This window comes from Acinetobacter sp. TY1, from assembly GCF_048551395.1.
Taxonomy (GTDB): Bacteria; Pseudomonadota; Gammaproteobacteria; order Pseudomonadales; family Moraxellaceae; genus Acinetobacter.
Map to the genome: position 1 here is coordinate 1 of NZ_JBLYZK010000006.1, position 57,671 is coordinate 57,671.

Below are 57,671 nucleotides of genomic sequence, written 5' to 3' on the forward strand. Positions count from 1 at the left end.
ACTTTGTCTTGAGCTGTAATTGAGCCTGTGATTTGTTTTTTACTGATATTGGCTTGGGTTTGCAGATTCGTTGAAAGCGCGTAGTTGCCTGCATCTGTACCATTTAAAGCACCTGATACATTCACATTCTTATTCGAGCCTGCATTTTTATCGCTAAATTGACCTTGTGCTGTGATATCAACGTTATCACCACTGATCACACCATTCAGACTACCATTCACAATCGCATTGGTCGTGCCATCGTAGACTTTGTCTTGTGCACTAATTGAACCTGTGATTTGCTTTTTGGCAATATTGGCTGTGACTTGACCATTGGTGGTCAATTCATAGTTTCCTGCATCTGTACCGATTAAACTACTCGATGCATTAACCGCTTTATTTTGCCCCGCATTTTTATCAACAAAATGTCCCGTTCCACCAACTGAAACTTGATCACCAGTAACAATATCTTCCTGATTTAAACTACCACTCACAATCGCATTGGTCGTGCCATCGTAGACTTTGTCTTGTGCCGTCAACACACCTGAAATTTGTTTTTTACTGATATTGGCTTGAGTTTGTAGATTCGTTGAAAGCGCATAGTTGTCTGCATCTGTACCATTTAAAGCACCTGATACATTCACATTCTTATTCGAGCCTGCATTTTTATCGCTAAATTGACCTTGTGCCGTGATATTAACCTTATCACCACTAATTACACCGTTCAGACTACCACTCACAATGGCATTGGTCGTGCCATCGTAGACTTTATCTTGAGCTGTAATTGAGCCTGTGATTTGTTTTTTACTGATATTGGCTTGGGTTTGTAGATTCGTTGAAAGTGCGTAGTTGCCTGCATCTGTACCATTTAAAGCACCTGATACATTCACATTCTTATTTGAGCCTGCATTTTTATCGCTAAATTGACCTTGTGCTGTGATATTGACATTGTCACCAGTGATCACACCATTCAGACTACCATTCACAATCGCATTGGTCGTGCCATCGTAGACTTTATCTTGTGCACTAATTGAACCTGTGATTTGTTTTTTGGCAATATCCAATACGCCATTTTCATACACAATATTATAGTTAGCACTAGACTCTGCACCTGATACTGTATTCTGATATTGGCCTGCATTTTTACCACTTGCAGCCGTATTACCAATATTACCTAAAACACCTTGTTTATCATTACCTTTCAAACCTGAAACGACATATCCACCTTGGTTTTGCACTATTCCATTATAAGTCGTATCGAGATTATTTCCTTTGACAGTGGCATTGGCTTTGGTGATGGTATAAGTTCCTTTTTGGAAGGTAATATCATAATTTTTATCACCACTTCCATTTTTATATGCAGCCAAATGATCGTAGGTGCCTGCATCTTTACGTGTAGCAAGTGCATTCACACTGTTGGCTAAAACACTTTCATTCTCACCATCGACCAAACCTTCAGCCTTAAAACTATTTATCTGTTGATTAAATCCATTATATTCACGAGTTTCATCTAGGGCAGTGACAGTAATTTTTTTCTTATTAATAATAAATTTACCATCAACATAGACAATGTCGTAATTCTGAGTTGACTGATTTTTACCTGTCACTTTATTGTCATAAGTTCCTGCGTCTTTACCTGTTACACCTGAAGCGGAAATTGAACCCAATAATATTTCACTTTCACCATTGACCATACCACTCACGGTATAGTCTGGACGGCTCATAGACTGATTTTGACCATTATATATTTTGTCCGTTTCACTTGAACCAGTCACAGTGACTTTTGCTTTATCGATGGTTAAAGTGCCTTCATTTCCAATAAAGTCGTAGCCTTGTTGATCATCTGAATAATAAGTCGCTTTATATTGGCCTGCATTTGTTCCACTAACTTGACCTTGAGCTTTATATTTAGACTCATCTAATCCCCAAACATCTGCGAAATGCTGTTCCTTACCGTTATAGACTGTATTTTTATCTTTGAGCGATAAATCAACTGTTGTTAAGTACCGACGTAACAAGGGGCTTGTATTTCCCTCATAGATTCGCCAAACCGTATCTTTACCGCCTAGTTGACTATCTTCATTGAGGAATGAAAAGTTTTTAGCATGTTTCATTTGTTCAGTAGTCAGACCTATTGCATCACCTAAACCTTCGCCTACACCTTTCGATGTCGTTTGTTGATGATCGGTATTCCAATAGGTTGCTACCAGCGTACCGTCATTTTGACCAACTACACCACCGACTTTGCTTGCTCCCGTCACAGTTCCTGTTGTAAAAGCATTTTTAATATTCGCATTTTGGCTATTAAATCCGACCAAACCACCAACCTGATCGACACCTTTGACATCTCCAGTACTATAAATATCCTGAAGTATTCCTGTGTTTTGTCCAACTAAACCACCGACTTGCTGTTGTCCACTTACATTCGCAGTGCTATACACTTCATGTACAGTCTGATTGTTACTTCCGAGCAGCCCACCTACATGCTTCTGCCCCGTAATCGTACCAGAACTATAGATTTCACTCACTTGCCCTTCGTTTTGACCAATTACACCACCAACAAAATCACGTCCCGTAATGTTGGCATCTTTTATACTGAGATGATTAACTGTGCCCTGATTGATTCCAATTAAACCCACTTGGTCGCTATTTTTTCGGTCTATATACAGTTCTTTTATCTGATGACCTAAACCATCAATTACACCTGTAAATGCAGTGTCTTGATCACCAATAGATTTAAAACCATTACCTTCAGAATCACCCCAACTTTGCGTAGCACTGGCATCAATGTCATTACCAATAAGATAATGCCCATCGAGTTGATTATTCACCGCTTGTAATTGTTGAATGGTTTGAATCACACCATAAAAGGCGCCTGTAACATCATCTTTCTTAATGACCTGATTGCTACCTTTGTGATTTTGTAAATATGGCGTGGTTTGATCATTGGCATTTCCCCAAACGGTGTCAAAATCAAAACCGATAAACTGATCTGCTTTGAACATATCCTGACTTGCTAGACCATTTTTATTTGCACTGCCTGCACTCGTCGTTTGACCTGTTCGGTCTTTGTCCCAATAACTGTTATTTACAGTGCCTTGGGTATTTTTCGCGACCAAACCACCTGCAGTCTTATCTGTCGCTGCAACTTTACCTAAGGCATAACTAGTATTAATACTCGCAGCAAGATTTTCACCGACTAATCCACCCACAATGTTATTGCCTGTCACTGAACCGACTGCATAACTGTCTTTAATTTCTGAACCGTAATATGAGTTTCCAGCTAAACCTCCGACATTGCTCCCCCCTGTAACTTGACCTGTTGCATAACTGCGATCAATCACGGCATTGTTATTATTATCTCCGACGAGTCCACCGACAATTTCATCACCTTTCACTGTCCCAGTGGCATAGGAGTTTTCAATCTGAGCGTTGTCATTTGCGCCTGCTAGACCACCTACATACAGTGAAAAATCTCCACCTGTTACATTTCCTGTCGCATGAGAATCTTGAATTTGACTGCCATCGTAGTTGCCTCCGACCAAACCGCCAATCGTCGCAATGCCTTCCACATTGGCACGGCTAAAGCTATTTTCAATCAAGCTATTGTGACTTTGTCCAACCAAACCACCAACAAAACTATCACCACGAATGCTGCCACTTTGAACACCAATATTTCGAACAATAGCATCTTGGATTGAGCCAAATAACCCTACACCATAAGCATAACTTCGATCGATATTGAGACTAGAAACCTTGTGTCCTAAGCCATCAAAACGTCCTGTAAAACTGCCATCCCACTCATTGCCAATTGGGTTAAAGCCTTGTTCATCAAAACTCCCCCAATCTTTCGTTACAGTCGCATCAATATCTGCACCTAAAACATAATTTCCAGATAAATCACCATTGATCCCCTGTAAGTCTGTACCTGATGTTGAGCCCTCATTCCCTAACTGTGTAATGACTGTATAATCGATACGATTGACTGTATTTGTGCCTTTTTGGGTACTAAAATTTTGACCTGCTTGCAAATTGATTTGAGCATTATTATTTAAATAATAGTTGGCATTTTTTTCACCATTTTGCCCATATAGTAGTTCAACTTTTCCATCTTGATGTTGAGCTGTAATATTGGCATTGATGTTGATATCGTTATGTGCATTTAGCGTAAGTGTAGTGTCTTTATTCCATGTCACTGCTGCGTTGACATGGATATCACCTTTTTCACTTCCTGTATTTTGTGTTTCAAGCTGAATTGAGGTGTTATTCAAATTATTTTGTAATGTGATCGCTCCAATTCCGCTACCCGTTGCTGCCCCTGTGCCCCCATGAATAGTGAAATCAGTTGGATCGATAAGCCATGTACCTGTCTTGGCACCCTCGGCCTTGGTCGATACCTGAGTATCTTGTCCAATATGAACCGTAGCAGCTGAGGTTTCAATAAAGCCTCCATCTTGCCCATTTTTTCCTTCAGCTTTCAGCACACCATTAATATTGGCTGTACCTTGCTCCATATCCGCGAGAAGGACAATTTCACCTTTGGCATTTTTCGTTAAACGGTTGGCTTCGATAATCCCGCTATGATTAACAACTGCTTTACTTAAACTATCTTTGGCTTTCGCAGTTAAATATACAGCGCCATTATTAGCGAGAATAGCGCCTTGGTTGTCAATCAAACCTTGTAAAGTTCCAATATCGACTTGATATTCAGTCAATTGACCATCTTGTAAATGCAAAGTTACCTGATCTGCGGCAGTAAAATGAATCACGCCATTTTTAGACTCAACATTCCCCGTATTAATCACATTCGGCGCAATAAAAGCAATCACACCACCATTGGCAATAATGGAACCATGGTTTTCAACTTTACCTGCACCACCCTGATTTTTTAGAGTAAAGTTGCCACTCATAATATCGCCATCTGTTACATTTAATGTCGATGCAACAATCCCTCCGACATTCACCTGAGCCGTTTTCGAAAAAATGACACCATTCGGGTTCAGTAAAAATACCTGACCATTGGCGTTCAATTTCCCCATAATTTGGCTAGCATTACTATCTAAAACACGGTTTACAGCAATAGAAGATGAATTTGGCTGATGGAAGTTAACCGTAGCATTTTGCCCAATATTGAAATCATTCCATTGAATTCCAACATTTTGACTATTTTGATGAACATTCAGCGTATTGTTATTTTGACTAATTTGAGCCGAGCCAACAGTTATATTGCCTCCTGTTGGTAACTGAGTATCGTAAATACTTGCCCATACAGATAATGGAAGTAAGGCTAAACTTAATAAGGATAGTCGAGCAAAATCAAACCAATTTTTTTGTACTTCTACAGGCTTGACTTGGGATGAGGACTGACTGTTTTTTGAATGCCCTCTGCTTTGTTCAGAAGTTACTTGAGAGCAATTTAGACGCTTATTCCATACTGTCTTATAAACCTTATTCATTTATAGCCTACCTTCAAATTTAATTTTAACGCTGAGTATCTATTTCTGTTTTATTTTCAATCAGAAAATGTATTCACAATTTAAATTATGTGACCTCAATATCATTTCCGATAAAAAATAATAATAGATTATTATTAATAAAGTAAGAAAACCAACAACAATGAAAGATACATTGTTTTAATTAATATAAATATACAAAAAATTAAAAATAAAAGAACAAATAATAAAAATTGATCATTTATAACAATAATTGTCAAACTACTATTCAAACTCACACATTATAAAATAACAAATAATAAATAATTTCAACAAATTAACAAGATGCAGTTAAAATAAAAATATAAAAAATTGACTTTTTCTATGTTTTAAAAATAAAAACAACAACAACATCACATATTATAAAAATCTAATTATCTACATTTAAATAATATTTAATATATTATTTAAACAACATCCAAATAATATACAGAACATATTATTTATCAAAAAATCATCAATTTGGTCAATATTGGTATGAAAATCTCAAGAAAATATTCAATTAGTACATTATCACTTTGTATATCGGCACTATTATTTGCCGCATATGATGAAAACTCACAAAATACAACGGAGAATAATCATTTAGAATTAATACCTAGTTCTGCACCAGTACAGGCATCTATTCAGTCACGCACATTGACAACCTATGCTACATATCCAGAACCAACTAAGGATATTTTTGACGACGCAACACTCGGCTTTTATGATCAAGACGCAACTGGAAATACTCGTGTGGTTCGTAATGACCTCACGGGTAATTTTGCAGCGATGATTCAATTTGCACAAAACCATACGGTTGATCCACAAGGCAATGCAGCAAAACAAATGCCTCGTTTAACCAGTGAAAAAGATGCGCTGTTATTGGTCACGCCCACCCCAGAAATGGGCGAGATAGAAAGCTTAAATGCTGAAATTTATTTGAATAGTCGATTAATACGCCGTATAGCACTACAAGATCCTACTCAAATCCCTGCTTCTGACCAAACCAATACCGATCGACCAGCCGTCCAATATTCTAAACGTGCCTGGAGCGCAGCTTTAAAGTGGGATGAGGTAAAACCCGGTTTAAATATTAGAATTGTAGATGCAAAGTCTCGTAAAAATGGTCGTTTAGCAGCTGATTTAATTGATTTTGCTGCACCGGGTGAGTTGCTTGTCCAATCTATTCGTTTAGGTATGTTGACCAATCCACCTAATGGCAATTATTTATTTTTGAACCAACCTGAGCAGGCTGGTTCAGATTATTTACAGACGATTCCTGCTGCAAAAATTACTGTTAGTCGATACGATGATATGATTTTAAACAGAGTCATGGTGGGATCTGGCAAGATTTATGATGCCGTCAGTGATACTAGCGGTGATGTATATGGTGGTGACATGCGTGGTGATACTGCAAAATCCACCTTTAGTACAGGGATCAATCTCGCTAACTGGGGTGTTACTAGCTCAGGTATGGTGAGTCAGCAGCAACCGCAAGTGACCCAAAGTGTCGTGATTCACCATGCACGTGGAAAATACCAAAATGGAGATGTTACACATGGTTTAAGTGGAGGAAATGGAATTCTAACGCTGATTGATTCTGTAGATAATGAATTTAGTCATGAAATTGGTCACCACTATGGTTTAGGACATTATCCTGGTCAAAGTGGTGAGAACTATTTTTGGGCCTCTCATCACCACGACAGCGGTTGGGGATATATGGCACATCGTGATCGTATGCGAGGCAATATTCGTTGGAATGTTACAGATTTATCAAACCGTCTAAACGGTACAGTATTATTCAATAATCAATATACATTTGCACCTGATTCAATGGCTGGGGGAAGTTTCCAAAGCTCATTATCACGTTATACGCATTATACGGGTTATAGTACCTATCATAAAATTCAGCCTGCTTTTAGCAAACCCGTTTGGGATCAAACTTCTCCAACAGGGTATAAAGTTTGGAATGCGACTACACGTCAAATGGAAGTTTATCAACCCAAAGTACCTAACTCGAATCAAGTTTGGTATAACAGTGTAGATGGTAATTTTTTAAAACCGACTCAGTTTGGTGTGCCTGTGTTTACCATAGTCGGTGGTTATGATCCTATTGCTAATACAGGTCTTCTATATCCTGCCGCACGTGGTAATTGGGGTAATGTATTTAGTCTACCAAAAACCAATACCAATCTGAATAATGCCAGCTGTTGGTTACATATTAATTATAGCAATAAAGCAGCAGAAGACATTGCTTTAGCACCTACACGTATGGGCAGCAACGCCAATAAAATTCATGTGAATTTAGCACAAAATGACAACCCTCAACAAGTTGATTTATATTGTAAACAGGTGAACCAACAAGCCATTAAGCTATCATCTATTAATATTCCTGTGTATGCAAACCCATTACCACCAGCGGTTATATTTGGTCAGAAATATGGTTTTGATGCACTACGTAAAGTCGAATTACCAGAGCTGGAGCTAGCTTTGTTAAACAATCAAGGTAAGGCTATTCCAAGCCTATCTACGCGTAATAAAGTACTTTACAAGGCTTATCGTGACTATAGACAAGAGTTATCACCTGCTGCCTCTGCTGAATTAGATCGCTATGAAGCACAAGAAAAAATATTGTATCGTTTAAATCGCTGGATCAATGTCTATCATACTGATTTAAATGGTAATGTTAACGCAGCGAATATTGCTTTGAAAAATTTTGTCAGTACGCTTGGTCTCAATAACAGTGATCCTATGGCTGGGGCAACCATGTTGGTCATGCCAAATATGAATTCCGCTTGTATGAAAACTGAAATTTCGACAACAACAGGATTACCTGAAGTCTTTATCAGTGGTAAAAACGGTTGTGATGGCAGTAACTCAACGTTATGGATTCATGATGCCGTAGGTAAGGTCCATAGTGTTCAATATCCTGCATATTGTTTATCTGGAGCTGCGCTAGCTCAATGTAATAACAATACGAGTAATCAAATTTGGGAAACACCTATTTCAGGCTCTACTCAGCAATTTCGACAAAACAACAGTTGCCTTGATTTGAGTGGTGGTTGGACGCCTACACCAGATGGTCGTGGTAAATTAATCACTTATGGTTGTGGTGGTGGTAACAACCAAAAATGGACAATTACTCAACAGAGCCAAAACTTTATTCTCGCTGCAGCGACAGGGCAAAACCTTCCACTTTTAAATAATGCATTGAACTCTCAATAAAATTAATTTTTTCATTTCGAATAGGAGGATTTATTATCCTCTTATTCGAGTCACTTTTTATAAAAACTCTATTTTATGTTTAATTTTAATAATTTGTTATTGATTAAATTATATACACTTTAAAATAACTAAATTATTTCATTCCTTCAAGCATTTAAAGATCATCTTATTGCGAAATATCGCTATTAGATCTCGAAAATGCTTTAGTCAATATCATCTAATATCTCATGATTTAAATACATATTTGCACAACCAACTCAGTGTTTTATTTTCTTATTATTTTCATCATAAGCTAATCACGCATATTCTGAAATAACATCTTCCCTAATGACAACTCATTCTTTTTATGTAGAGTTAGACTATCTGTATCATTTTTTCACTTTAAATCAGCTCATGTATGAAATGATAAATACTAATTATTGTTAAAAACTCTTCATACGAATTATTTTTTGTTATAAACATAAATGAAAAAAAGCCCTTGCAAATACAAGGGCTTTTTAGATATTTGGCGGAAGCGGTGAGATTCGAACTCACGGAGGACTCACACCCTCGTCGGTTTTCAAGACCGGTGCATTCAACCGCTCTGCCACGCTTCCATGGGCGTCATAATATAAATAATTTTGATTATAAGCAAATACTTTCACCTATTTTCAAATCAAGTGGGTAAATTTAGAACAATTTTAACGCCATTGTATAGTTTAATCCTGTTTGTAGCGAATTGAGTTGATATACCAATGCTTTTTACCCAACGGCGTTACCACCTCAACCTCATCATCGACCTGTTTCGATAACAAAGCTCGAGCCATAGGTGAATCAATGGAAATATTTTGAGGATGGTGATCATAAATTTCATCGATACCGACAACACGCAATGTTTTAACATCACCCTCATCATTTTCAATATCAACCCATGCACCAAAATAAACCTTACCATCCTGTTCAGGTGAAAAATCAATGATACGTAATTCTTCCAAACGCTTACCCAAATAACGTACACGGCGGTCAATTTTTCTAAGTATTTGTTTATTGTACTGATAATCAGCATTTTCCGATCTATCACCAAGGCTTGCTGCCCAATTTACTTTTTTAGTAATTTCAGGTCTTTCTTCATGCCAAAGCCGCTTTAATTCCGCGACCAATAAATCATGTCCCTCACGGGTAATTAAGTTTGATTTCATAATATAGTCTGTGATCAATCTTACATACGTTTACTTAATATCGCATGTTATAACGTATTTTAATTACTAAAGTTGGTAAATATTTTTAATATTATATATCAACAACTTAAACCATTACAAAATACGTAAAATTGTACAAAATTTGACAAGTCAAAAAATAAGCAGTATTATTCGCGCCATCTTTAGTAACATTACTATTTATTTTTGTAGTTTTTCTACAAATATTTCCCATATGTCATTATGAATGACGTCCATGAATTGCCCACCCTTATTGTATTTAAACACTTTTAAGAATTCATTTGGCTCCATAGCTGTGAATTTTTCTGGGCAGTAATTACCTGTAGCGGAGACAACATGCACAGTAGTTCAACTTCTGGGTCGAGGCTTAGCCTAAACTCATTTTTTCAACCACTCCCTCTGAAAATTCTTGTATTAAGTTGCTTATTTGTTCCATTCCACACAATCAATGCAACAAAAGCAAATCAGTACAATACCGTACTTAACTCAAACAAACTGACCGTAGTTGCTGTATCCAATCCATCTATTGTCTTTAAAGATGGTCGCTTTAAACATGGTTTTGCACACGACCTTGCGAACAACTACGCTCGTAGTCTAAATGTAAAACTTGATTTGAAAACAGTGCCTGACAATGCCACTGCATTAAAAATGGTTTCACAAGGTAAAGCAAGCTTTGCCATCACTACAGCCGATATCCAAACCATTGAGGAAAAAAAACTCACAAGTTTTTCAGCAACCTGTGGAGATTTTAGTAGCCTGAGTAAAAATGGTCTGAGTAATAAGATCAATTGGGTATTCAAAAGTAGTGAAGACCCTTTGACCGATACTGCAAGTGGTTTTATCTGTCAAAGTAAACAGAATGGTTCAATTCAACAACTTGCCTCTTTTTATAACCGTAATGTGATTAAGCAGCAAGATTGGAATATCATTCAACGTGATCTGAGCAAACGCATGCCCATCTATAAGGCAAGCTTTCAGAAAACGGCACAGCAATATGATCTAGATTGGCACTTCTTGGCAGCCATTGGTTATCAAGAATCATATTTAAAACCCGACTCTGTTTCTCCCACAGGTGTTCGTGGCATTATGATGCTGACTAATAATACGGCGAAAGCGATGGGCGTAAGCAACCGTACTGACCCTGCTCAAAGTATTCAAGGCGGCGCAAAGTATTTTGATCAAATGCTGTCTCGCTACTCCCACATTCGTAACCCCGATCGTAACTGGTTTGCGTTAGTGGCTTACAATATGGGGCCAGGTGCTGTAGATGGTATTCAAAAACGTCTACGTGCTCAGGGCAAAAACCCAAATGATTGGATGACGATGTATAACTTTTTACAGCACAATCAGGCGAGTAATGGACGTTATAAACAAGCCGTTCAATATGTAACGCGTATTCGGTCATATCTCGAACACATTAAGACTTCACCGAAATTACTTGAAATTTAAGTCATCTCGTTTCAGCAAATCTACATTCTAAATGAATAGGCTTCTACGTCATTTCATTTAAGCAAAAAAAGCTTATCTCTAGACGAGAGATAAGCTTTTTTTCAATACTGTAATTGATTTAGAGCTTCAATTACGCAGTTTGTTCAAGAACTTTCTTGAATAAATCTTTTTGTTCTTGGCTTGGTTTTGCAGTTTGCAAAGCCATAAGTTGAGACATATCACCTTGAACTTTTATTTTACCTGTCATGAATGCTTGCATTGCGGCAGCCATATCGAACTCTAAGAATACTTTACGTAACGTTTCAGCATCCATATTTAGTGTTGTTTTAGCACTTGCAGAACTACCTTTAACAATCTTTCCGCCATCTAAAGCAAGTTCTGTATCACCAGACGCATCAGAAACAACTAGGTTAATTGCAAGACCAGCCAATGCAGGTGGCAAGTTTAAATCACCAGCTTCTGCTGTAAGTTTTTCGACAGTTGCAAACCAATCATCAGTTAAAAATGCAGCCATGATCATTCCTCAATGTATTTATTCAATTTATTGTGTTGTCTATCCCAACAACATCAGGGTGAAGCTTTTTTGCTTGCATAATGTTATAGCATGATAATTTTACTTTGGGCTAACGTTTTTTGTACGCAGTGTTCAATTTTTACATGATTGAACAAAATTCAAATAAAAATCAGGCACTCACTATAAAATGAATGCCTGATCAATGGTTTTTTTAAATGTTTTAGTACAACAAATTAATCTGCTGCAATACTCAAATTGACCACATCAAGACGATTTTTCGTTTCTTCTGTATCGCATTTCATATCAAACTCTCGTTGCTCATCTAACTTTTCAAAGTCAAACAATTCACGGTCAGCCAGTTGTGATGGCGATACATTTTGTAAAGCACCAAAAATACTATGTAAACGTTTTGGATGTTGTTTATCCCAGTCACGTAACATGTCATTCAAAATTGCACGCTGTAAGTTTTCCTGAGAACCACACAAATTACATGGAATAATTGGGAACTTACGCATTTCTGCATACTTGATGATGTCTTTTTCCTCCACATAAGCAAGTGGACGAATCAGGATATTTTTCTTATCCGAAGACAACAATTTAGGTGGCATGGCTTTTAAGCTACCACCATGAAACAAGTTTAAGAAGAATGTTGCCAAAATATCATCACGGTGATGCCCAAGCGCTACTTTGGTTGCACCAATCTCTTGTGCAAAGCCATATAGCGAACCACGGCGTAAACGTGAACACACTGCACAGTAGGTTTTACCTTCAGGTGTAAGACGCTTAGTAATCGTATAGGTATCTTTTTCCAAGATGTAATACGGAATATTGTTTTCTTCCATATAACGTGGCAAAACATCTTCTGGGAAACCAGGCTGTTTTTGATCTAAATTAACAGCAACGACATCAAAATTGATGGGTGCAATACGTTTAAACTGCAACATAATATCAAGCAATGTGTAACTGTCTTTGCCGCCAGAAACACAAACCATCACCTTGTCACCTTCTTCGATCATTTTAAAATCACGAATCGCATGACCAACCTGACGACGAAGCTTTTTCAATAGACGATGATAAGCCGAACTATCTGGTAGTTCAGGCTTGAAATTAAACCCTTGATCGGACTCAACTGGCGAGTACATAGACGAGTATTACCCATAAAAAAATACCGCACGATTTTATCTGATTTCACCTCGCTACGCATCTAAAGATTATTTATTTTTACTACAGCCTACCTTTCGTCATCTTTTTGACATCATGTGAACTTTACAATCATTGGGCTTCACTTATTTTGGCTAATTAACACCCAAGTTGCTTATCTTTTGGACTTTTCCACAGTTCTCCACAAAATCTGTGGATAAAAGTGTGGATTCTTTAGGGCTTGACAGCGCTATGCCCCTAGATAATGGGCATCCTGATTAAATTGATCACTTTTTAACCACTATTTTTTTCACATTAAAATCATATGCTTACTCAAGTCAATAGACCTATATGAAAAAATAAATTAAATATTTTTTGATTATTAAGCCAACAATAACGACTTGATTTTTTCAAAAGATTTAGGTAAAAATTAATTCAAGGTTTTTCTTCTGAATTAACTTTGATAAACTCCTGCTTGTCAGTTGAGGTTAAAACTAATTACTACAATGAAAAAATTTATTCAAAATTCATATTTTTTACTTTTTGGGGTGATCGGTGCTACATCGGTAAACCTATCTGCCTACGCAGGCCAAATGTATATTTATAAAGATAAGAATGGCAGCACATTACTCACCAATCGCAAAAGTTCAGATCAATCGCTCACTAAAATTAAAGCGACCTATTATGCTGACAGTAACATTCACAGTTATAGCAATTGGGGGAGTTCTGAAGCAGCGGTACTACCGAGTTATAGCCGTGGCAAAAATGCGTATGACCATATTATTCGTCAAGCAGCACAAACGCATGGTGTTTCGGAAGGTTTAATTAAAGCTGTTATGCATACAGAGTCAGGCTTTAATTCAAATGCTCGCTCGCCAGTTGGTGCGCAAGGTCTAATGCAACTCATGCCTGCAACAGCACGGCGTTTTAATGTTTCTAATGCCTATGATCCACAACAAAATATTTTCGGTGGAGCAAAGTATCTAGGTTGGTTAATAAAACGGTTTAATGGCAATACCTCACTTGCATTAGCGGCTTACAATGCGGGTGAAGGAAATGTTGCAAAATATGGTGGTATTCCACCTTTTCGTGAAACACAGGATTACGTTCGCCGTGTTACGAGCCGTTATTCCAATTTATATGCTGGTGGAATTTCTTCAGCCAATAGCAATACTAATGCCTTAGTCAGCGAATCAGCACCACAAGGGCAACTGATTGCTTCAGGCTCATCAAACAATTCCAACAATAGTCGTAACAACACATCAAATTCGAATAGTCATTCACCACGTCAAATTATTGTTTCTTCAGATGGTACATTTACAGATGCTCCTGGCTCATACTCAACCAATAATGCAACAGCATCTGCACGTATTACGATTGAAAATTAATACCTAATTTAGTTCTAATTCAATATAGCGCTACATTAAAAGTTCAATCTGCGTTTAAAAAAAAGCCAGTATGAGTATTTTTAAACTATTCAATATATTTAAAATAAACGCTATTCTCTAAAAATGAGAATAGCGTTTATTTTACATTTTAATTATTTGTTATTTATGCACCTAATATCGATATAAATAATTACTCCTGCCCCACAGCCACATCGTTTTTTTCGATTATTCTTGAATTTTCAAAGGCTAAACCGCATATTAATTTAAGATTTATATTTTTTATAAATTACCCTATATCATTTTTAATAAAAGGATACTCTCAATGATGCGGATTGGTTTGTTTTTGCTAACCAACCTCGCTGTGGTTGTAATCGCTGGTATCATCCTGTCTGTACTGGGTGTTGGTAGCTATCGCAGCGCCGGCGGTTTAGACCTAAGCAATCTCTTAGTGCTATGTTTTGTCTTTGGTATGGTTGGCTCAATTGTGTCGCTGTTCATGTCGAAATGGATGGCGTTAAAAACGACAGGTACTGAGTTAATTGACCCTAATGCCCCACGTAACCAAGCAGAGGCATGGTTGCTACAAGAAGTTGCTCAACTTTCAGAGCGTGCAGGCATTAAAATGCCTGACGTGGGCATTTTCCCATCGTATCAGTCGAATGCTTTTGCAACAGGCTGGAACAAAAATGATGCACTAGTTTCCGTGTCTACAGGATTACTTGAGCGTATGAACCAAGATGAATTGCGTGCTGTTCTTGCGCATGAGATTGGTCACGTGGCAAATGGTGACATGGTTACCCTTGCGCTGATTCAAGGTGTAGTCAACGCCTTTGTCATGTTCTTTGCTCGTATTGTAGGTGACTTCATTGACCGAAATGTCTTCGGTCGTGCCGATGATGCACCTCCAGGATTGGCATTTATTGCAATCACGATGGTACTCGATATTGTATTTGGTATTTTAGCGTCTTCAATTGTCATGTGGTTCTCACGTCAACGTGAATACCGTGCCGATGAAGCAGGCGCTCAACTTGCAGGTAAAGAAGCAATGATTTCAGCTTTATTACGTTTACAAGCTGAGTCTGAAATGCCTGATCAAATGCCAAAAGAAATGAAAGCATTTGCAATTACTGAAGGTAAAGAACAAGGTTTCAGTTTGGCCGCATTATTCCAAACGCATCCAAGTATTGAACAACGTGTTGCGGCTTTACGCCAATTGAATGTAAATTAAGTCAGAAATCTAAGCAATTTCATATTTTCATAATAACAAAGCCTCCATTAAGGAGGCTTTGTTATTTTATATCCTAAAATGCTAAATACGATTTTTTATATAAAAATTAATCTGTTTGAATACATCGTATAAGACTTCCATTGGGGTCAATGACACAAAATAGCTCTATTTCCTCTGAACACGCTATTTCGGTGATTCGTGCATTTGGAAACCTTGTCCAATCCAATGCTTGCCAAACATGAAAAAGATCATGCATTGTATGTGTTCTTAAACACGCACTAAACCATGACTCTTTTCGGTCGAGTTGAGGATGATGAAAAAACTCTAGCATAAGGCTATCTTTGCTTAAAATCATCCATTGTTCAGATTGATAATCACACTTAAAACCTAAAAATGCATAAAATTGACGTGTATGATCAAAATCAATGGCAGGAAGATTTGCCGAAATATAGTCTTGCATAACATCACCCTATTTTATCGACCTGCGCTTTAAAATCATGTCGCCTTAAAACTTTGATACCAATCCCACAACACATTGAGCCCAAACCACATCGCTAGGCCAATCAAAATTAAGACAATAAGTCCCAATAGATCAGGAGTATGTAACCATACCCAAGCTACAATGGGATTGCGCCAAAAAGCTGAATTTTGCTGCTTTTGTTCAAGTTTTTCATGTAAAAATGGATGTACGATATGATCATCAGACTGAATTTGGTATTCAGTACGAATATGATCATGCACGACATCTAAAGCACGGCGACTTGGTCGTATAAAAATATCAAATATTGTCCCCACAATCGGGATTAAACCTACGACACCATCCATAACAGCAAGCTTCAACACACCATTGAGCTTACTTTGCGGCACACCAATTTGTTTGGCTTTATACACCGCATAACAGGTTAATATAAAGCCTGCTACATCACCCGCTACAGGAATCGTACTCAGTGCAGCATCGGCACCGACACCTTGCTTAGTGAAAGGGATACGCACCACCGAGTCCATCATATTGGCAAACTTCGCTAAATCTCGCTCTAAGCGGATGACATCTTGAGTCGCTAATTTTTTTTCTTGTCCCACAACGCCCTACTTTTCATAAAATGATGCCGAATGTTCAGTATCAGTATAAAGGATTTATCCTATAGGTTGATCTAATTTTGCTTTAAACAAAGTACGTATCAGTACATACAAAAACGGAATAAACAACAATACTAAAACCGTACCAAAGATCACCCCACCCAATACGCTCACACCGATTTCTTGACGACTTGCAGCACCTGCACCAAGCGCAAAAACCAAAGGAAGTACACCGGCACCAAAAGCTAAAGATGTCATCAGAATTGGCCGTAAACGAAGCCCTGCTCCTTCCAGTGCTGCAGCAACTGCTGTTTTACCTTTCTCTTGTGCCAAAGCCGCAAATTCAACAATCAAAATTGCATTTTTACATGACAAACCAATGGTCGTGAGAAGTGCAATTTGAAAGTAAATATCATTTGGGAAGCCAACTAATTTACTGAATATAATATTTCCACCTATCCCTAAAGGGATCGCTGCAATCACAGCTGTCGGAATCGTCCAACTTTCATATAAGGCTGCCAAACAGAGAAAAATAAAGCCGATGGAAATGAGATACAGTAAACCTGATTGTCCACTCGATTTTTGTTCCTCAAAAGATAGACCACTCCAAGCCACATCCAAACCATCATTTTGATTGACCAAGTGTTGGATATCACTCATCGCTTGACCAGAACTACTGCCCTTAGCATTGATTGCTTCCATTTGCACAGCCGTATAACCTTGAAATCGATTCACAACATCAGGACCACCTTCCCATTCAATCCTAGCAAAGTTACTAAAAGGAATCATTTGATTCTGTGCGTTGCGAACAGTCCACGTTTGTAAATCTTCAGGCTTTGAACGGAACTCGGCATCGCCTTGCATCATCACCCGTTTAATTCGTCCACGATCAATAAAATCATTGACATACGAACCGCCCCATGCCGTTGATAAAGTACTATTAATTGCAGTTTGTGACAGACCATTTGCTAATGCTAGTTTCTGATCTACATAGATTTTTAACTTGGCTTTATCAGGATTAGAGCGTTTATCTAAATTTTCAAAAGAGCTAAATTGTTTCGCTTGCTCTTGTAAAGTGGTGAATTGTTGATTTAAATACTTACGCCCCTGTCCATTTACATCTTGCAACCAAAACTCCAAGCTATCACTATCACCTAAACCGTTCACAGAAGAAGGTAAACTGATGGTAATGCGTGCATTGGGGTTTTGACTAAAATATTTCATGGCACGTTCACGAATGGCTTGTGCAGAATTATCAGTTCCTGAACGATCATTCCAATGTTTTAATGCAATAAATCCCGTTCCTAAATTTTGTCCTGTTCCTGAAAAATTTCGACCATAACGAATTAAGACAATCTCTACATTTTGCTTTTCTTGATCTAAGAAATACTCTCGAATACTTTCTCCAATCTTCTGACTGCTCGACATCGGCGCACCATCGGCTAAACGGAACTGTACACTGAGCATGCCTTGATCTTCACTTGGAATAAAACTTGTTGGTAATGTCCGATAGGTCAGCGCAAACACTGCCATTAAACCGACTAACAGCGTTAGAACCACCCATTTTAAATTTAAGGTTTTTTTGATAAGGGTAATATAAGCCAGTTTTAAATTTTCTAGTTTTTCATTAAACCATGTTGCCCAACGCATCGGCTTTGGATTAGGTTTCAAAATGATGGCACATAAGGCAGGTGTCAGAATTAAAGCCACCAAGAGTGATAAGGTCATCGCAGCCACAAGTGTGATGGAAAATTGCCGATAAATCACACCTGTAGACCCTGTAAAAAATGCCATCGGAATAAATACAGCAGTCAAAACCACGGTAATCCCAATCAATGCACCCGTCATTTCCTGCATTGACTCAATTGAGGCTTCTTTAGCAGTCAAACCTTGCTCATGCATAAGCCGTTCAACATTTTCCACGACGACAATTGCATCATCGACCAACAAACCGATCGCCAATACTAAAGCAAATAAAGTTAATGTGTTAATACTCATACCAAGCACATTCAACACAGCAAATGTACCCAAAATTACAATCGGCACAGTAATAGTTGGTATCAACGTGGCACGCCAACTTTGTAGAAAAATGAACATTACCAAAACCACTAAAATGATGGCTTCTAATAATGTTTTTATGACTTCTTTAATCGACTCTTGTACAAAAGGTGTGTTATCTCGTGGATAAACAATTTTATAGCCTTGAGGCAATTTTTCAGAAATTTTTACCAATTCATCTTTTATTAGAGCTGAAGTTGCTAGCGCATTTGCACCTGAAGACAATGAAATTGCCATTCCCGAAGATGGATAGCCATTAATAGTATTAAAAGATTGGTAGTTTTCCGCACCCAATTCAATACGAGCAACATCTTTTAAGTAGACATAACTGCCATCAATATTGGATTTGACAATGATATTTTTAAACTCATCGACCGTTTTTAAACGCGAGCCCGCAGTGACCTTAGCATTTAGATACTGATCTGCCACAACGGGTAAATCACCGACACCGCCTGCAGCCACTTGAGTATTTTGTGCTTCAATTGCACTACGAACATCACTTGGCATCAGTTGATATTGACGAAGTAAATTCGGATTTAGCCAAATTCGCATGGCGTATTGCGAACCAAACACATCCAATTCACCAATGCCTTCAATTCGTGATAATTCATCTTCAATGTGATCAGATAAATAATCACCCAATTCGATGTTGTTACTTTTGCCTGTTTCATCGTACAGCCCAACCACCATAAACGTATCACCGAGTGATTTATTTACGGTAACGCCTTGACGTTGCACATCGTCAGGTAATCGATTCAGGACACCATTAATACTATTTTGTACTTGGACTTGTGCAGTATCGGGATCTGTACCGTTTTCAAAACTAATGCTAATTCGAGCGCGACCTGAAGAATCACTGCTCGAACTAAAATAAAGTAAATTATCAATTCCTTTAATTTGTTGCTCTAAAACCTGAGTCACGCTTTCTTCAACAGTTTCGGCATCTGCCCCTGTATAAGTAGTGGATACAGAAATTCGAGGTGGTGCAATATCGGGGTAACGCTCAACGGGCAAATTTAAAACCGAAAAAATACCTAAAGCCATCACGATAATGGCAAGTACACAAGCGAAAATGGGACGTTGAATAAAAAATTTTGAGAGCATCAGATTAGGTTCTGTGTCAAATGAATGTGATTAATGTCACTGCCAATCATCACTAGCAATAAGTAATTCCGTTTCTTGCAATGATCTTGTGTGACTTAAGGCAAAAATTCAAGAAAAATAACAGAAATCCGAATCATCAAGCCAAATATGGAGAGATTGTGAATATGCGATTCGAGTTAACCTAAAAATAACGAGTCGATTTCATCAAATTTTCACCGTACTGTCGTCATATTGTCAATTTCTAGCGACATAGTCATTTGCAGTTTATAAAGAATGATCCGAGTTAAAAATGATGAAAAAAACATTACTCACAACGGGTTTCGTTGCTTTATTGTCTGCGTGTAATGATGACAATAACGACTATCGCTTTGAAGTAGAAAAAGACAATAAAGAACCTAAAATTATTGTGGTTGGACATCGTGGTGCAAGTGCTTTACGTCCTGAACACACCCTAGAAAGCTATCAAAAAGCCATTGATGATGGTGCTGATTTTATTGAACCCGACTTGGTTTCAACCAAAGATGGTGTTTTAGTCGCACGCCATGAAAATGAAATTAGTGGAACAACCAATGTCAGTACTTTGGCACAGTTTGCAGACCGTAAAAAAACCAAAATTATAGATGGTGTTGAACTGACTGGTTGGTTTACTGAAGATTTCACTTTAAGTGAGCTGAATCAACTCAAGGCTCGTGAACGGATTCCTGCATTACGTCCTAATAATGTCCAATATAATGATCAATTTAGTATTCCAACTCTTGAACAAATTATTGAACTTGCAGAAAAAAATTATAAAAAAACTGGCAAAATGGTAGGTCTTTATATTGAAACCAAACACCCAACTTATTTCCAACAACAAAATTTAAGTTTAGAAGATCCATTACTCAAAACTTTGGCTAAATATAGCTATACCCGAGACATTGCACCCATTTATCTACAATCTTTTGAAGTCACTAATTTAAAATATTTCAAAGACCAACTGACGCTACATAAAACATTAAAGCGCGCTAAAATTATTCAACTATATGATGAAAAATCTATGCGCCCTGCTGACTTTGTTGCACAAAACGTGAATATCACTTATGCAGATATGGCAACAGCACAAGGACTCAAAAATGTAGCAACCTATGCCAACGGTGTCGGTCCATGGAAACCATATATTTTTAATGACACTTATACAGCACCATCAGACTTTATTAAAAATGCACATGCAGTAAATCTAAAAGTGCATCCTTATACTTTCCGTCCTGAAAATAACTTCCTTGCTCCAAACTTAAAGTGTAATGGTCTTGCTGAAAATGCGGCTCAACGCTGTGAAACGGGTGCAAATAAAGAATTTGAAATGTATTTTAAAGCAGGTGTTGATGGTATTTTTACTGATGATCCTGCTTTAGGACGTAAAGCTGTTGATGCTTATCTAAAAGCCAATTCAACAACTAAGTAAAATGAGATATTAATCATCGTTAAAGCAAGCCATTCATCGGTTTGCTTTATTTTTCTTAACTTGTTAGATTTTTTTTCAAATTAAGACCGAATTAAGTTTAAAATAATACACTTGTTCAAAAATATAGTGGCATTGATTTTATGAGTGATTATTCACCGTTTAAGGGTACGACAGGTTTTAAACGCATTTTAAATGCAACAGGTTATTCTTTAGCAGGTTTTAAAGCTGCTTATCAAAATGAAGCTGCTTTTCGTCAAATTATATGGATTAATATTGTCTTAATTCCGATTACATTTTTTGTTGATGTCACGCCTATCGAACAAGCCCTCATGATTGGTGTCTGTTTATTTGCAATTATTGTCGAACTTTTTAACTCAGCCATAGAAGCTGTAGTAGACCGTGTTTCCTTAGAACGCCACCCGCTGTCTAAAAATGCCAAAGATATGGGTAGTGCAGCACAGTTTGTGGCGCAAGCGATTATTTTCTTTACTTGGGTGATTATTCTTTTTAACTGATTGAATCATAACTTATTATAAAAATTAAATATTTAATTTTTATCGACAATAAAGCGCCGATCAGATTCAGGCGCTTTATTGTTATAAACCACATCAAACTCAATCAAAAATACTTAAGATTTTCCATTGGTTTTCGGCAAGAAAACTGTTGCTAAACCTAATAACGGAATAAATGAACATAGTTTAAATACCCATTCAATCCCATGCTGATCTGCCAAAGCACCCAGTGCTGCTGCTGCAATCCCACTGATTCCAAACATTAAACCAAACATCATGCCTGCAACCATGCCTACACGCCCTGGAACAGCTTCTTGCGCATAAACCACCATGGCTGCAAATGCAGAAGAAAGAATCAGCCCAGCAAGCATTGCAAAAACAACTGTCCAAAATAAATTGGCGTGTGGCAACATTAAAGCGAATGGAAGCATGCCTAAAAATGAAATCCAAATCACGGCTTTACGCCCAATTTTATCCCCAATTGGTCCACCACCAAAAGTCCCAACAGCAACAGCAGCTAAAAATGCAAATAGGTACAATTGCGCATGTTGTAGCGATACTTGGAATTTATCAATCAAATAAAAAGTATAATAATTACTTAAACTTGCGATATAAGTAAATTTCGCCAATACTAAAATACACATTATAACTAAAGCACGAATCAGCATTTTACCTTGTAATTTATATTGGGTCGATGCTGCATTGCTGACGATTTTATGCGCATATTTTACCGTCCATTGACTAACTTTAAATAAAACACATACCGCAATAAATGCAAAAATCATGAACCATGCAATTGCCATCTGCCCATACGGAACAATAATGATGGCTGCCAACAATGGGCCAATTGCAGAACCTGAATTACCACCAACCTGAAATGCAGATTGAGCTGTGCCAAAGCGACCACCCGATGCAAATCTTGCCACACGAGAGGCTTCTGGATGAAAGGTCGAAGAGCCGATTCCAATTAAGGCAGCAGCAACCAATAAGATCGTAAAACTTGGGGCAATTGCCAAAATACCAATACCGATCAAGGTCACAATCATTCCCAGAGGTAATAAATAAGGTTTTGGATGCTTGTCTGTGTATAGCCCAATCCACGGTTGTAATAGTGATGCAGTAATTTGATAAACCAGTGAAATTAAACCTATTTGGGAAAAACTCAGCGAAAAATTATCTTTTAATAATGGATAAATTGCAGGCAATGATGCTTGAATCAAATCATTAAGTAGATGAGCAAATGCCACTGCACAAATGATTGATACAACCATATTTTGTGCTTTATCTTGACTAGTTCCGTGTATAGTTTCTTGGGTATTTTCGATATTTGATGATGATTGAGCAGGTGCTTGCATGAAATATTGCCCTCCTTTACGCTTAAGTTTATTATTTTAATTTGTCATCCATAAGCTTAAGTTCCAACATTCATCGTATAAGTGACAAATTTTAATATTTTAATATCCCTTTTTGATTTGAGGTTTTTATGATTCAGGACATTAAACCTCCTCAAAAGCTCATAGTGGGTTTAGGTTCTCAACATACGTATCGTAGTATTATTGCACCACATACACATAACCGTGCCCAGCTTTTATATGCTTCTGAAGGTGCAATTCGTGTTTATACCGCAGACAATGTTTGGATTGTTCCACCGCAATGTGCGTTGTGGATTCCTGCGCATATTGAACACAGTGTTGTTTCTCTAAGCGAAGTACGTTTAAGCACAGTGTTAGTGGAAAAAAATGCAGCTAACTCTCTTGGAAATCATTGTTTTATTGTTCGAATCAGTAAACTTTTGCGTGAATTAGTTTTACGTTTTAATCAATTAGATTATTTGGAGTTTGAACCAAACCTTATAGAAAGTGAAATTGAAAAATCTTTACAGCTGTTGATTTTTCATGAAATCAAGCAGGCTTCTTCTTTTCCGATCGTAATTCCTTGGCCTAAAAATCCTCGTTTAATTCGCATATGTGAAGAGCTGATGGAACATCCTGACAATCCTAAAAATTTAGGTGCGTGGGCAGACCAAATTGGCACCAGTAGTCGAACACTAATTCGGCTTTTTCAAAAGGAAACGGGATTGAATTATCGTACTTGGGTTCAACAAATGCACATAGCACTTGCTTTAGGTAAGTTGTCACGAGGTGAATCTATTTCTAGGATTGCAATCGCTTTAGGTTACTCAAATCCTAGTGCATTTAGTGCCATGTTTAAAAAGCATTTAGGTGAAGCACCACAGCATTTTAGGAAAGAATAATTTAATAGAATAACGCACAACGTTCTAGCTACTTATCAAAATAAAAAAATCCCCGCTAAAAGCGAGGATTTTTTTAGATTATATAGTCTAAATGATATTACATCATTCCGCCCATACCACCCATGCCGCCCATATCAGGCATAGCTGCTTTATCTTCTGGAATGTCTGTGATCATACATTCAGTCGTCAACATCAAACCTGCTACAGATGCAGCATGCTCAAGTGCAGAACGCGTAACTTTAGCAGGGTCAAGAATACCCATTTCAAGCATATCGCCATACTCTGAAGTTGCAGCGTTATAACCGAAGTTACCTTCACCGCTTTTCACAGCATTGATCACAACTGATGGCTCATCACCCGCATTTGCAACAATTTGACGAAGTGGTGCTTCAATTGCGCGACGTAAAATGTTAATACCTACAGTTTGGTCATCGTTTGCACCAACAATACCATCAAGCGCTTTAGCAGCACGTACGAGTGCAACACCACCACCTGCAACAACACCTTCTTCAACCGCAGCACGCGTTGCATGAAGTGCATCGTCAACACGGTCTTTCTTCTCTTTCATTTCAACTTCAGTTGCAGCACCGATTTTGATCACTGCAACACCGCCTGCCAATTTAGCAACACGTTCTTGAAGTTTTTCTTTATCGTATTCTGAAGTAGATTCTTCAATTTGCGCACGGATTTGAGTAACACGTTCAGCAATTTGAGCTGCATCACCTGCGCCATCAACAATCACAGTATTTTCTTTAGAAACAGTTACTTTATGTGCTGTACCTAAATCTTGAAGACCTGCTTGTTCTAAAGTCATACCCACTTCTTCAGAAATCACAGTTGCGCCTGTCAAGATCGCGATATCTTGTAACATTGCTTTACGACGGTCACCAAAACCAGGGGCTTTAACCGCACATACTTTAATAATACCGCGCATGTTGTTCACTACAAGTGTAGCTAACGCTTCACCTTCAACATCTTCAGCAATAATAAGAAGCGGCTTACCTGTTTTAGCTACAGCTTCAAGCACTGTAATCAATTCACGAATATTGCCAACTTTTTTATCAACAAGAAGAATGAATGGGTTTTCAAGTTCAGCAGTCAAAGTTTCAGGTTTGTTTGCAAAGTACGGGCTAATATAACCACGGTCAAACTGCATACCTTCAACAACATCAAGCGCATCTTCAAAGCCTGAACCTTCTTCAACTGTAATTACGCCTTCTTTACCAACGCGTTCCATTGCTTGTGCAATAAGTTTACCTACAGTTTCATCAGAGTTTGCAGAAATCGAACCCACTTGTTCAATTGCTTTGGTATCTGAAGCAGGTTTTGCAGTTGCTTTAATTTCTTTAACTAATGCTTTAACAGCAAGGTCAATACCACGTTTTAAATCCATTGGGTTCATACCTGCAGTTACAGATTTGATCCCTTCATTTAAAATCGCTTGAGCAAGTACAGTTGCAGTAGTCGTACCGTCACCTGCGATGTCATTGGTTTTTGAAGAAACTTCACGAACCAATTGAGCGCCCATATTTTCAAATTTATCTTTTAGAGAAATTTCTTTAGCAACCGTTACACCATCTTTAGTGATGTGCGGCGCACCGAAAGAACGGTCGATAACAACGTTACGACCTTTAGGACCTAAAGTTACTTTTACTGCATCTGCAAGGACATTTACACCTGCGATCATTTTTGAACGCGCTGAATCACCAAACTTTACATCTTTAGCTGACATGCTTATCTCCAAATATTTTTAAATTTTTCAATTCATTGATTGTTCAGAACAATCAAATTCGTTCTGCAATTAGCCTTCAAGTACAGCAAGGATGTCAGATTCTTTCATCACAAGAAGCTCTTCACCATCAACTTTTACTTTAGTACCTGCATAAGCACCAAACAATACGTTGTCGCCAACTTTTACATCTAATGGGCGTACACCTGTATCAGTTACTTTACCGTTACCGACAGCAAGGATTTCACCTTGAGCAGGTTGTTCAGCAGCTGAAGTGCTTAGAATTAAACCACCCGCAGTTTTAGTTTCTTTTTCAACACGGCGGATTACTACGTTGTCATGTAAAGGACGAATGTTGCTCATTAGAAACTCCATCGACATTTTAAAATGTCATTGATTACGATGTGAAGATGACTCTTATTCCTAGGTCATCGACAAAATTTATTCATGACACATTTGTGGGGATTGAAATAAATGCTTCAAGGGTAAAATATAAAAAAAAATCAAAAAATGTGTGTTTTTTACACGTTTACATCAAATTGCTCATTATTTAAAAATTCACCCTCAAATTTGGGCAATAAAATCCTGTTGTTGCTCATCATAAAAATAATGCTGAAACGAACCATCACGACTAATAACATTAAAACTGTTGGGTATATTTTTATGTAAGCGACTTGAAATAGCCGTTCCTGCATGAACTTCATAAACAGCTTGACTAAGATTTAATTCAAACTCTTGATTTAAATCATAAACAGCAACCAAGTGCAAATGCCCATGTAACAAAGCATAAAGTTGATGTTTCCCCCATTCTTGAATGGCAAATTGGCCTAAAGCAGGACAATCTTTCAAATGATGATTTTCTTTTGCAGTATAAAATGGTTGATGGCTGACAATAATTTTTAATTTATTCGCAGGTGCTTGCATCAATTGTTGATCAACTTTTTGAATTTGTTCTAAAGAAATAGAACCTCGTGTGTGATAACGACGTCGAATACTATTCATTCCAATCAAATAAAAATGTTGAGTGACCAGCGTATTTTCCAAACTACCAAAAAAAAGTTGGTACAAACCAAATGGACGAAAAGCCCTATTCCATAAATGATACAGCGGAATATCATGATTTCCCGGCACGACAAAATATGGTATTTTCAAGGATTCTAAAAACTGCTTACATGCCAAAAATTCCCTAAATTTTGCACGTTGTGTCAAATCACCACTCACAACCACCACTTCTGGTTGCTGTTCAATACAAAACTTTTGAATCGCTCGAATACATTCAGGGCGCTCTGTACCAAAATGTAGATCAGACAGATGTAGCAGCATGAGGCACCATAATATTTAATGCATTTTTTTCTACATGTAAGTGTAGTGGCGTAGACATTGATACAATTTCTCCATCAATCGCGACCGTTAGTTTAGGCTTTTGCGAATAGACTGTGACTTTTTGCGCACCAAAACTATACACATCCGATGCTTGTTCCAACTTGCCTCGAATGGTTTGAAATAAGGTTTTAAATAAAGTCAGCTTGTCCCCTTTAGCAATCACCACACCCGCAATTTCACCAAACTCAGCACATTTAGACACTTTAAGATTTAACTCTTCGAGTTGTAATTGATTATTTCCAAAAAAGATCAGTGGTGTTTTAACAGGATATTTTTTGTCATCGACTTCAACTTCGAGTTTTAATTCTTTCCAATCTCGAATCAGCACATCTAAACCAGATGTATAGGCATTTAAAGGAAAACGCCCAAATTTACGGTTATATTCTTCTCGTTTTTTAATAAATAAAGGATACAGCCCCAAACTTGCGTTATTTAAATAAATTTGATCATTGATACATGCCACATGTGACGCACGTTGTTCACCTGTCGCAATTACTTCAGCAGCCTGTAAAATATCAAGCGGAATATGCAAAACTCTCGCCACGTAATTAAAAGTACCTAAAGGTAGAATACCCATTGGAATTTTTTGATTGAGCATTTGTGATGCTACCGCATTGAGCGTACCATCCCCACCCGCAGCGACAATCACACCTTGATGTTGATATTTTTCATGGCGTTGAAATACTTTTTTCATTAAGCTTTGTATATCTCGCTCAGCTTTAATATCAAAAACTTGAATTTCAAAACCATACGATGTCCAAAGGGTCATCAATTGTTCATAAATTTCATCATGATGACTTGCATGAAAACCAGACTTTTCATTGTAAATCATCGAAAGTGGTTTTAATGCTGATTGCATAAGATTGATTCTTTTAAAGTCTTTATTCTAATTTCGTTGATTATGTATGCAAATAAAAGCACCTTTATGTAAAATTCAAATTATAATCATTCATTAAATCAATGATACTTTTTTGCAAAACAGCAACTACTATCCCACTGTAAACAAATACTATTTATTTTTAAAATATCACACATAAATACCATTAATATGAATATTTTAACAGCATTAACCCTAAAATATTATTATAATTCAATATTTTAGCAAAAATGTTGAATTTGGTATCTTTTACGCCTTTAGTCTTATTTTTTACATGAATATGTGGTTTAATATGCCCACTTTTTTTCATACTTAAAATCTAAATGTAGTAAACCTGCATTTTGATTATTATTTGTACATAAAAATGTACATTTTTTAGATAGGCCTCACCATGACCCAAGTGAACGCACCAGAATTCGTTCGTCATCCCAAGCTCATTGCATGGGTTGAAGAAATTGCAAAATTAACGAAACCAGCAAAAATTGAATGGTGTGACGGTAGTGACGAAGAAAATCAACGTTATATTGATTTAATGATCGCTAACGGCACAATGCAAGCGCTTAACCAAGAAAAGCACCCTGGTTCTTACCTTGCCAATTCTGATCCTTCTGACGTTGCTCGTGTTGAAGGTCGTACGTATATTTGTTCAGAAAAAGCTGAAGATGCTGGTGCAACAAACAACTGGGAAGCTCCAGCTGAAATGCGTACACGTCTCAATGGTTTATTTGATGGTGCAATGGAAGGTCGTACTTTGTATGTTGTACCTTTCTCTATGGGGCCTTTAGGTTCACATATTGCACACATCGGTATCGAATTGACTGATTCGCCGTATGTTGCTGTTAGCATGCGTAAAATGGCGCGTATGGGTAAAGCTGTTTATGACGTATTGGGTACAGATGGCGACTATATCCCATGTGTACACACAGTAGGCGCACCGCTTACTGCAGGTCAAAAAGATGTTGCTTGGCCATGTAATCCTGAAAAATATATCGTTCATTACCCAGAAACTCGTGAAATCTGGTCTTATGGCTCAGGTTACGGCGGTAATGCATTATTGGGTAAAAAATGCTTAGCGTTACGTATTGCATCTTCTATGGGTCGTCAACAAGGTTGGTTGGCTGAACACATGTTGATCCTTGGCGTAACAAATCCACAAGGTGAAAAACATTACATCGCAGCAGCATTTCCTTCTGCATGTGGTAAAACCAACTTTGCAATGTTGATTCCTCCTGTAGGTTATGAAGGTTGGAAAATTGAAACTGTAGGTGACGATATTGCTTGGATCAAACCAGGTGAAGATGGTCGTTTATATGCAATCAATCCTGAAGCTGGTTTCTTTGGTGTTGCACCAGGTACAAATACAAAAACCAATCCGAACTGTATGGCTACATTGACTAAAGATGTAATCTATACAAACGTAGCTGTGACTGATAACGGTGAAGTTTGGTGGGAAGGTCTTTCTAAAGAAGCGCCTGCTAACCTTACAAACTGGAAAGGACAACCGCACGTTACGGGTGAAAAAGCTGCGCATCCAAATGCACGCTTCACTGTTGCCGCGGGTCAATGCCCTTCTATTGATGCTGACTGGGAAAATCCAGCTGGCGTTCCAATTTCAGCATTCATCTTCGGTGGTCGCCGTGCAGACACTATTCCATTAATCTCAGAAGCATTTGACTGGGTTGATGGCGTATATAAAGCTGCAACAATGGGCTCTGAAACAACTGCTGCTGCTGTTGGTCAACAAGGTATCGTTCGTCGTGACCCATTCGCAATGCTTCCATTCGCGGGTTACAACATGGCTGACTACTTCACACACTGGTTAGAACTAGGTGAAGAAGTTGCCACTAAAGCTGCTGCAAACGGCAACAAACTTCCAGGTATCTACAACGTTAACTGGTTCCGTCGTGATGCTGAAGGTAACTTTGTATGGCCTGGTTTCGGTCAAAACATGCGTGTTCTTGAGTGGATCATTGACCGTTGTGAAGGCCGTGCTGATGCTGTTGAAACACCAATTGGCTTAGTTCCAACATATGAACAGTTGAATTGGACAGGTACAGATTTCACTAAAGAACAATTTGACCTTGTAACGGGTCAAGATAAAGACCAGTGGATCAAAGAGCTTGAAAGCCATACTGAACTGTTTGACAAACTTGGTGAGCGCTTACCTGTCGCACTTAAAACACGTCAAGCTGAGTTAATTGCTGCCGTTAAATCTGCTTAATTAGGCTTTAATTTCCCTCTTTTAAAAAGAGGGATTGAGGCAAAGAAAAAAAGACCGCTTACATGCGGTCTTTTTTACTCTGATTTTTTCTAAAATATAAAATAATTCATTTAATACAACATCACCATATTTAACCAATAAATTTATCAGTCACAGTTTTAATGCGTTTTGCATATGCTTTTGCTGTGTCTAAATCTCCACTTGGAATTTCATCTGCACTTGCATCTGCTGGTGATTGAACCAACAAACCAACAGAACCACCTAGACTATTCACATCTTGGCGTGTCGAAACTTTTGTATTTGAAGGTGCAAGACCCAGACTCACCCAAATACCACCATGCTGTGAAGCAAGCGTTTGTAGGCTAATTAGGGTGACTTGTTTATCACCATTTAAGCTTGCACTGTTGGTAAAACCTGCAAAAATTTTATCTTGCCAAACCCGTGTAAACCAACGTTTAGAAGAAGCATCAGCAAACTTTTTAAATTGCCAAGGTACACCACCCATATAGGTTGGTGCACCAAATACAATGGCATCTGCTTGATCTAAAGTATCCCAATCTGCATCGGCAATATTTCCTTCCTGATCAACTGGAACCAAATTTGCCTGAATTTCATTGGCAAAAGTTTCGGCAATCACTTTGGTGTGACCATAACCTGAATAATAAACGACGGCGATTTTTGACATATGAATACTCTTTAGCATTGTATTAAAAATATTTTATTTTTTATTCAATTATGAACTTCAATCTAACCATTTATCTAAACAGTAAAATATTGTATCGATTATTGAATACACATAAAATGAATAAATTAATGATATACTTTTGAAATCTAGTATCAATTAGTTACCACCAAGTAACCACTCTATTTTTTAGTATTACTGAGTTTAAATTGTATTTATTAAGGCTGTCTTAAATGAATAAAGTGATAAATTTCAATATATTTAAAACAAATTGCCCCGCTCGATCTTTTTTTGACAAATTTGCAGATAAATGGATTTTATTGATTATTTACCAACTTGCATCACAATCTATGTATTTCAATGAACTAAAAAAAGCTTAGATGGTATTTCACCTAAAGTACTTTCACAAAAAGTCAAAATTCTTGAACGTGATGGTTTTATCTCACGAACTATCCATGAAAATAAAGTCATTCGAGTTGAATATGCAATCACAGCTTTAGGTGCTGAATTTGCACAAACCGCACTATCTTTTAAAATTTGGGCTGAAGGCAATATGCAACACGTCATGAAAGCACAAAGAGAATTTGATGAAGCACAATATAAAACTATGTAATTGAGTCAACTTTGACTATAAACCTTGAAATAAAACCTCATCATCAAGATGGGGTTTTATACCAATCTAAACACTAAGCTGAGTTATTTTAGCTCTTTAAAACCTTGCTGACGCCATGCTTCATACAAAATTACAGCTGTTGCATTAGACAAGTTCAAACTACGTGAGTTTGGTGCCATAGGTAAACGAATCCAATGTGCTTCGGGAAATATTAAACGCACACTTTCAGGTAAACCACGAGTTTCAGGTCCCATTAATAATGCAATAGGACGGTTTAAATTTGAGGTATGTGGTGTTTCAGAACCTTTCGTCGTTAACGGATAAATTGCATCATTTTCAATACCCTGTACTTTTAAATACGCTAAACATTCAGCAAAGTTTTCCCACACTTTCATATGCGCCCATTCATGATAATCCAATCCTGCACGACGCAACTTCTTATCATCCAGCTCAAAACCCAAAGGTTTGACTAAATGTAATTGTGCACCTGTATTGGCACATAAACGGATAATATTTCCTGTATTTGCAGGAATTTCAGGCTCAAATAAAACAACATGTATCACAAATTTTCTCAACGTTTCTTAAACCGCTCCTAGCCCCCTCCAAAAAGTGAGGAAATCCCTTCTTTCTTAAAGCGGGGTTGGGAGGAGTTTTATAACCACTGTAACTGTTCGCGCAAACTCACCACTTCGCCAATAATGGTCAGTGTAGGCGCTTGAATGTGGTTATTCTCTACTTTTGAGGCAATATCGGCAAGTGTTCCAACCACAACTTTTTGCTCAGGTGTCGTCCCTTTGGAGATCAATGCGACAGGCATATTATAACGCTGACCATGCTCAATGAGTTTTTGGCAGATTTTTTCCAAACCTACCAAACCCATATAAAGCACAAGCGTCTGATTTTCATAAACTAATTCTTTCCACGGCAACTCAGGCGAACCCTCTTTTAAATGCCCTGTTAGAAAACGCACACTTTGAGCATAATCACGATGAGTCAATGGAATACCTGCATAAGCAGAACAACCTGAAGCAGCGGTAATCCCTGGAACAACTTGAAATGTAACACCCGCCGCAAAGAGTTCCTGTATTTCTTCGCCACCCCGCCCAAAAATAAACGGATCACCACCTTTTAAACGACAGACACGCTTACCTTGCGAAGCATATTCCACAAGCAAAGCATTTATGCCCTCTTGTGGAACAGAATGATTAGATCGTGCTTTGCCTACATAAATTTTCTCAGCATCACGGCGACATAACTCCATAATCGCAGGTGAAACAAGGCGATCATAAATCACAACATCGGCTTGTTGCATCAAACGCAATGCTTTCAATGTTAAAAGCTCAGGATCACCTGGTCCCGCACCAACCAAGTACACTTCACCTTTCGGCTTTTGCCACCCTAATAATGCCTGTTCAATAAGGCGATCCGCTTCTGCAACATTATCGTTAAATACTTGTTCTTTCAGCGGACTTGCGTATAAATCTTCCCAAAAAATACGACGCTCATCAGGATTGATAATTTTTTCTTTAACGATTTTACGCCATTTCCCTGAAAATTCAGCAAGCTTACCCATACCATGCGGAATAGATGCCTCAAGCTGAGTACGAATTTGACGAGATAGCACAGGAGAAGCACCATTAGTCGCAATAGAAATCACCAAAGGTGAACGATCAATAATCGCAGGCACCATGAAACGACAATGTGGTAAATCATCCACACTATTCACCAGCACATTCAAAATTTCACAATGTTCAAATACAATTTGATTGACTAACTTATCATTGGTTGCAGCAATCACTAAACGGTACAGATTCAAACTTAATCCATGATGAGATAAACCTGATTGCATATCATAAGCATGTGCAACATACTGCCCCTGAGTAGCATGCACCAAATCTAATAATTCAGGCTCAATATCAGGTGCAATTACATCAACGCATGCACCTGCCTTTGCAAGCAGTAAAGCTTTACGATAAGCAATGCGCCCACCACCAACCAACAAACATTTTTGTTGTTGTAATTTCAAAGAGATGGGAAAAATATCCACGTTACGCCCCTTTAGGATTCAGCCACAATTTTATCATCATATTTGCGCCCAATAATATCAAAAAACATTGATGAACGATTTCGGTATTCTTGATCCTTTTTTTCAAGTGCTTTCAGCGAATGCTCTAAAATTATAGGATCAACTTTATCCGCATCTGTTTTATATGCATAATCTAAGCCAATCGGTTCTTCTTTATAATAATCAACACGCTTTACATCCATAGTTTGATAAATTGGATGCCACTCACCATTGATCTTCATCACCAATTCAGGGTTCAACATATATTGCCCACGCCCCACGCGCTTAAAGAGTTTCTTATTGTATTTATCAGAACTACAAACTTCATTTTTTGAGAACAAACTGCTGATATACGTGCGTTTTTGACGTTTTTTATCAAATATATGCTCAGGCAATCGTTGTAAATACTCCAACAATAAAGTGCTATCGAAAGCTTTTTCCAACCAAACATAACGCTGATAGCCATGAATCAGACTCATCACATACATCAACTGAACAATCAAATATTCAGGTTGGTTGGGCTCCAACTTAAATAAACGATGATTAATCTGTAGAACCAAACTATTCTGTTCTAAGTTAGGAATCAGTTCTGCAAAGTTCGATATATTTTTTTGCGAGAGCACACTACGCTGTAATGCGATTTGAAATACATTTAAATGATGACTATCAATCAATTGTGCATCAGCACCATCTTGCAATAGTTGCTGATAGAACTCAGCATTCCCCACCCAAACTGCCGCCATGAGTGGCGTGTGATTAAACTCATTACGGTGGTTAATACCGAATTTTTCTATTTTCTTAATTAATGCTGTCGGATGCTTCACCTGATAATTCATATAATATTTGGCTAAAATTCCCTGTTCAGCTTTATGTGCTTGCACGACATTTGCCTGATTGAAAATACTCAATGCAGGTTTAAAACCACTTTCCGCAAGCTTCATCAAATATGCCTGATGCTGATACACTACAGCATACTCAAACAAGGTTAATTGCGCCTTTTTATTCTTTAATATTAAAGCTTGATGAGCGAGTTGTATTAATTCACTGCTGTTCAAAGTCACCCAATTCGGTGTTTCTTCTTTTAAAATTTCCTTACGAATACGTGCCGCTTGTTCTCTTTTACCCTGTAGTTCAAGTTTTTGTGCTTCTTTCTGCCACTCTTTTAAACTCGATTGCTGATCTGCCAAATCTAAATAATCGGCGGCTTGATCCAACCCCAATAAATGAAAAATACGATGCTGATCTTGTTGCTCTACCCAATAAATATTAGACATTGCCCGCGTTAGTCCCACATACAAAGCATTGATATAAAACTTATAAAGTTCGAGTGATTTATCTGCCTTATCTTTATTTCGCGCATAGACAAAATCATTTTGCAAATCTTGCACACCAATCTCAGCACAAATATCTGAAAAATATGAAGCAGACTGACTGACAAAATTATAAAGAATAATATTTTGATATTCCAAGCCTTTGGCTTCTTGAATTGCAAAGACCAATGGAGTTTTGAATACACGCTGTGCCATGCGCTTTTGTGATTCATGCATCACCACAACAGCAAATTGCGTAGAAACGGCTGTCTTTTGATCCAGTTCATGTAAAACATCAGGTACATTTTTTAGAAAATATACACCACCTTGAATATCAGCATTACTTTTAACTAAATAGTGACTTTCTTTATCAATCGAGCCGAAACGCGCATTCTTAAGTAACAAAACACGATTGGATACTTCAGTAATTCTTTGTGCATTACGATAGTTATGTTGCAATATATGAGTAATTTCAACGCCATGATGTAAGGATTCATGCTCATGAAATAGCGTTTTAACTTTCGCCCAAGAAAAGAAATTCGGATGTACAATTTGATTGGCATCACCGCACATCAAAAATTGTCCAGATTTACTTAGGCTATTTAAAATCAAATAGAGTTGAATGGCTGTAATATCCTGCACCTCATCAATCACTACAAAATCATAGGCAGGTTTGATTTTTTGCAAATACTCAAAGCTAAGTACATTTACATCACTCAGATTATTTTTTTCCAACGCTGCAAGATATTCACTAAAAATTGCATAAACCTCAGTGCGTTCTTCAACATTAAAAATAGACTGTTTAATGCCTAAATTTAAATAATCAGGTTTAGATAAATAAGCTTTTTCAGTGATTGCACCTGTCAAAACCCCTTTAAATTCTTCATACAAACTATGTGCGCTAAATTTATGTTTATAATTTTCTTTATACCACTGCATAAAAAATGCAGTATCCGCCATACCTTGATCTGGTACAGCGATGCTTTCTAAAAACTCTTGGTAGGAATAAAAATCGACTAATTGTTGATCATTATAATAATGGTCTGAATAATAGAGTTCACGTGAGTTTTTGACTAAAAAAGCAGATAAAGTCACATACAATACTTGCCCGTCTAGTTGTTTCATTTTTTCTAATAAAATCGCAGTTTTACCACTACCTGCTGAACCAATAATCACCAAAGGAGGCGCATGACGATAAATTTGCTGCTGCACATCATCAAAAGAAATAAATTTATTTAAATATACAAACTGAGGATTATTCTGATTGATATAGACCATCTGTTCATCAATAGTTAACTCATCTGCAGACTGCACTACAGGCACAGCATCTTCATCAATACCAATGTTTGCATTTAAAAAACGTGAACCTTGATAGTCATGCTTTTTCAAATACTCTAAAAGCAAAATATAGTTTTTTTGTTGATATTGATAAATCGAAAATAAAATGCGATCACTGCGATTTAATTTGGCACGATATAAATTATTTTGAATTTTTTTAACATCGGCAGATTTAAAATCATCTGCTTTTAAGTGAGCAATTAATTTATCTAAACCCGTAATCTTTTGTGTATCGAGTTCATTATAAATTAATACATCCATGCCTCACCCTACCTAACGATTGATTTCATTCATCATTATTTTACATAAAAAAATAAGCCAAATATAAAATTTGGCTTATTCAAATAACAGTATAATTTCAGCGATTAATCAATAAATGCTACACCGCCCATATATGGACGTAATACTTCAGGAATCTCAATAGAACCATCTGCACGTTGGTAATTTTCCATCACAGCAAGCAATGTACGACCAACAGCCAAACCTGAACCATTTAATGTATGAATAAACTCAGTTTTCTTTTGGTCTACACGATAGCGTGCTTTCATACGACGTGCTTGGAAATCCCACATATTTGAACATGAAGAAATTTCACGATACGTTTCTTGGCTTGGCACCCAAACTTCTAAATCGTAAGTTTTGCATGCGCCGAAGCCCATATCTCCACCGCAAAGTAAAATTTTACGGTATGGTAAACCCAATGCTTGCAAAATACCTTCAGCATGACCTGTCAATTCTTCTAAAGCATTCATAGAATCTTCAGGTTTAACAATCTGAACCATTTCAACTTTGTCGAACTGATGTTGACGAATCAAACCACGTGTATCACGACCATACGAACCTGCTTCACTACGGAAACACGGGGTATGTGCAGCATATTTGAGTGGTAAACGTTCAGGATCAATAATCTCGTCACGGACAAAGTTCGTTACAGGAACTTCAGCAGTCGGTATCAAATAGTATTCTTTTTCACCTTGTAATTTGAATAAATCTTCTTCAAATTTAGGCAATTGCCCTGTGCCACGCAAAGAATCAGCATTCACTAAATACGGTACATAGGCTTCAGTATAACCATTCTCAAGTGTATGCGTATTTAACATAAACTGGGTAATTGCACGTTGTAAACGCGCCAATGGTCCTTTCAAAACACTAAAACGAGTTCCTGTGAGTTTGGTCGCAGTTTCAAACTCCAAACCACCCATCATTTCACCAAGGTCAGTATGATCTTTCACTTCAAAATCGAACTGACGAGGCGTGCCCCATTTTAAAATTTCAACGTTGTCTTCTTCACTTTTCCCTTCAGGTACAGATTCATCAGGTAAGTTTGGAATAGACATCAATTTTGCATCAAGTTCAGCTTGAAGTTCATTTAAATCAACTTCAGCGGCTTTGATTTCATCACCAATGGCAGACATACGTGCCATGATTTCAGACGCATCACCGCCAGCTTTTTTGATCTGACCGACCTGTTTTGCACCAGCATTTCGCTCTGCTTGTAAGTTTTCAGTTTTGGATTGTATGTCTTTACGGCGTGCTTCAAGCGCAGCCCATTCCGCTGTGTCCAATTGAACACCACGTTTTGCTAAGGCTAAATTTACAGCCTCAATATTAGTTCTGAGTAATTTCGGGTCGATCATAGCCAATCTGAATATTTAGAAAAAAACTGTTCATAGTGTAAACTTTTCACCATGATAAATACAGTGACAGGAATATTTCAGCCCTAGAATTGCATATTTAGACAACAATCATGCACAAGACTCAATTTCCTTACACCACCTTAATTAATTTTCCTGCTTAACGGGTTGATCTGCCTTAATCTGTGGCAACGCAGGTAAATATTCGGCTTTGACCAAATCTTTTGCAATTTGATAAGGCAAGCGTAGCTCAGGCATACCTTCAGCATAAGGTGCTAGCTCATATAAGGGGTAAACAAAAACAATGCCATTTACACCATAAAAATAGTTATCACTCAACTGCAACTTGTCACGTGTGATGTCATGTTGCGTTAACCAACTCGCATTAGCATCATAAAGTTGCTCAGCAACCTTAGCCTCCACATTGGGTTTTAAAATATCTGTGAGTGCTAAACGTTTTTGTGTATTTAAATCAAAGGTCACAAATTCATTGTGCTGCATACCATGTGCCGAACCAGCAACATAAGTATAAGATTGAATTACAAAAGTTGCCAAATTGTACTGCTGTGAAATAAAACGTACATAAATACTATTTTGATTAAGCCCCTTAGGAGATGTCACAGCCACATCACTCGCTGTCTGCGTCTGATGCGCATCGACTGAAAAAGCCATAGGTACATCTTTTTTCATACGATCTAGAAAGTAAGCATCAATCCAATCTACATTGGTTTTAACATTCTGAAAATCATATTGTGTGCAACCATCTTCATCACAAAATTGCTTTTTTGGTAATTCAACACGTTCAATTTTAGCTTCAATTAAAGCTACAGTTTTAACTGCCGCAGTGACCTGTTCAGCCTGTGGCGCTGGCTTTTCCTGACAAGCTGTCAGCACAATTGCAGAAACCAACGCAGAAACAGCAAAACCAATTTTAAAATTCACGTTCATTTCCATATTTTTACAGCATAATCAGACTTATTTTAATCATAAAGCTCCCAACATTAAATAAACATTTTTAATTGTTATTCATACTCATAATTTCTGTATTTTTAAACACGAAATATCAACCTATAAGATACGATCAGCCATAAAACAACAATCAAAAAAAGCAGTCCAAAGACTGCTTTCAATAGATTGAATGAAAATTATTGATCAATTACATCTGTACCTTTAGGCGGTACAAAATTAAAAGTTGAAGCCGGAATCGTTGCATTAACTTTAACATCATTAAAACGAATAGTAGTTGTTTGCCCTAAAGAGTCTTTTAAAATCATTAATGTGGGTGCATTTTTTGCGCCAAAACTAATGGTCAAACTTTGAAATGCACCATCTTTTTGTTTAGGATAAAGCGTGTAATAAGTTTTAGCAGCATCAGGCATGGTAATTTTATATGCATTCATAATCTGCTTAGTATTTCCAGATAACAGTAATGCAGGTGTATTTGCCACTTGCTCATCTAGACTTTGACGAACCGCTTGTTGTAAATCAGGATCATAAATCCATACTGTACGCCCCGAGGTTACAATGGTTTGTTTCGCGGGCGATGTTGTTTGCCAATAGAATTTACCTGGACGCTCAACCTTCATTAAACCTTTGAATGTTTGATTCATGTGCTGTGCGGTTAAACCTTTTTTAGGCGCTATTTTACTGGCATCTGTTGCTTTCGTGGTTTGTTCAAAATTAGCAGTTAAACTTTTAATATCACCCAGTTGTTTAATCAGTTGTGCTGTCGCTTGTTGCTCCGATGCAGCACCTGCTGCAAAAACATGGGTACTCATTATCGGTGCAAACACAGCCGCACTTATTACTACTGCACCAACCGTTTTACGAAGCATATTCATAGGTTCACCTTATATTGATTTGTTTTGCTTAATCGCAATTTTTTCAGATGTTTTATCTTAAACTAGATTGAGTGCTAAAGAATTGAGAATGAATGAACTTTTGTATTGTTCTTTATATAAATTGTTGAAATTTATCCATCATGATGAAGAACAAATCACTGTATTTAAAATTTTAGCTTTTTTATAACAGACATAAAAAAACCCGCAATAAAGCGGGTTTTTTACTATTAAAGCTTACACTTCAACAGATACGTAGCGACGGCCAAACTGACCTTTCACTGCGAATTTAATTACGCCGTCTGCAGTAGCAAACAAAGTATGGTCACGGCCCATACCTACGTTTGTACCAGCGTGGAATTCTGTACCACGTTGACGAACGATAATGTTACCAGCAGTCACAGATTGACCACCGTACATTTTAACACCTAACATTTTTGGGTTTGAGTCACGACCGTTACGTGTCGAACCACCGGCTTTTTTAGTTGCCATGTCTATTTACTCCTCGTAATTAGCCTGAAATAGCTGTAATTTTCAACTCAGTGAACCATTGACGGTGACCTTGTTGTTTACGATAGTGCTTACGACGACGCATTTTGATGATGCGGATTTTGTCGTGACGACCATGGCTAACTACTTCAGCAGTTACGGTAGCACCAGCAACAACTGGAGCACCAATTTGAATGCTGTCACCGTTTACAAGCATTAATACGTCATCAAACGTAATAGTTGCGCCTGTTTCAGCTTTCAACAATTCTACTTTAAGGGTTTCACCCTCAACAACACGGTGCTGTTTACCACCGCTTTGGATTACTGCGTACATAATGTACTCCAACATTCCCGTGTCGTCGTGCCGATAAAGGAAGATACCGAGCTTAAGACGAACGCCACTGGGGTTATACAAAGGCGAAGATTTTAAGTGATAATTTATTAAACAACAAGTGATTTTGTCTAATATTTCCGATATCCCGCCCCTCTACATTTCATTTTTAATCTTTGCACTTCAATGTCAGCATTAACTCATGATATAAATCAAACAACTATCCACCTTTAAAAGGTAAGTTATGATCATTTCACTGTTTATTCAAATTGAAATGGTAATTTCAAATCAATCCGCTACTATGTAGACAATAAAGTAGTTCAGAAAATAATAGCAATGACTCACTTTCAAAAATCATTCAAATTTGGACAGATTAAGTACAAAGCTGTATGGTTTTGATCAATTACTGTATTGCTTAGGCAACATTCAGTCGTGATAAATTGTTACACTAGCCTTGAAATTCAACGCATTTGCATGAGGAATCCGTTCACATGACCATCGACTTTAAGCAAGATATTCTCGCTCCTGTAGCAACTGACTTCACTGCGATGGACACGTTTATTAATGAAGGGATTACTTCAAAAGTTGCTTTAGTCATGGCAGTCAGCAAACATGTTGTTGAGGCAGGTGGTAAACGTATGCGTCCGATTATGTGTCTACTTGCAGCAAAGGCATGTGGTGCTACCGACATACAAATGGAACCTTACCGCAAACTTGCCGCAATCATTGAAATGTTACATACCGCAACATTGGTACATGATGATGTGGTTGATGAATCGGGTTTACGTCGTGGTCGTCCAACAGCCAATGCAACATGGAATAACCAAACTGCGGTTTTGGTTGGTGATTTCCTGATTTCACGCGCATTCGACCTTTTAGTCGATTTAGACAATATGGTCTTGCTCAAAGACTTCTCTACAGGAACATGTGAAATTGCTGAAGGCGAAGTCCTTCAACTTCAAGCACAGCATCAACCTGATACTACTGAACAAACTTATCTCGATATTATTCACGGTAAAACATCACGTTTATTCGAACTTGCAACCGAAGGCGCAGCCATTCTTGCAGGAAAACCTGACTACCGTGAACCGATGCGTTTATTTGCAGGTCACTTTGGTAATGCATTTCAAATCATTGATGATATTCTCGATTACACCTCTGATGCTGAAACATTAGGTAAAAATATTGGTGATGATTTAATGGAAGGTAAACCGACTTTACCGTTAATCTCAGCACTACAAAACACTACAGGTGAACAGCACGAAATTGTTCGCAAGAGCATTGCAACAGGTGGTACAGAACATTTGGAACAGGTAATTCAAATTGTGCATCAATCAGGTGCTCTTGATTACTGCCGTCAACGTGCACATGAAGAAACCGACGCTGCTTTAAAGGCATTACATCGCCTTCCTGAAAGTGAATATCGTCAAGCCCTCTACAATTTAGCGCAGCTTGCTTTACATCGTATTCAATAATTTAGACGCTTTAATTTGCCTATGCATATAAAATTTCATGACTTATTCCAACAAATACGAGAGCAGCAGAACACACCTCTGGCTGCTCCGAACCCCAATATCCTGATTGAATTCATCAATCGGATACGACCTCAAGAAGTAAGCAATACTGAAGAAATCCATCAAAAATTAAAGGCATTGATCCAAGCCTTACTCATTACACCTTCTGCTGCAATTGACCTACAATGTTATTTACTTCGACTGATCAATCATTACAAACAAACCAGTTTATATACTGACAGCGGTATTTTATCTTTAGATGGTTTTTGGAATCAGTTTGGACAACGTCTAGGCGCACATATTCTTCCCTTACTGAGAGATGAAACCGATCTACGTGATTTAATTGGAAAAATTTTCCATCAACCAAGTGATCCACAATGGCTTGAACGTATTGATGATGAACTTTGGCGAGAATTTTTTAAACTGTTAAATAATGGTTATGGTTCTGCAAACGAAAAAACCACCATTAAAAATGAACTCATCAAAGCCATTACGGTCTTATCTTATCGCATTAGTGGTATTGGCTTATATCAAGAGTTTATTAATGCACAACCTGAACTTTCGGAATATGAGTCACCCTTTTTAGTACAAAACCGTGAAATTATTGAATTCATTGAAGCCTATAAACAGCAATATCGCTCTATAGGTGATATTGCTGTTTTTGTGCCATCCGATGCTGACCAAGCCTTAGTCATACTTGAACAATGCCGAGATGTCGTTCTTAAGATTCGACGTGCGACCAAACGCATTGGGGTCAGTCTAAGCCTAACTTATCTTTTAGCACTACTTGAACAATGCTTAGATCGTGTCGAAATTTTATTAAATTTGTTGGTTGACGATGATGATTTACTTTATGACTCTATGGGTGAGCTACTCACTCATGTGGTACATGCTCATTACACCGAAACCAGTGTTCGCGAACTCATGCGTACTAATAGTGAACTGATTGCACTACAGGTCACTGAAAATGCAAGTAAAACAGGCGAGCATTATGTAAGTACTGACAAAAAAGGCTTCTTTGGCATGTACAAAGCTGCGGCGGGTGCAGGTGCCATTATTGCCATAATGGCAACACTAAAGATTTTGACTGCCCGACTCGTCCTTGCTCCATTTTTACATGCTTTTTTATATAGCATGAATTATGCATTGGGCTTTATGCTTATTCATGTCTTACATTTTACAGTTGCGACTAAACAACCTGCTATGACGGCTGCTGCACTTGCATCAACTGTTCAGCGTAGCAAAGGCTCTAAAACTGCACAGATTGCAGAGCTCGCCGCCTTAATTATCAGTATTATACGTACCCAATTTATTGCAATTTTAGGTAATATTTCCATTGCCATTCCTACAGCCGCACTCATTACATGGCTATGGCAAATAGGTTTACAAGAGCCACTTTTGACTCATACTAAAGCCACTACACTTTTACATAGCCTAAATCCATTTACCTCACTTGCCATTCCACATGCAGCTATTGCTGGAGTGTGTTTATTTTTATCGGGCTTATTGGCAGGCTATTTTGACAATATGGCTGTTTATAGAAAAGTTGGCCCTCGTTTAAAAGCACACCCTTTTCTTAAAAAACAGCTTGGACAAGCAAAACTCGATACATTTTCGAATTATATTGAACGAAATTTAGGGGCATTGGCAGGAAATTTCATCTTCGGCATCATGCTTGGCAGTATGGGAACGGTTGGCTTTATTTTAGGTTTACCTTTAGATATTCGTCATATTGCTTTTGCTTCAGCCAACTTTATACAAGGTTTAATGAGCATTAATGGGACACCTGAAATGGGTTTAATTATTGTTTCCTTCCTAGGTGTTTTACTGATTGGACTGACTAACTTATTTGTCAGCTTCACTTTAACCATTATTGTCGCCTTACGTGCACGTCAGGTACGTTTTGAACAGTGGAAGCCTTTAGCCAAGCTTGTTTTTACCCACTTTACGACTCGCCCAATTGATTTTTTTTGGCCGCCAGCACAACCGATTGATATTCAAAACACCACAAATACAAACAGTCCGCCAAAACATTAGACATTTTGTTATGATTTTGTGCATTTTCTTACATCGCACATAAAAAGATTTTAATATAAATCTTCCGTTTAGTCTGACTTGAAAAAAAGTGTACTGGCTAGTACACTTTGCAATGAAATCTGATCTGGCTTGTGATATTTTATAAACTAAACAGGTCAATTTATGCCTTTTTTACTTTTGATTTTAGGCTGTATTGGTTTAAGTATAAGCTACATAGGACTACATATTCCCCTTATACATCAATTCGATACATCAACCATCGTATGGATAGCTTCGCACCGTAATGCATATCTCAATGCAATTACGGTCGTTATGTCTGTATTGGGTGGATTACCATCGACACTGATCATCAGCGGAATAGGATGTCTCATCCTAAGTAAAAGTAAAAAGTATACGGAAATTTGGTTCGTATTATTGAGCATTACTGGGAGTGCTGCGCTAGGTTGGTTGCTCAAATATGCAATTAACCGTCCCCGCCCCGATGAAGTTTATCGGATGGTTGAGACTTACGGTGCTTCATTTCCAAGCGCACACAGCATTTATGCTGCTGTTTTAGGCTGTAGTGTTATGTTTATTTTCCGTAGACATAAACAAGCTAAATTGTTCATTATGCTCGCTTGTTTCTGGTTGGTTTGTATGGGGCTATCGAGAATTTATCTTGCAGCACATTATCCAACAGATGTTTTGGCTGGATGGGGAATTGGATTGATATGGACAACCTTTGTGTGGTTTGTACTCTCTCATTACGCATTGAAAAGAAACAAATTATTTTAGATAAAAAATCCTAATGAGGTGAAATAATGATGTCGGCAAAGCTTTGGGCACCAGCCCTGACTGCTTGTGCTTTAGCAACAAGTATTGCACTTGTCGGTTGCAGCAAAGATCCTAAAGAAGCAGAGCAAGCTGCTGCTGCCCAAAAAATGCCGCCGACAGAGGTTGGTGTCATTGTTGCTCAACCACAAAGTGTTGAACAGTCGGTTGAATTATCAGGCCGTACTTCAGCATATCAAATTTCTGAAGTACGCCCACAAACAAGCGGTGTTATCTTAAAACGTTTGTTTACAGAGGGTAGCTTTGTACATGAAGGTCAGCCTTTATACGAAGTTGACTCAAGTATTAATCGTGCCAATCTTGAAAGTGCCAAAGCTTCTTTGGTTCGCCAACAAGCCAACTTAAATGCACTGCAAATTAAAGCCAATCGTTACCGCCAATTGGTCGGCATCAATGCCGTATCTAAACAGGAATATGATGACTTAGTTGCACAAATCAAATTGGCCGAAGCTGACATTGCAGCATCGAATGCTGCTGTGAAAAATGCACAAATTGATCTAGGTTATTCAACTGTTCGCTCACCTATTTCAGGTCAATCAGGTCGTTCTTCGGTGACTGCTGGTGCGTTGGTTACAGCAAATCAAGCCAATGCTTTGGTGACAATTCAACAGCTTGATCCAATCTATGTCGACATTAGCCAATCAAGTGCTGAATTGCTACGTTTACGTCAACAATTGAGTCAAGGTAGTATCGACCGTAGTAACAACACCAAAGTTCGCCTAAAACTTGAAGATGGTAGTTTCTACGCTGTTGAAGGCAACTTGGCATTTTCAGATGCAAGTGTAAACCCTGAAACAGGCTCTATAATGCTACGTGCTGTCTTCTCAAACCCAAATCATTTGTTGTTGCCAGGTATGTTTGCCAATGCACAAATTGTTCAGGGTGTGATTCCGAATGCTTACCTCATTCCACAGGCTGCCATTACACGTACGCCAACAGGTCAAGCAATGGCGATGTTAGTTAATGCTAAAGGTCAGGTTGAAGCGCGTCCAATCACAACAACTGGTGCACAAGGTCAAAATTGGATTGTGACACAAGGTCTACAAACAGGTGATAAAGTTATTGTTGATGGTATTGCGAAAGTAAAACCTGAACAGCCTGTTGTTGCTAAACCTTACCAAGCTAAACCTGATGCAACGCAAGCGCCTGCAGCTGCAAAAGAAGGTGCGTCAGCAACTCAACCTGCTCAGCAGCAAAAAGCTACTTCAAATACATAAGGGGTAGACTTAATGGCTCAATTTTTTATTCATCGCCCCATCTTTGCATGGGTGATCGCATTGGTCATTATGTTAGCGGGTATACTCACGCTCACAAAAATGCCAATTGCACAGTATCCAACCATTGCTTCGCCGACTGTTACAATTTCTGCAACATACCCTGGTGCTTCTGCTGCAACTGTTGAAAATACAGTGACACAGATTATTGAACAACAAATGAATGGTTTGGATGGTTTACGTTATATCTCATCTAACAGTGCAGGTAACGGTCAAGCCTCGATTGAGTTGAACTTTAATCAAGGTATTGACCCTGATATTGCACAGGTTCAAGTACAGAATAAACTTCAATCTGCAACAGCTCTTTTACCTGAAGATGTTCAACGTCAGGGGGTAAAAGTAACTAAATCGGGCGCAAGCTTCCTACAGGTTATTGCATTTTATTCTCCAGATGAAAGCTTATCTGCAGCCGACATTAAGGACTACGTAAACTCAAATATTTCTGAGCCCCTCAGCCGTGTGGCAGGTGTGGGTGAAGTACAAGTATTTGGTGGTTCTTATGCAATGCGTATTTGGCTAGACCCTGCCAAAATGACTAGCCTCAATATCACACCAAGTGATGTTGCAGCAGCAATTCGTGCGCAAAACTCACAAGTTGCAGTAGGTCAATTGGGTGGTGCTCCAGCAATTGAAGGTCAAATGCTTAATGCGACCGTCAATGCACAGAGTATGCTGACAACACCTGAACAATTCAAAAATATTTTCCTCAAAAACACCACATCAGGTGCTCAGGTTCGTATTGGTGATGTTGCTCGTGTTGAATTAGGTTCTGAAAACTATCAGTTCGATTCAAAGTTCAATGGTAAGCCAGCAGGTGGTGTAGCAATTAAACTTGCAACAGGTGCAAATGCGCTTGATACAGCCAAAGCTGTTGAAGCACGTTTGGTTGAATTACGTAAAAACTATCCAACAGGTATGTCTGATAAATTGGCATTTGATACAACGCCATTTATTAAACTTTCGATTGAATCTGTAGTACATACACTCGTAGAAGCTATTATTCTTGTATTCTTCGTGATGTTTTTGTTCTTACAGAACTGGCGTGCAACCATCATTCCAACCATGGCTGTTCCAGTTGTTGTACTCGGTACATTTGCTGTAATTAATCTTTTCGGCTTCTCAATCAATACTTTGACAATGTTTGCCATGGTTCTAGCCATTGGTCTACTCGTCGATGATGCAATTGTTGTTGTTGAGAACGTTGAGCGGGTTATGCAAGAAGATCATCTTGATCCGCTTACAGCCACTGAAATTTCAATGCAACAGATTTCAGGTGCATTGGTTGGTATTACAAGCGTATTGACAGCGGTATTCGTACCGATGGCATTCTTTAGTGGAACCACAGGTGTTATTTACCGTCAGTTCTCTATTACGCTTGTAACGGCAATGATTCTATCGTTGATTGTCGCATTAACCTTCACCCCTGCCCTATGTGCGACCATTCTTAAACAGCATGATCCTGAAGCAAAACCGAGTAACAATATTGTTGCCCGCTTCTTCCGTGGATTTAACAATGTATTTGATCGTACTGCCGAAAAATATAAAGGCGGTGTAGACTTCATGGTGCATAACAAAATCCTTTCGGGTATTGTTTATGCGGCAGTGATTGGCGGTTTAGTTGTTTTATTCAAAATGTTGCCTTCTTCGTTCTTACCGGAAGAAGATCAAGGCGTGGTAATGACACTTGTTCAATTACCACCAAATGCAACATTAGATCGTACTGGTAAAACGATTGATACCATGACCGATTTCTTCTTGAATAAAGAAAGTAAAACTGTTGAATCGGTATTTAGTGTTTCAGGTTTCTCATTTACAGGTGTTGGTCAAAATGCCGGACTTGCTTTCATTAAATTAAAAGATTGGGAAGAACGTACTGCACCTGAACAACAAATTGGTGCACTGATTCAACGTGGTATGGCACTGAATATGATCGTCAAAGATGCATCGTACATCATGCCATTACAACTACCAGCAATGCCTGAACTTGGTGTAACTGCTGGTTTCAACTTACAGTTGAAAGATCCAGCGGGTCAGGGTCATGACAAGCTACTTGCTGCACGTAATGCAATTTTAGGTATGGCATCTCAAGACAAACGTCTTGCAGGTGTACGTCCAAATGGTCAAGAAGATACGCCTCAATACCAAATCTATATTGACCAAGCTCAAGCTGGTGCAATGGGTGTGAGTATTGCTGAAATCAACTCGACGATGAGTATGGCTTGGGGTGGTTCATACATTAATGACTTCGTTGACCGTGGCCGTGTAAAACGAGTTTATGTTCAAGGTGAAGCCAACGCGCGTATGATGCCTGAAGATCTAAACAAGTGGTACGTTCGTAATAACAAAGGTGAGATGGTTCCATTCTCTTCCTTTGCATCAGGTCAATGGACTTATGGTTCACCTCGTTTAGAGCGCTATAACGGTGTTTCTTCTGTTAACATTCAAGGTACACCTGCACCAGGTACAAGTTCGGGTGATGCGATGTTAGCAATGGAAGAAATCATTGCCAAACTTCCATCTATGGGCTTAACAGGCTTTGACTACGAGTGGACAGGTTTATCTTTAGAAGAACGCGATTCAGGTAATCAAACTTTACCTTTATTAATTCTTTCTCTACTCATTGTCTTCTTATGTCTTGCAGCACTCTATGAGAGTTGGTCGATTCCATTCTCTGTTCTTTTGGTTGTACCTCTAGGTATTGTTGGTGCATTTGCATTAACTTGGCTTGGTATGGTGATCAAAGGTGATCCTAACCTATCCTTTAACATCTACTTCCAAGTCGCAATCGTGGCAGTCATCGGTTTGTCTGCGAAAAATGCGATTTTGATTGTAGAGTTTGCCAAAGAACTGCAAGAAAAAGGCGAAGATTTGTTTGAAGCAACTTTACACGCAGCGAAAATGCGTTTACGTCCAATCATCATGACCACATTGGCATTTGGTTTCGGTGTACTTCCACTCGCGCTTGCGACGGGTGCAGGTGCAGGAAGTCAGCACTCTGTCGGTTTCGGTGTATTGGGTGGTGTAATCAGCTCAACATTCCTCGGGATCTTCTTTATTCCAGTCTTCTTCGTATGGATTCGTAGTATCTTTAAATATAAACCTAAAAATCAAAATATTCAGGAGCATAAATCGTGATGCAACAAGTATGGTCTATTTCAGGTCGTAGCATTGCGGTATCTGCACTTGCGCTTGCTTTGACTGCATGTCAAAGCATGCGTGGTCCAGAACCCGTAGCTCAAGCAAGTATTCCAGAAGGCTTTTTAACAAATGCATCTTCTGGTCCATCAATCGCTGAACAAGGCTACAAAGATTTTTTCTCTGATCCTCGCCTGATTCAGACGCTTGATCTTGCACTTGCCAATAACCGTGATTTGCGTACTGCAACACTGAATATTCAACGTGCTCAGCAGCAATACCAAATTTCTGAAAACAACCAATTGCCAACCATTGGTGCAAGTGGTGGTGTGCTACGTCAAGACACTCTGAACAGCAAGCCAATGACCACTTACAATGTTGGTTTGGGTGTAACGGCTTATGAGCTCGACTTTTGGGGCCGTGTTCGTAGCCTAAAAGACAATGCTTTAGATAACTACTTGGCAACGTCTAGTGCTCGTGATGCAACGCAAATTGCATTGGTCGGTCAAGTAGCTCAAGCATGGTTGAATTACTCATTTGCCAATGCTCAGCTTAAGTTGGCTGATCAAACATTAAAAGCACAGTTAGAATCTTACAATCTGAACAAAAAACGTTTTGATGTCGGTATTGACAGTGAAGTTCCTGTTCGTCAGGCACAAATTTCTGTTGAAACTGCACGTAATGATGTCGCGAACTATAAGACTCAAATTGCACAAGCTCAAAATTTACTGAACTTGCTTGTGGGTCAGCAAATTCCGACAAACTTACTCCCTGCGCAGCGCGTGACTAAAATTGCAAGTGCTTCGACATTTACATCAGGTCTACCAAGTGATTTGTTGAATAACCGTCCAGATGTTAAATCTGCCGAATATCAACTGTCTGCTGCGGGTGCAAACATTGGTGCTGCTAAAGCACGTATGTTCCCAACCATTAGCCTAACAGGTTCTGCAGGTTACGCATCGACCGATTTAAGCGATTTGTTTAAATCAGGTGGTTTTGTTTGGTCTGTAGGCCCAAGTATTGATATTCCGCTTTGGGATTGGGGCACACGTAAAGCGAATGTAAAAATTTCTGAAACAGACCAACAAATTGCGTTATCTGATTATGAAAAATCTATTCAATCTGCTTTCCGTGAAGTCAATGATGCCCTAGCCGTTCGCCAAAATATTGGTGACCGTTTATCTGCGCAAAGACGTCTTGTTGATGCAACAAATACAACGTATAAACTTTCAAATGCCCGTTTCCGTGCTGGTATTGATAGCTTCTTAACTGTATTGGATGCTCAACGTTCTTCTTATGCAGCTGAACAAGGCTTATTATTGCTTGAACAAGCCAATTTGAATAACCAAGTTGAATTGTATAAAACGCTTGGTGGCGGTGTAAAAGCCAACAGTTCTGACCAAGTTATTCAGCAACCCTCTAGTGCTGAATTGAAGACTCAAAGTAAAACTGAACAATAAGTTCTAAGTTTTTAAAATGCTCACTTCGGTGGGCATTTTTATTACCTTTCACTTTTTTAATCAAATAATGTCTGTCTAAAAGAAAAATAGAAAAACTTCAAAAATATGACTCACTTTCTCAGATACACCTGACATTGCAATTTAGCCTTATTTTGATTATCTTCAAACTAAGCACATCATGTTAAAAATCGTATGCAACTAAGTAATTTAGAAAGTGTTCCTGGTCATGACATTATTCAACAAATTGATGTCGTTTATGGCAGTACTGTCCGAAGTAAACATGTCGGTCGAGATTTTATGGCAAGCCTTAAAAATATTGTCGGTGGTGAACTCAAAGGCTATACCGAGCTTTTAGAAGAATCACGCCAAGAAGCCATGGATCGTATGATTCAAAAAGCACAACAGATGGGTGCAAATGCAATTGTTGGTATTCGCTTTTCAACATCAAATATTGCTCAAGGTGCTTCGGAACTTTTTGTTTATGGTACGGCTGTCATTGTTCAACCGAATCGAAACATTAGTTCTTCTTCGCTGCCTAATCCATTTCCAACTCAAGGATAAGTTATGGAAGGATTGATTTTTAAGATCGTCCTCTTTGTCCTTTTATTTAGTATTGGATGGTTAGTAGGACGACATGTTGAACAGAAACATTTGAGAGTGCTTGAAGAAAAAGAGAAAAAATTGGCACATATTAAAATGGATACCAATAAATTCCAAACCTCTCAAAATTCAGGACAACTCATTGAAAGTAATGTCGTTATTTCTAACGATTATTTTAAATATGTAATTGCACAAATTCAAAATTTCTTTGGTGGACGTCTAACAACTTATGAATCAGTTGTAGATCGTGCACGGCGTGAAGCAATTGTTCGCTTAAAACAAAAAGCTGTAGATGTTGGAGCAAATCAAATTATGGGGCTACGTTTAAGTACGACTGAGTTGGGAATGGAAGGTGGTATGGTTGAAGTTTTTGCTTATGGAACAGCGATTAAGTATTAAAAATACAATATATTTTCATTAATACTTGATTATTTTTATTAACAAGCATATGAACAAATAAACATATATACCTTGTTTCTCTCCTAAGGACTCATCTATATTGAGTATAAAAAGGGTAATATATTATGTTGGTCAAAAAAATGAAAAACTTATTTTTAACAATGAGCATGGCTATAATACCGATGATTTCTTTAACAGCGAAAGCTGAATTAATTGTATTGGCATCGCCTCAGAGTGAGGATACGTATTATGCAAAAATGGTTGATGATATTTTTGACTTCCATATTAATTATGCAAAACAAATTATTAAAAATGGAGATAAAGTCCTTATATTAACTGACAAATATCTTTACCCAGATTATGTCAAAGCAATAGGTCAAAATCATGTTGTCATTGCACCTATGCAAGATATTTGGATGCGTGACTTTAGTAGTGCAAATCCAGATCAACCGACCCTTTTTCGTTATACAGCGGCTGGACAAGGTGGAACTAAAAAAGCCCAAGCTATTTCTGATGATGTTCAATCTGACTTTAAACTTTATAGCCAAAAAGCAGGTTTAAAATTTATACAGACCCAACTACTCAATGATGGCGGGAATTGGGTTGAAGATGGTTTTGGTAATGTTGTCATTAGTACTAAATTTTTATCGGATAATCGTCTATCTGAAAAAGTAGCACGTGAAAAATTAATCGCATTGACCAATGCTAAACATATTGCATTTATTGATGCGGATGAACAAGGTGGCTTAGAACATGCTGATGGTGTCGTCAGTTTCATAGATCAGAATACCTTAGTGATGAACACTTATCCTGAAGATCCTGATTATACAAAAAAATTAAAAGCAGATTTAATACGTGGTATTCCAAATATTAAAATTCATGAAATAATAACCCCTTATGATGGAAGCCAAATCTATGATAAAAAATTCGGATCTGCATGTGGTTTATATACCAATATGTTAGTAACGCCTGAGCACATATATTTCCCACAATTTGGTATCAAAGAAGATTCTGTTGCATTACAACAAATTCGAGCAATCACTAAAAGAAAAGTTATTCCAGTTCAATCTAATCATGTTTGCCATATGGGCGGTGGGGTTCGCTGTATGTCATGGCAGTTAAGAGGCGAAAATGCTGAATTGTTATTAAATTACGTCAATAAAAAACATTAAAAAATTAAATCATCGCTATCAATAAAATAAATTTAAAAATTGATATTATTAATTTATTCTACATCACTTATGATGATAATTACTGTCCTGACCATTTTAAATGACAGGACAGAAAAACTGCTTATTCAAAAATAGCTTGCCAATAGTGATAGGTTTTTTCTTCGCCATCGGCTAATTTAAATTCATACATCATTTTACGTGTTTCAATAATGTTAAAATCTACGGGATGGCTAAATAACTCGCCGTCATATGCAAACGTATGATATTCGCCATTTTCACCACAAACATCGACATCATTTGGCATTAAGTCAATGCTTACCGAATTAATGTCCTTTCCAATAAAAGTTCCATCGAGTTTACTGGCATCAGTGACGATAATTTTTGTTTTTATTCCCGAAGCTAAAAAGTCTTGCATCACTTCAGTCGAGTTGGGATTCCACAATGGTTCAACCACTTCTATTCCCAATGGATGTAATCTATCTTCTCTATATTTACGCACATCTGTTAAATAAATATCACCAAAAATAAAATGTTGCACACCTTGTGCCTTAAAGTGTTTTGCCGCATTTAACATTCTTAGCTCATAAATCTCAAGATTTTTAGGCAAAAATACGGGATAAAGTGGAATACCAATACTCTCAGCTTGTTTTATCATAAGTGTATGAGGAATCGCATGCATTGAAGAGAGCTTTGTTTCTTCATTGACTGTTGTTAATAAGGCAACAACTTCAAACTGGTTCTCTTGTAACACTTTAGAGAGTGCTAAAGCTGAATCTTTACCACCACTCCAATTAAATACTGCTTTCTTACGAATATGCACAATTACTTCACTTTCATTTTACGAATCATTTTATACAATATTGACGGTGAAATACGTGAAACAAATACGCCAAGTTTCTCTTTACGTCCACCAATCACTATATATTCTTCACCTTTTAATAACGCTTTGACCGCTTGATCAGAAAACTCTTCCGCGGTTAAACCATTTGCAGTGGCTTCATTATCATAACCTTGCGCTTTACCTTCGCCGTTTAAAGCATTGATCGACACATTGGTCTGTACAAACCCTGGAAATAACACAGAAACGCCAATGCCATCTTGTGCAACTTCAGCACGTAAACTGTTTGCCCACATATGAATAGCGGCTTTTGCTGCCGAATAAGATGCACGATACTGTGTCCCTAATAAGCCTGCCACACTCGATACATAGACAATACGTCCCGATTTTTGCGATAAAAATGTAGGCAAAACCAACTTAGTCAGAAACACTTGTGAAAAGTAGTCGACTTCCATAATCGCACGTTCAGTTTGCATACTTGTTTCAGCAATCAAGGCACGTTGGCTTAAACCTGCATTATTAATCAGCCAATCAATACGTCCTTTTTCTTTCAATACTTGTGCATATGCATCACGTACTTGAGCTTCATTGGTAATATCCATTGCAATAGAAATATGCTGATCTGAGTTTGGCAAACTTACACGCACATTTTCCAACTCTTCAAAGCGTCTTGCGCTCAATACAATTTGCGCTCCCTGCGATGCTAGTGTAGTTGTCAATGCTTTTCCTAAACCTGAAGATGCACCTGTAATCCACACTACTTTTCCTTGTACGTTTTCCATAGCAATCCCTCATTTTTTTTGAATGACATTATTTTACTCACGACTATGCCATAAAAATGCGATCTATGAAAAATAGTTCACATAAAAATAGTTTTAAAGAATTGAATCAGTTCATTTAAACTTCAAGTACAAATTTTGAAAAATGATAACCATAATGTTTTAATTTTTCATCATTACTACTCGATTTTTCATAATCATCAGCCACCTTTTCAAGGCGTTTATAACCTGTACTTGTTACCATACTAATGACACCATTTAAGGTTTTATCGACCACAAAATTAAATTTCAACAAAGTTTTAGGATCGCGAATAAATTCTGAAACACCCAAATCTATCACCTGAATCAAATTTTTCAGCGTGCCTCGCAAATTTTGTACATCACCCTGCTGAAGTTTTTGTAAATCGTTAAATGAGTTTTCACCCAAATGCTTATCTAGTTGATAATGCATTACCACTTCAGCATTTTCTGAAGCATCAAATTTTTTCAAAATATGATTGGCAACTGGTTTTAGACGTTCATTACTAAATAAAGAAATAGACCAAGGCATGTACTTTTTCATTGCGCTTTCAATTTGATTAAAAATCTGCTCAGCCTCTTTTAAGCTCTTTTTACCCTCGGCACTGAGTTGTGAGTTTGCACGCTGTTCTTCAATAAGTGTACCAAAAAGCTGATCAAGTACCTGACATGACATGTCCGTAAATGCTTGCCCCAACTCTTTTGCAACATCCTTTTTTTCACCTTTGTTAAGATGTTGGCTAATATTGACCAATTGTTGATAGGTCTGTTGCTTGATTAATAATTCAACTCTATAACTCATTTTATACTTCCATTATTTTCATTATTGGGGCAGTCCATGCATCTTAACAAAGCGAATGTGTAACAACATTGTCTTTAAGTACCGTCCATTTCAAATATTATTTTCTATGTTTTATTTTTTTAATCAAATAGTTATTTCTATATATTTGTAAAGCTGACTATTTTTTCTAAAACAATTACATTCACAAAAGCTATTTATTTGCCCTACCTAAAACAATTGACATGAATAATCATTCTTCATGCTTGTTTTATTCATTGCATTCAACAGAATAGTCTCAAAAACACAGTATTTCAGCATGTACAGGAAGCAACAAAGATGGAATTTTTTTGCTACAATGGATCTAATTTTTTATTCTATTTAAAAATTTTCGAGCTATGACTGATTCAGCGCAAAACATCTCTACGACTTACGATCCAACTGAGATCGAAAAAAAATGGTACCAAACTTGGGAAGAGCGTGGCTACTTCAAACCGTCTGAAAAAGGCGAATCATTTTGTATCATGATTCCACCACCAAACGTCACAGGTAACTTGCACATGGGTCATGGCTTTAACAATGCCATTATGGATGCCCTTACGCGTTATAACCGCATGTCAGGTAAAAATACTTTATGGCAACCGGGTACAGATCACGCGGGTATTGCAACGCAAATGGTTGTAGAGCGTCAGTTGGGTGCGCAAGGTGTCAGCCGTCATGACTTAGGTCGTGAAAAGTTCATCGAAAAAGTATGGGAATGGAAGGAACAATCTGGCGGAAATATTACTAACCAAATTCGTCGTTTAGGTTCATCTGTAGATTGGTCTCGCGAACGCTTTACGATGGATGAAGGTTTATCGAATGCTGTAAAAGAAGTTTTCGTTAAATTACACGAAGATGGCTTAATCTACCGTGGTAAACGCCTCGTTAACTGGGATCCAAAATTACAAACTGCACTGTCTGACTTAGAGGTTGAGTCAGATAAAGAAGAACAAGGCTCGCTTTGGCACTTTAAATATTTCTTTGAAGATAAAACTGTTCGTACACATGATGGTAAAGATTACATCGTTGTAGCAACAACTCGTCCTGAAACATTACTCGGTGATACCGCTGTTGCAGTCGCATTGGATGATGAGCGTTATGCAGATCTTGTTGGCAAAAATATTATTTTACCAATTACAGGTCGTGCTGTTGCGATCATTAAAGATGAATATGTTGATAAAGAATTCGGTACAGGCTGTGTAAAAATCACCCCTGCACATGACTTCAATGACTATGAAGTGGGTAAACGTAACGAACTCCCAATCATCAACATTTTCAATAAAAATGCTGAAATTTTGGCTGAGTTTGAGTTTATTGCCAAAGCTGGTGAACAAATTTCTAAAACCATCACAGCGCCTACTGAATATGTGGGTCTTGAGCGTTTTGCTGCACGTAAAAAATTGGTTGAACAAGCGGAAGCTGAAGGTTGGTTAGATCAAATTCAACCGTATACGCTTAAACCACCTCGTGGTGACCGTTCAGGCGTAATTGTTGAGCCACTTTTAACAGACCAATGGTATGTGAAAATTGCGCCACTTGCTGAGCCTGCAATTAAAGCTGTTAAAGATGGCGACATTAAATTTGTGCCTGAGCAATACAGCAATATGTACATGGCATGGATGAACAACATTCAAGACTGGTGTATCTCTCGTCAATTGTGGTGGGGTCACCGTATCCCTGCATGGTATGACGTAGATGGCAACATTTATGTAGGTCGTTCTGAAGAAGAAGTACGTGAAAAGAATGGCATCCCTGCTGATGTTCAACTGGATCAAGATGAAGATGTACTTGATACATGGTTCTCATCGGGTCTTTGGACATTCTCAACTTTAGGTTGGACTGGTGATGCGAAGAAAGATGCGGAAAACTATTTCTTAAATACTTTCCACCCAACTGACGTTCTAGTCACTGGTTTTGACATCATTTTCTTCTGGGTTGCCCGAATGATTATGATGACCATGCATTTCATGAAGAATGCCGATGGTACACCTCAAGTTCCGTTTAAAACGGTGTATGTACATGGTTTAGTCCGTGATGGCGAAGGTCAGAAAATGTCTAAATCTAAAGGCAACGTGCTTGACCCATTAGATTTGATTGATGGTGTTGACCTTGAAACTTTGGTACAAAAACGTACTACAGGTTTGATGAATCCGAAACAAGCAGCGAAGATTGAGAAGTCTACTCGTAAAGAATTCCCAGAAGGTATTCAAGCTTACGGTACAGACGCTGTTCGTTTCACTTTCTG

At 37.9% G+C, this 57,671-nt stretch carries 42 protein-coding genes, 1 tRNA gene and 1 pseudogene (1 of these 44 running past the window's edge); 19 read left to right on the forward strand and 25 right to left on the reverse strand.

Annotated elements, in window-relative coordinates; translation table 11 throughout:
- Nucleotides 1-5,435 (reverse strand): YDG domain-containing protein (locus ACK2M2_RS05415; protein WP_419346470.1); only part of this gene is annotated, 5,435 nt, incomplete at its 3' end.
- 513 nt (nucleotides 5,436-5,948) lie between these two features.
- Here ACK2M2_RS05415 and ACK2M2_RS05420 point away from each other — a divergent pair.
- Nucleotides 5,949-8,678 (forward strand): M66 family metalloprotease, encoded by a 2,730-nt coding sequence (locus ACK2M2_RS05420; RefSeq protein WP_419346471.1) that lies wholly within the window; start codon nucleotides 5,949-5,951, stop codon nucleotides 8,676-8,678.
- 506 nt (nucleotides 8,679-9,184) lie between these two features.
- On the opposite strand, the gene ACK2M2_RS05425 is transcribed toward ACK2M2_RS05420, so the two are convergent.
- Together ACK2M2_RS05425 and greB are read right to left on the reverse strand one after the other, a co-directional pair.
- Nucleotides 9,185-9,274, reverse strand: a tRNA-Ser gene (locus tag ACK2M2_RS05425).
- Nucleotides 9,275-9,376: 102 nt separating this feature from the next.
- Nucleotides 9,377-9,856: a transcription elongation factor GreB gene (gene greB, locus ACK2M2_RS05430; protein ID WP_409511225.1), complete on the reverse strand. Its 480-nt coding sequence runs from the start codon at nucleotides 9,854-9,856 to the stop codon at nucleotides 9,377-9,379.
- Nucleotides 9,857-10,210: 354 nt separating this feature from the next.
- On the opposite strand from greB, the gene ACK2M2_RS05435 reads away from it, so the two are divergent.
- A complete protein-coding gene (locus ACK2M2_RS05435) occupies nucleotides 10,211-11,323 on the forward strand; it encodes a transglycosylase SLT domain-containing protein (protein ID WP_409511226.1) in 1,113 nt (370 codons plus the stop codon).
- Between the two features lie 130 nt (nucleotides 11,324-11,453).
- Here the strand turns inward: ACK2M2_RS05435 and ACK2M2_RS05440 are convergent, their stop codons facing one another.
- On the reverse strand, nucleotides 11,454-11,837 hold the full coding sequence (locus ACK2M2_RS05440; RefSeq protein ID WP_409511227.1) for an SCP2 sterol-binding domain-containing protein: 384 nt from the start codon (nucleotides 11,835-11,837) through the stop codon (nucleotides 11,454-11,456).
- A gap of 233 nt (nucleotides 11,838-12,070) precedes the next feature.
- Entirely contained in the window at nucleotides 12,071-12,979 is a 909-nt protein-coding gene (ttcA, locus tag ACK2M2_RS05445) for a tRNA 2-thiocytidine(32) synthetase TtcA (protein WP_409511228.1), read from the reverse strand.
- A gap of 591 nt (nucleotides 12,980-13,570) precedes the next feature.
- Here ttcA and ACK2M2_RS05450 point away from each other — a divergent pair.
- Nucleotides 13,571-14,365 carry a lytic transglycosylase domain-containing protein gene (locus ACK2M2_RS05450; RefSeq protein WP_419346473.1) on the forward strand — a complete coding sequence of 265 codons (795 nt, stop codon included), beginning with the start codon at nucleotides 13,571-13,573 and terminating at the stop codon, nucleotides 14,363-14,365.
- Nucleotides 14,366-14,687: 322 nt separating this feature from the next.
- Nucleotides 14,688-15,593, forward strand: a complete 906-nt coding sequence (gene htpX, locus ACK2M2_RS05455; RefSeq protein WP_409511230.1) for a protease HtpX — start codon at nucleotides 14,688-14,690, stop codon at nucleotides 15,591-15,593.
- A gap of 106 nt (nucleotides 15,594-15,699) precedes the next feature.
- Here the strand turns inward: htpX and ACK2M2_RS05460 are convergent, their stop codons facing one another.
- From ACK2M2_RS05460 to ACK2M2_RS05470, 3 genes are read right to left on the reverse strand one after another with little or no spacing between them, the layout of a single operon-like run.
- A complete protein-coding gene (locus ACK2M2_RS05460; RefSeq protein WP_419346475.1) occupies nucleotides 15,700-16,053 on the reverse strand; it encodes a hypothetical protein in 354 nt (117 codons plus the stop codon).
- A 35-nt stretch (nucleotides 16,054-16,088) separates the two neighbouring features.
- Nucleotides 16,089-16,673, reverse strand: a complete 585-nt coding sequence (locus ACK2M2_RS05465; RefSeq protein WP_419346477.1) for a DUF4112 domain-containing protein — start codon at nucleotides 16,671-16,673, stop codon at nucleotides 16,089-16,091.
- 54 nt (nucleotides 16,674-16,727) lie between these two features.
- On the reverse strand, nucleotides 16,728-19,832 hold the full coding sequence (locus ACK2M2_RS05470) for a multidrug efflux RND transporter permease subunit (protein ID WP_419346479.1): 3,105 nt from the start codon (nucleotides 19,830-19,832) through the stop codon (nucleotides 16,728-16,730).
- Nucleotides 19,833-20,121: 289 nt separating this feature from the next.
- Between ACK2M2_RS05470 and ACK2M2_RS05475 the strand changes: the two genes are divergently transcribed.
- Nucleotides 20,122-21,273 carry a glycerophosphodiester phosphodiesterase gene (locus ACK2M2_RS05475; RefSeq protein ID WP_419346480.1) on the forward strand — a complete coding sequence of 384 codons (1,152 nt, stop codon included), beginning with the start codon at nucleotides 20,122-20,124 and terminating at the stop codon, nucleotides 21,271-21,273.
- A 140-nt stretch (nucleotides 21,274-21,413) separates the two neighbouring features.
- Nucleotides 21,414-21,788 (forward strand): diacylglycerol kinase, encoded by a 375-nt coding sequence (locus ACK2M2_RS05480; protein ID WP_409511235.1) that lies wholly within the window; start codon nucleotides 21,414-21,416, stop codon nucleotides 21,786-21,788.
- Between the two features lie 113 nt (nucleotides 21,789-21,901).
- On the opposite strand, the gene ACK2M2_RS05485 is transcribed toward ACK2M2_RS05480, so the two are convergent.
- Nucleotides 21,902-23,056, reverse strand: a complete 1,155-nt coding sequence (locus ACK2M2_RS05485) for an MFS transporter (protein ID WP_419346637.1) — start codon at nucleotides 23,054-23,056, stop codon at nucleotides 21,902-21,904.
- A 212-nt stretch (nucleotides 23,057-23,268) separates the two neighbouring features.
- On the opposite strand from ACK2M2_RS05485, the gene ACK2M2_RS05490 reads away from it, so the two are divergent.
- Nucleotides 23,269-24,039, forward strand: coding sequence for an AraC family transcriptional regulator (locus ACK2M2_RS05490; RefSeq protein WP_419346483.1), 771 nt, complete (start codon nucleotides 23,269-23,271; stop codon nucleotides 24,037-24,039).
- Nucleotides 24,040-24,136: 97 nt separating this feature from the next.
- Here the strand turns inward: ACK2M2_RS05490 and groL are convergent, their stop codons facing one another.
- The 4 genes from groL to ACK2M2_RS05510 all read right to left on the reverse strand — a co-directional run bounded on the left by groL (nucleotide 24,137) and on the right by ACK2M2_RS05510 (nucleotide 28,010).
- Nucleotides 24,137-25,771 carry a chaperonin GroEL gene (gene groL / locus ACK2M2_RS05495; RefSeq protein WP_409511237.1) on the reverse strand — a complete coding sequence of 545 codons (1,635 nt, stop codon included), beginning with the start codon at nucleotides 25,769-25,771 and terminating at the stop codon, nucleotides 24,137-24,139.
- 69 nt (nucleotides 25,772-25,840) lie between these two features.
- Complete coding sequence (locus ACK2M2_RS05500; RefSeq protein WP_409511238.1) at nucleotides 25,841-26,131, reverse strand: co-chaperone GroES; 291 nt, start codon at nucleotides 26,129-26,131, stop codon at nucleotides 25,841-25,843.
- 201 nt (nucleotides 26,132-26,332) lie between these two features.
- Nucleotides 26,333-27,091, reverse strand: coding sequence for a metallophosphoesterase family protein (locus ACK2M2_RS05505; RefSeq protein ID WP_419346485.1), 759 nt, complete (start codon nucleotides 27,089-27,091; stop codon nucleotides 26,333-26,335).
- Nucleotides 27,072-28,010, reverse strand: coding sequence for a diacylglycerol/lipid kinase family protein (locus ACK2M2_RS05510; protein WP_409511240.1), 939 nt, complete (start codon nucleotides 28,008-28,010; stop codon nucleotides 27,072-27,074). The genes ACK2M2_RS05505 and ACK2M2_RS05510 overlap by 20 nt, the downstream gene beginning before the upstream one ends.
- A 409-nt stretch (nucleotides 28,011-28,419) precedes the next feature.
- On the opposite strand from ACK2M2_RS05510, the gene ACK2M2_RS05515 reads away from it, so the two are divergent.
- A complete protein-coding gene (locus ACK2M2_RS05515; protein WP_409511241.1) occupies nucleotides 28,420-30,249 on the forward strand; it encodes a phosphoenolpyruvate carboxykinase (GTP) in 1,830 nt (609 codons plus the stop codon).
- 130 nt (nucleotides 30,250-30,379) lie between these two features.
- Here ACK2M2_RS05515 and ACK2M2_RS05520 read toward each other — a convergent pair whose 3' ends face one another.
- Entirely contained in the window at nucleotides 30,380-30,934 is a 555-nt protein-coding gene (locus tag ACK2M2_RS05520) for a flavodoxin family protein (RefSeq protein ID WP_409511242.1), read from the reverse strand.
- A gap of 230 nt (nucleotides 30,935-31,164) precedes the next feature.
- On the opposite strand from ACK2M2_RS05520, the pseudogene ACK2M2_RS05525 reads away from it, so the two are divergent.
- Nucleotides 31,165-31,544, forward strand: a pseudogene (locus tag ACK2M2_RS05525) (winged helix-turn-helix transcriptional regulator).
- 83 nt (nucleotides 31,545-31,627) lie between these two features.
- On the opposite strand, the gene ACK2M2_RS05530 reads toward ACK2M2_RS05525, so the two are convergent.
- From ACK2M2_RS05530 to rplU, 8 genes are all read right to left on the reverse strand, one after another.
- A complete protein-coding gene (locus ACK2M2_RS05530) occupies nucleotides 31,628-32,107 on the reverse strand; it encodes a tRNA (cytidine(34)-2'-O)-methyltransferase (protein WP_419346487.1) in 480 nt (159 codons plus the stop codon).
- Between the two features lie 89 nt (nucleotides 32,108-32,196).
- Complete coding sequence (gene cysG / locus ACK2M2_RS05535; RefSeq protein WP_419346489.1) at nucleotides 32,197-33,591, reverse strand: siroheme synthase CysG; 1,395 nt, start codon at nucleotides 33,589-33,591, stop codon at nucleotides 32,197-32,199.
- 11 nt (nucleotides 33,592-33,602) lie between these two features.
- On the reverse strand, nucleotides 33,603-36,518 hold the full coding sequence (locus tag ACK2M2_RS05540) for a UvrD-helicase domain-containing protein (protein ID WP_419346491.1): 2,916 nt from the start codon (nucleotides 36,516-36,518) through the stop codon (nucleotides 33,603-33,605).
- 104 nt (nucleotides 36,519-36,622) lie between these two features.
- A complete protein-coding gene (gene serS / locus ACK2M2_RS05545) occupies nucleotides 36,623-37,894 on the reverse strand; it encodes a serine--tRNA ligase (RefSeq protein ID WP_419346493.1) in 1,272 nt (423 codons plus the stop codon).
- Nucleotides 37,895-38,038: 144 nt separating this feature from the next.
- Entirely contained in the window at nucleotides 38,039-38,839 is an 801-nt protein-coding gene (locus ACK2M2_RS05550; RefSeq protein ID WP_419346639.1) for an RsiV family protein, read from the reverse strand.
- A gap of 197 nt (nucleotides 38,840-39,036) precedes the next feature.
- Nucleotides 39,037-39,732: an outer membrane lipoprotein chaperone LolA gene (lolA, locus tag ACK2M2_RS05555; RefSeq protein ID WP_409511248.1), complete on the reverse strand. Its 696-nt coding sequence runs from the start codon at nucleotides 39,730-39,732 to the stop codon at nucleotides 39,037-39,039.
- Between the two features lie 234 nt (nucleotides 39,733-39,966).
- Nucleotides 39,967-40,221: a 50S ribosomal protein L27 gene (gene rpmA / locus ACK2M2_RS05560; RefSeq protein ID WP_409511249.1), complete on the reverse strand. Its 255-nt coding sequence runs from the start codon at nucleotides 40,219-40,221 to the stop codon at nucleotides 39,967-39,969.
- Nucleotides 40,222-40,240: 19 nt separating this feature from the next.
- The gene (rplU, locus tag ACK2M2_RS05565) at nucleotides 40,241-40,552 is read right to left on the reverse strand and encodes a 50S ribosomal protein L21 (RefSeq protein ID WP_005011534.1); all 312 of its coding nucleotides are present in this window, start codon (nucleotides 40,550-40,552) and stop codon (nucleotides 40,241-40,243) included.
- Between the two features lie 488 nt (nucleotides 40,553-41,040).
- Between rplU and sdsA the strand changes: the two genes are divergently transcribed.
- The 9 genes from sdsA to ACK2M2_RS05610 all read left to right on the forward strand — a co-directional run bounded on the left by sdsA (nucleotide 41,041) and on the right by ACK2M2_RS05610 (nucleotide 52,971).
- A complete protein-coding gene (gene sdsA, locus ACK2M2_RS05570; protein WP_409511250.1) occupies nucleotides 41,041-42,024 on the forward strand; it encodes an All-trans-nonaprenyl-diphosphate synthase in 984 nt (327 codons plus the stop codon).
- 21 nt (nucleotides 42,025-42,045) lie between these two features.
- A complete protein-coding gene (locus tag ACK2M2_RS05575; RefSeq protein ID WP_419346496.1) occupies nucleotides 42,046-44,100 on the forward strand; it encodes a site-specific recombinase in 2,055 nt (684 codons plus the stop codon).
- Between the two features lie 162 nt (nucleotides 44,101-44,262).
- Complete coding sequence (locus tag ACK2M2_RS05580) at nucleotides 44,263-44,874, forward strand: phosphatase PAP2 family protein (RefSeq protein WP_419346498.1); 612 nt, start codon at nucleotides 44,263-44,265, stop codon at nucleotides 44,872-44,874.
- A 26-nt stretch (nucleotides 44,875-44,900) separates the two neighbouring features.
- Nucleotides 44,901-46,148: an efflux RND transporter periplasmic adaptor subunit gene (locus ACK2M2_RS05585; RefSeq protein ID WP_409511253.1), complete on the forward strand. Its 1,248-nt coding sequence runs from the start codon at nucleotides 44,901-44,903 to the stop codon at nucleotides 46,146-46,148.
- A 12-nt stretch (nucleotides 46,149-46,160) separates the two neighbouring features.
- Nucleotides 46,161-49,340, forward strand: a complete 3,180-nt coding sequence (gene adeJ / locus ACK2M2_RS05590) for a multidrug efflux RND transporter permease subunit AdeJ (protein ID WP_409511254.1) — start codon at nucleotides 46,161-46,163, stop codon at nucleotides 49,338-49,340.
- Complete coding sequence (gene adeK / locus ACK2M2_RS05595; protein WP_419346640.1) at nucleotides 49,340-50,800, forward strand: multidrug efflux RND transporter AdeIJK outer membrane channel subunit AdeK; 1,461 nt, start codon at nucleotides 49,340-49,342, stop codon at nucleotides 50,798-50,800. Before adeJ ends, adeK begins: the two co-directional genes overlap by 1 nt.
- 192 nt (nucleotides 50,801-50,992) lie before the next feature.
- Nucleotides 50,993-51,361: a YbjQ family protein gene (locus tag ACK2M2_RS05600; RefSeq protein WP_419346501.1), complete on the forward strand. Its 369-nt coding sequence runs from the start codon at nucleotides 50,993-50,995 to the stop codon at nucleotides 51,359-51,361.
- A 3-nt stretch (nucleotides 51,362-51,364) separates the two neighbouring features.
- Nucleotides 51,365-51,799: a YbjQ family protein gene (locus ACK2M2_RS05605; RefSeq protein WP_419346502.1), complete on the forward strand. Its 435-nt coding sequence runs from the start codon at nucleotides 51,365-51,367 to the stop codon at nucleotides 51,797-51,799.
- Nucleotides 51,800-51,939: 140 nt separating this feature from the next.
- Nucleotides 51,940-52,971 carry an agmatine deiminase family protein gene (locus ACK2M2_RS05610; protein ID WP_419346504.1) on the forward strand — a complete coding sequence of 344 codons (1,032 nt, stop codon included), beginning with the start codon at nucleotides 51,940-51,942 and terminating at the stop codon, nucleotides 52,969-52,971.
- A gap of 121 nt (nucleotides 52,972-53,092) precedes the next feature.
- Here ACK2M2_RS05610 and ACK2M2_RS05615 read toward each other — a convergent pair whose 3' ends face one another.
- From ACK2M2_RS05615 to ACK2M2_RS05625, 3 genes are all read right to left on the reverse strand, one after another.
- Nucleotides 53,093-53,791, reverse strand: a complete 699-nt coding sequence (locus ACK2M2_RS05615; protein ID WP_419346505.1) for an ATP-binding protein — start codon at nucleotides 53,789-53,791, stop codon at nucleotides 53,093-53,095.
- Nucleotides 53,792-53,793: 2 nt separating this feature from the next.
- On the reverse strand, nucleotides 53,794-54,591 hold the full coding sequence (locus ACK2M2_RS05620; RefSeq protein ID WP_419346506.1) for an SDR family NAD(P)-dependent oxidoreductase: 798 nt from the start codon (nucleotides 54,589-54,591) through the stop codon (nucleotides 53,794-53,796).
- A 115-nt stretch (nucleotides 54,592-54,706) separates the two neighbouring features.
- Nucleotides 54,707-55,408, reverse strand: a complete 702-nt coding sequence (locus ACK2M2_RS05625) for a hypothetical protein (protein WP_419346508.1) — start codon at nucleotides 55,406-55,408, stop codon at nucleotides 54,707-54,709.
- Between the two features lie 374 nt (nucleotides 55,409-55,782).
- On the opposite strand from ACK2M2_RS05625, the gene ACK2M2_RS05630 reads away from it, so the two are divergent.
- A protein-coding gene (locus ACK2M2_RS05630; RefSeq protein ID WP_419346510.1) for a valine--tRNA ligase crosses the window boundary here: on the forward strand, nucleotides 55,783-57,671 show its 5' portion. Its footprint extends 1,006 nt past the window's final position; only the first 1,889 of its 2,895 coding nucleotides appear in the window; it begins with the start codon at nucleotides 55,783-55,785; its stop codon lies off the right edge, out of view.

Bases quoted from the DNA above. Each gene is read 5' to 3' on its own strand.
- groL (WP_409511237.1), bottom strand. From the start codon at position 25,771: ATGTCAGCTAAAGATGTAAAGTTTGGTGATTCAGCGCGTTCAAAAATG.
- ACK2M2_RS05580 (WP_419346498.1), top strand. From the start codon at position 44,263: ATGCCTTTTTTACTTTTGATTTTAGGCTGTATTGGTTTAAGTATAAGC.
- ACK2M2_RS05475 (WP_419346480.1), top strand. From the start codon at position 20,122: ATGATGAAAAAAACATTACTCACAACGGGTTTCGTTGCTTTATTGTCT.
- ACK2M2_RS05485 (WP_419346637.1), bottom strand. From the start codon at position 23,056: ATGGTTGTATCAATCATTTGTGCAGTGGCATTTGCTCATCTACTTAAT.
- ACK2M2_RS05540 (WP_419346491.1), bottom strand. From the start codon at position 36,518: ATGGATGTATTAATTTATAATGAACTCGATACACAAAAGATTACGGGT.
- ACK2M2_RS05450 (WP_419346473.1), top strand. From the start codon at position 13,571: ATGTATATTTATAAAGATAAGAATGGCAGCACATTACTCACCAATCGC.
- adeK (WP_419346640.1), top strand. From the start codon at position 49,340: ATGCAACAAGTATGGTCTATTTCAGGTCGTAGCATTGCGGTATCTGCA.
- sdsA (WP_409511250.1), top strand. From the start codon at position 41,041: ATGACCATCGACTTTAAGCAAGATATTCTCGCTCCTGTAGCAACTGAC.
- ttcA (WP_409511228.1), bottom strand. From the start codon at position 12,979: ATGTACTCGCCAGTTGAGTCCGATCAAGGGTTTAATTTCAAGCCTGAA.
- htpX (WP_409511230.1), top strand. From the start codon at position 14,688: ATGATGCGGATTGGTTTGTTTTTGCTAACCAACCTCGCTGTGGTTGTA.
- ACK2M2_RS05460 (WP_419346475.1), bottom strand. From the start codon at position 16,053: ATGCAAGACTATATTTCGGCAAATCTTCCTGCCATTGATTTTGATCAT.
- ACK2M2_RS05420 (WP_419346471.1), top strand. From the start codon at position 5,949: ATGAAAATCTCAAGAAAATATTCAATTAGTACATTATCACTTTGTATA.
- ACK2M2_RS05480 (WP_409511235.1), top strand. From the start codon at position 21,414: ATGAGTGATTATTCACCGTTTAAGGGTACGACAGGTTTTAAACGCATT.
- ACK2M2_RS05510 (WP_409511240.1), bottom strand. From the start codon at position 28,010: ATGCAATCAGCATTAAAACCACTTTCGATGATTTACAATGAAAAGTCT.
- rpmA (WP_409511249.1), bottom strand. From the start codon at position 40,221: ATGGCAACTAAAAAAGCCGGTGGTTCGACACGTAACGGTCGTGACTCA.
- ACK2M2_RS05620 (WP_419346506.1), bottom strand. From the start codon at position 54,591: ATGGAAAACGTACAAGGAAAAGTAGTGTGGATTACAGGTGCATCTTCA.
- adeJ (WP_409511254.1), top strand. From the start codon at position 46,161: ATGGCTCAATTTTTTATTCATCGCCCCATCTTTGCATGGGTGATCGCA.
- ACK2M2_RS05500 (WP_409511238.1), bottom strand. From the start codon at position 26,131: ATGAGCAACATTCGTCCTTTACATGACAACGTAGTAATCCGCCGTGTT.
- ACK2M2_RS05505 (WP_419346485.1), bottom strand. From the start codon at position 27,091: ATGCTGCTACATCTGTCTGATCTACATTTTGGTACAGAGCGCCCTGAA.
- ACK2M2_RS05550 (WP_419346639.1), bottom strand. From the start codon at position 38,839: ATGAACGTGAATTTTAAAATTGGTTTTGCTGTTTCTGCGTTGGTTTCT.
- ACK2M2_RS05515 (WP_409511241.1), top strand. From the start codon at position 28,420: ATGACCCAAGTGAACGCACCAGAATTCGTTCGTCATCCCAAGCTCATT.
- ACK2M2_RS05605 (WP_419346502.1), top strand. From the start codon at position 51,365: ATGGAAGGATTGATTTTTAAGATCGTCCTCTTTGTCCTTTTATTTAGT.
- ACK2M2_RS05585 (WP_409511253.1), top strand. From the start codon at position 44,901: ATGATGTCGGCAAAGCTTTGGGCACCAGCCCTGACTGCTTGTGCTTTA.
- ACK2M2_RS05600 (WP_419346501.1), top strand. From the start codon at position 50,993: ATGCAACTAAGTAATTTAGAAAGTGTTCCTGGTCATGACATTATTCAA.
- ACK2M2_RS05610 (WP_419346504.1), top strand. From the start codon at position 51,940: ATGAAAAACTTATTTTTAACAATGAGCATGGCTATAATACCGATGATT.
- serS (WP_419346493.1), bottom strand. From the start codon at position 37,894: ATGATCGACCCGAAATTACTCAGAACTAATATTGAGGCTGTAAATTTA.
- ACK2M2_RS05470 (WP_419346479.1), bottom strand. From the start codon at position 19,832: ATGCTCTCAAAATTTTTTATTCAACGTCCCATTTTCGCTTGTGTACTT.
- rplU (WP_005011534.1), bottom strand. From the start codon at position 40,552: ATGTACGCAGTAATCCAAAGCGGTGGTAAACAGCACCGTGTTGTTGAG.
- greB (WP_409511225.1), bottom strand. From the start codon at position 9,856: ATGAAATCAAACTTAATTACCCGTGAGGGACATGATTTATTGGTCGCG.
- lolA (WP_409511248.1), bottom strand. From the start codon at position 39,732: ATGAATATGCTTCGTAAAACGGTTGGTGCAGTAGTAATAAGTGCGGCT.
- ACK2M2_RS05435 (WP_409511226.1), top strand. From the start codon at position 10,211: ATGCACAGTAGTTCAACTTCTGGGTCGAGGCTTAGCCTAAACTCATTT.
- ACK2M2_RS05625 (WP_419346508.1), bottom strand. From the start codon at position 55,408: ATGAGTTATAGAGTTGAATTATTAATCAAGCAACAGACCTATCAACAA.
- ACK2M2_RS05490 (WP_419346483.1), top strand. From the start codon at position 23,269: ATGATTCAGGACATTAAACCTCCTCAAAAGCTCATAGTGGGTTTAGGT.
- ACK2M2_RS05520 (WP_409511242.1), bottom strand. From the start codon at position 30,934: ATGTCAAAAATCGCCGTCGTTTATTATTCAGGTTATGGTCACACCAAA.
- ACK2M2_RS05575 (WP_419346496.1), top strand. From the start codon at position 42,046: ATGCATATAAAATTTCATGACTTATTCCAACAAATACGAGAGCAGCAG.
- ACK2M2_RS05440 (WP_409511227.1), bottom strand. From the start codon at position 11,837: ATGGCTGCATTTTTAACTGATGATTGGTTTGCAACTGTCGAAAAACTT.